53 protein-coding genes and 2 riboswitches (1 of these 55 running past the window's edge) are annotated in these 55424 nt (G+C 72.4%); of the genes, 23 read left to right on the top strand and 30 right to left on the bottom strand.

What is annotated here, in order from left to right; all coding sequences use genetic code 11:
• From addB to QWZ14_RS03570, 4 genes are all read left to right on the top strand, one after another.
• Positions 1–204 carry the end of a double-strand break repair protein AddB gene (addB, locus tag QWZ14_RS03585; RefSeq protein ID WP_290315195.1) on the top strand. Its footprint begins 2907 nt before the window's first position, so 204 of the gene's 3111 nt are visible here — the last part of the coding sequence; the start codon falls outside the window, past its left edge; the stop codon is at positions 202–204.
• Entirely contained in the window at positions 197–3622 is a 3426-nt protein-coding gene (gene addA / locus QWZ14_RS03580) for a double-strand break repair helicase AddA (RefSeq protein WP_290315194.1), read from the top strand. The genes addB and addA overlap by 8 nt, the downstream gene beginning before the upstream one ends.
• A 99-nt stretch (positions 3623–3721) precedes the next feature.
• Positions 3722–4051: a thioredoxin TrxA gene (trxA, locus tag QWZ14_RS03575; RefSeq protein ID WP_290315193.1), complete on the top strand. Its 330-nt coding sequence runs from the start codon at positions 3722–3724 to the stop codon at positions 4049–4051.
• A 49-nt stretch (positions 4052–4100) separates the two neighbouring features.
• A complete protein-coding gene (locus QWZ14_RS03570; protein WP_290315192.1) occupies positions 4101–5210 on the top strand; it encodes a PQQ-dependent sugar dehydrogenase in 1110 nt (369 codons plus the stop codon).
• A 56-nt stretch (positions 5211–5266) separates the two neighbouring features.
• Here the strand turns inward: QWZ14_RS03570 and QWZ14_RS03565 are convergent, their stop codons facing one another.
• Complete coding sequence (locus tag QWZ14_RS03565) at positions 5267–6061, bottom strand: Bax inhibitor-1/YccA family protein (protein ID WP_290315191.1); 795 nt, start codon at positions 6059–6061, stop codon at positions 5267–5269.
• 186 nt (positions 6062–6247) lie between these two features.
• On the bottom strand, positions 6248–8755 hold the full coding sequence (locus QWZ14_RS03560) for an ABC transporter permease (RefSeq protein ID WP_290315190.1): 2508 nt from the start codon (positions 8753–8755) through the stop codon (positions 6248–6250).
• Between the two features lie 121 nt (positions 8756–8876).
• Here QWZ14_RS03560 and QWZ14_RS03555 point away from each other — a divergent pair, with 121 nt between their 5' ends.
• A complete protein-coding gene (locus tag QWZ14_RS03555) occupies positions 8877–9647 on the top strand; it encodes a TerC family protein (protein ID WP_290315189.1) in 771 nt (256 codons plus the stop codon).
• Here QWZ14_RS03555 and QWZ14_RS03550 read toward each other — a convergent pair.
• Positions 9586–10392, bottom strand: coding sequence for an SDR family NAD(P)-dependent oxidoreductase (locus QWZ14_RS03550; protein ID WP_353959270.1), 807 nt, complete (start codon positions 10390–10392; stop codon positions 9586–9588). The two genes, QWZ14_RS03555 and QWZ14_RS03550, sit on opposite strands and share 62 nt — an antisense overlap.
• Before the next feature lie 39 nt (positions 10393–10431).
• On the opposite strand from QWZ14_RS03550, the gene QWZ14_RS03545 reads away from it, so the two are divergent.
• The 3 genes from QWZ14_RS03545 to QWZ14_RS03535 are packed head-to-tail and all read left to right on the top strand — an operon-like array spanning position 10432 to position 12878.
• Entirely contained in the window at positions 10432–11331 is a 900-nt protein-coding gene (locus QWZ14_RS03545; RefSeq protein ID WP_290315187.1) for a YicC/YloC family endoribonuclease, read from the top strand.
• Positions 11328–11954 carry a guanylate kinase gene (gene gmk / locus QWZ14_RS03540; RefSeq protein ID WP_290315186.1) on the top strand — a complete coding sequence of 209 codons (627 nt, stop codon included), beginning with the start codon at positions 11328–11330 and terminating at the stop codon, positions 11952–11954. The genes QWZ14_RS03545 and gmk overlap by 4 nt, the downstream gene beginning before the upstream one ends.
• A complete protein-coding gene (locus QWZ14_RS03535) occupies positions 11955–12878 on the top strand; it encodes an AEC family transporter (RefSeq protein ID WP_290315185.1) in 924 nt (307 codons plus the stop codon).
• Between the two features lie 7 nt (positions 12879–12885).
• Here the strand turns inward: QWZ14_RS03535 and QWZ14_RS03530 are convergent, their stop codons facing one another.
• The 6 genes from QWZ14_RS03530 to ppsR form a co-directional block, all read right to left on the bottom strand.
• Complete coding sequence (locus tag QWZ14_RS03530; protein WP_290315184.1) at positions 12886–14001, bottom strand: THUMP domain-containing class I SAM-dependent RNA methyltransferase; 1116 nt, start codon at positions 13999–14001, stop codon at positions 12886–12888.
• Between the two features lie 71 nt (positions 14002–14072).
• Positions 14073–14909 carry a 16S rRNA (adenine(1518)-N(6)/adenine(1519)-N(6))-dimethyltransferase RsmA gene (gene rsmA, locus QWZ14_RS03525; protein WP_408903630.1) on the bottom strand — a complete coding sequence of 279 codons (837 nt, stop codon included), beginning with the start codon at positions 14907–14909 and terminating at the stop codon, positions 14073–14075.
• Between the two features lie 5 nt (positions 14910–14914).
• Positions 14915–16249: a peptidylprolyl isomerase gene (locus QWZ14_RS03520; RefSeq protein ID WP_290315183.1), complete on the bottom strand. Its 1335-nt coding sequence runs from the start codon at positions 16247–16249 to the stop codon at positions 14915–14917.
• Between the two features lie 98 nt (positions 16250–16347).
• A complete protein-coding gene (locus QWZ14_RS03515; protein WP_290315182.1) occupies positions 16348–17013 on the bottom strand; it encodes a biliverdin-producing heme oxygenase in 666 nt (221 codons plus the stop codon).
• Positions 17014–17015: 2 nt separating this feature from the next.
• Positions 17016–19259 (bottom strand): PAS domain-containing sensor histidine kinase, encoded by a 2244-nt coding sequence (locus QWZ14_RS03510; protein WP_290315181.1) that lies wholly within the window; start codon positions 19257–19259, stop codon positions 17016–17018.
• A complete protein-coding gene (ppsR, locus tag QWZ14_RS03505) occupies positions 19256–20608 on the bottom strand; it encodes a transcriptional regulator PpsR (RefSeq protein WP_290315180.1) in 1353 nt (450 codons plus the stop codon). Before ppsR ends, QWZ14_RS03510 begins: the two co-directional genes overlap by 4 nt.
• 357 nt (positions 20609–20965) lie before the next feature.
• On the opposite strand from ppsR, the gene QWZ14_RS03500 reads away from it, so the two are divergent.
• The 7 genes from QWZ14_RS03500 (at position 20966) to QWZ14_RS03470 (ending at position 27249) form a co-directional block, all read left to right on the top strand.
• Positions 20966–22843: an ABC transporter ATP-binding protein gene (locus tag QWZ14_RS03500; protein ID WP_290315179.1), complete on the top strand. Its 1878-nt coding sequence runs from the start codon at positions 20966–20968 to the stop codon at positions 22841–22843.
• Positions 22844–22972: 129 nt separating this feature from the next.
• A complete protein-coding gene (locus QWZ14_RS03495; protein ID WP_290315178.1) occupies positions 22973–23293 on the top strand; it encodes an AtpZ/AtpI family protein in 321 nt (106 codons plus the stop codon).
• Positions 23294–23326: 33 nt separating this feature from the next.
• Positions 23327–24085, top strand: a complete 759-nt coding sequence (locus QWZ14_RS03490) for a F0F1 ATP synthase subunit A (RefSeq protein WP_290315177.1) — start codon at positions 23327–23329, stop codon at positions 24083–24085.
• A 52-nt stretch (positions 24086–24137) separates the two neighbouring features.
• Complete coding sequence (locus QWZ14_RS03485) at positions 24138–24362, top strand: ATP synthase subunit C family protein (RefSeq protein ID WP_290315176.1); 225 nt, start codon at positions 24138–24140, stop codon at positions 24360–24362.
• A gap of 65 nt (positions 24363–24427) precedes the next feature.
• The gene (locus QWZ14_RS03480; protein WP_290315175.1) at positions 24428–25048 is read left to right on the top strand and encodes a F0F1 ATP synthase subunit B family protein; all 621 of its coding nucleotides are present in this window, start codon (positions 24428–24430) and stop codon (positions 25046–25048) included.
• On the top strand, positions 25048–25554 hold the full coding sequence (locus tag QWZ14_RS03475) for a F0F1 ATP synthase subunit B family protein (RefSeq protein ID WP_290315174.1): 507 nt from the start codon (positions 25048–25050) through the stop codon (positions 25552–25554). The genes QWZ14_RS03480 and QWZ14_RS03475 overlap by 1 nt, the downstream gene beginning before the upstream one ends.
• Before the next feature lie 120 nt (positions 25555–25674).
• A complete protein-coding gene (locus QWZ14_RS03470) occupies positions 25675–27249 on the top strand; it encodes an ABC transporter substrate-binding protein (protein WP_290315173.1) in 1575 nt (524 codons plus the stop codon).
• A 41-nt stretch (positions 27250–27290) separates the two neighbouring features.
• Here the strand turns inward: QWZ14_RS03470 and QWZ14_RS03465 are convergent, their stop codons facing one another.
• Both QWZ14_RS03465 and QWZ14_RS03460 read right to left on the bottom strand, forming a co-directional pair.
• Positions 27291–28367, bottom strand: coding sequence for a TRAP transporter substrate-binding protein (locus QWZ14_RS03465; protein ID WP_290315172.1), 1077 nt, complete (start codon positions 28365–28367; stop codon positions 27291–27293).
• A 153-nt stretch (positions 28368–28520) separates the two neighbouring features.
• Positions 28521–29612 carry a TRAP transporter substrate-binding protein gene (locus QWZ14_RS03460; RefSeq protein WP_290315171.1) on the bottom strand — a complete coding sequence of 364 codons (1092 nt, stop codon included), beginning with the start codon at positions 29610–29612 and terminating at the stop codon, positions 28521–28523.
• A 127-nt stretch (positions 29613–29739) separates the two neighbouring features.
• Between QWZ14_RS03460 and QWZ14_RS03455 the strand changes: the two genes are divergently transcribed.
• The gene (locus tag QWZ14_RS03455) at positions 29740–30654 is read left to right on the top strand and encodes an NAD(P)-dependent oxidoreductase (protein ID WP_290315170.1); all 915 of its coding nucleotides are present in this window, start codon (positions 29740–29742) and stop codon (positions 30652–30654) included.
• Here QWZ14_RS03455 and QWZ14_RS03450 read toward each other — a convergent pair.
• The 7 genes from QWZ14_RS03450 to QWZ14_RS03420 all read right to left on the bottom strand — a co-directional run bounded on the left by QWZ14_RS03450 (position 30651) and on the right by QWZ14_RS03420 (position 37005).
• Positions 30651–30839, bottom strand: a complete 189-nt coding sequence (locus QWZ14_RS03450) for a hypothetical protein (protein WP_290315169.1) — start codon at positions 30837–30839, stop codon at positions 30651–30653. The two genes, QWZ14_RS03455 and QWZ14_RS03450, sit on opposite strands and share 4 nt — an antisense overlap.
• Positions 30840–30869: 30 nt before the next feature.
• Positions 30870–31202, bottom strand: a complete 333-nt coding sequence (locus QWZ14_RS03445; RefSeq protein ID WP_290315168.1) for a cupin domain-containing protein — start codon at positions 31200–31202, stop codon at positions 30870–30872.
• Positions 31203–31760 carry an NUDIX hydrolase gene (locus tag QWZ14_RS03440; protein WP_290315167.1) on the bottom strand — a complete coding sequence of 186 codons (558 nt, stop codon included), beginning with the start codon at positions 31758–31760 and terminating at the stop codon, positions 31203–31205.
• Entirely contained in the window at positions 31757–34651 is a 2895-nt protein-coding gene (gene gcvP / locus QWZ14_RS03435) for an aminomethyl-transferring glycine dehydrogenase (RefSeq protein ID WP_290315166.1), read from the bottom strand. Before gcvP ends, QWZ14_RS03440 begins: the two co-directional genes overlap by 4 nt.
• Entirely contained in the window at positions 34648–35025 is a 378-nt protein-coding gene (gene gcvH / locus QWZ14_RS03430; protein WP_290315165.1) for a glycine cleavage system protein GcvH, read from the bottom strand. The genes gcvP and gcvH overlap by 4 nt, the downstream gene beginning before the upstream one ends.
• Positions 35026–35037: 12 nt before the next feature.
• A complete protein-coding gene (gene gcvT, locus QWZ14_RS03425; protein ID WP_290315164.1) occupies positions 35038–36144 on the bottom strand; it encodes a glycine cleavage system aminomethyltransferase GcvT in 1107 nt (368 codons plus the stop codon).
• Between the two features lie 39 nt (positions 36145–36183).
• Positions 36184–36287: riboswitch (glycine riboswitch) on the bottom strand.
• Positions 36288–36393: riboswitch (glycine riboswitch) on the bottom strand.
• 72 nt (positions 36394–36465) lie between these two features.
• On the bottom strand, positions 36466–37005 hold the full coding sequence (locus QWZ14_RS03420; protein WP_290315163.1) for a hypothetical protein: 540 nt from the start codon (positions 37003–37005) through the stop codon (positions 36466–36468).
• Positions 37006–37171: 166 nt separating this feature from the next.
• On the opposite strand from QWZ14_RS03420, the gene ispH reads away from it, so the two are divergent.
• The 3 genes from ispH to rnhA are packed head-to-tail and all read left to right on the top strand — an operon-like array spanning position 37172 to position 39637.
• On the top strand, positions 37172–38158 hold the full coding sequence (gene ispH, locus QWZ14_RS03415; RefSeq protein ID WP_290315162.1) for a 4-hydroxy-3-methylbut-2-enyl diphosphate reductase: 987 nt from the start codon (positions 37172–37174) through the stop codon (positions 38156–38158).
• A gap of 47 nt (positions 38159–38205) precedes the next feature.
• The gene (locus QWZ14_RS03410) at positions 38206–39186 is read left to right on the top strand and encodes a homoserine kinase (protein WP_290315161.1); all 981 of its coding nucleotides are present in this window, start codon (positions 38206–38208) and stop codon (positions 39184–39186) included.
• Positions 39176–39637, top strand: coding sequence for a ribonuclease HI (gene rnhA / locus QWZ14_RS03405; RefSeq protein WP_290315160.1), 462 nt, complete (start codon positions 39176–39178; stop codon positions 39635–39637). Before QWZ14_RS03410 ends, rnhA begins: the two co-directional genes overlap by 11 nt.
• 103 nt (positions 39638–39740) lie before the next feature.
• Here rnhA and QWZ14_RS03400 read toward each other — a convergent pair whose 3' ends face one another.
• The 6 genes from QWZ14_RS03400 to QWZ14_RS03375 form a co-directional block, all read right to left on the bottom strand.
• Positions 39741–39968: a hypothetical protein gene (locus QWZ14_RS03400; RefSeq protein ID WP_290315159.1), complete on the bottom strand. Its 228-nt coding sequence runs from the start codon at positions 39966–39968 to the stop codon at positions 39741–39743.
• Between the two features lie 10 nt (positions 39969–39978).
• Entirely contained in the window at positions 39979–40347 is a 369-nt protein-coding gene (locus QWZ14_RS03395; protein WP_290315158.1) for a hypothetical protein, read from the bottom strand.
• 63 nt (positions 40348–40410) lie between these two features.
• On the bottom strand, positions 40411–41145 hold the full coding sequence (locus tag QWZ14_RS03390) for an endonuclease/exonuclease/phosphatase family protein (RefSeq protein WP_290315157.1): 735 nt from the start codon (positions 41143–41145) through the stop codon (positions 40411–40413).
• Positions 41146–41152: 7 nt separating this feature from the next.
• Positions 41153–41761: a hypothetical protein gene (locus QWZ14_RS03385; protein WP_290315156.1), complete on the bottom strand. Its 609-nt coding sequence runs from the start codon at positions 41759–41761 to the stop codon at positions 41153–41155.
• A 199-nt stretch (positions 41762–41960) separates the two neighbouring features.
• The gene (locus QWZ14_RS03380; RefSeq protein ID WP_290315155.1) at positions 41961–42650 is read right to left on the bottom strand and encodes an alpha/beta hydrolase family protein; all 690 of its coding nucleotides are present in this window, start codon (positions 42648–42650) and stop codon (positions 41961–41963) included.
• A 76-nt stretch (positions 42651–42726) separates the two neighbouring features.
• Positions 42727–44673, bottom strand: a complete 1947-nt coding sequence (locus QWZ14_RS03375; RefSeq protein WP_290315231.1) for a DEAD/DEAH box helicase — start codon at positions 44671–44673, stop codon at positions 42727–42729.
• A gap of 203 nt (positions 44674–44876) precedes the next feature.
• Between QWZ14_RS03375 and QWZ14_RS03370 the strand changes: the two genes are divergently transcribed.
• Positions 44877–45257, top strand: a complete 381-nt coding sequence (locus QWZ14_RS03370; protein ID WP_290315154.1) for a DUF4112 domain-containing protein — start codon at positions 44877–44879, stop codon at positions 45255–45257.
• Between the two features lie 64 nt (positions 45258–45321).
• Here the strand turns inward: QWZ14_RS03370 and QWZ14_RS03365 are convergent, their stop codons facing one another.
• Genes QWZ14_RS03365 through QWZ14_RS03340 form a run of 6 tightly spaced genes read right to left on the bottom strand, consistent with a single transcriptional unit; the run spans position 45322 to position 51055 of the window.
• A complete protein-coding gene (locus tag QWZ14_RS03365; protein WP_290315153.1) occupies positions 45322–46281 on the bottom strand; it encodes a Bug family tripartite tricarboxylate transporter substrate binding protein in 960 nt (319 codons plus the stop codon).
• Between the two features lie 25 nt (positions 46282–46306).
• Positions 46307–47263, bottom strand: coding sequence for a Bug family tripartite tricarboxylate transporter substrate binding protein (locus tag QWZ14_RS03360; RefSeq protein WP_290315152.1), 957 nt, complete (start codon positions 47261–47263; stop codon positions 46307–46309).
• A gap of 40 nt (positions 47264–47303) precedes the next feature.
• Complete coding sequence (locus QWZ14_RS03355) at positions 47304–48860, bottom strand: acyl-CoA carboxylase subunit beta (protein ID WP_290315151.1); 1557 nt, start codon at positions 48858–48860, stop codon at positions 47304–47306.
• Between the two features lie 48 nt (positions 48861–48908).
• Positions 48909–49445, bottom strand: coding sequence for a biotin transporter BioY (locus QWZ14_RS03350; RefSeq protein WP_290315150.1), 537 nt, complete (start codon positions 49443–49445; stop codon positions 48909–48911).
• A gap of 19 nt (positions 49446–49464) precedes the next feature.
• Positions 49465–50832, bottom strand: a complete 1368-nt coding sequence (locus QWZ14_RS03345; protein WP_353959269.1) for an acetyl-CoA carboxylase biotin carboxylase subunit — start codon at positions 50830–50832, stop codon at positions 49465–49467.
• Between the two features lies 1 nt (position 50833).
• Positions 50834–51055 carry an acetyl-CoA carboxylase biotin carboxyl carrier protein subunit gene (locus QWZ14_RS03340; RefSeq protein ID WP_290315149.1) on the bottom strand — a complete coding sequence of 74 codons (222 nt, stop codon included), beginning with the start codon at positions 51053–51055 and terminating at the stop codon, positions 50834–50836.
• An 87-nt stretch (positions 51056–51142) separates the two neighbouring features.
• On the opposite strand from QWZ14_RS03340, the gene QWZ14_RS03335 reads away from it, so the two are divergent.
• The 3 genes from QWZ14_RS03335 to QWZ14_RS03325 are packed head-to-tail and all read left to right on the top strand — an operon-like array spanning position 51143 to position 55297.
• Positions 51143–51859 carry a GntR family transcriptional regulator gene (locus QWZ14_RS03335; protein WP_290315148.1) on the top strand — a complete coding sequence of 239 codons (717 nt, stop codon included), beginning with the start codon at positions 51143–51145 and terminating at the stop codon, positions 51857–51859.
• A 56-nt stretch (positions 51860–51915) separates the two neighbouring features.
• Complete coding sequence (locus tag QWZ14_RS03330; RefSeq protein ID WP_290315147.1) at positions 51916–54294, top strand: CaiB/BaiF CoA-transferase family protein; 2379 nt, start codon at positions 51916–51918, stop codon at positions 54292–54294.
• A gap of 22 nt (positions 54295–54316) precedes the next feature.
• A complete protein-coding gene (locus QWZ14_RS03325) occupies positions 54317–55297 on the top strand; it encodes a Bug family tripartite tricarboxylate transporter substrate binding protein (protein WP_290315146.1) in 981 nt (326 codons plus the stop codon).
• Positions 55298–55424: the final 127 nt, after the last annotated feature.

Below are 55424 nucleotides of genomic sequence, written 5' to 3'. Positions count from 1 at the left end.
CCGGTCAGCACCGAGCGCGACGAGATCGCGCAGCTCGGGCAGGAGGCGATGGAGAAGGTGGGCGCGCTGGCGGCGCGCTTCCTGCTGGGCGCGGCCGCCTTCACCGCCTGGCCGCATCCGGGGCGGGAGGCGGCGGGCGACGACTACCTGCACCTGTCGCGCCGGGCGGAATGGGCCGGGGCGGAGGATGCGGCCGATGGCTGACGCGCGCAGCGCCAGGGCGGTGGCGGCGGCGGCCCAGACGATCGCCTCCGACCCGGCGCTCTCGGCCTGGGTCTCGGCCTCGGCCGGCTCGGGCAAGACCAAGGTGCTGACCGACCGGGTGCTGCGGCTGCTGCTGCAGGACGGCCAGGCGGCGAACCGCATCCTCTGCCTCACCTTCACCAAGGCCGCCGCCGCCGAGATGGCGACGCGGCTGGCGCGGAAGCTCGGCGACTGGGCGGTGGCCGAGGAGCCGGCGCTGAACGCCGAGCTGGCGCGCCTCGGCTGCAGGCCGACCGAGACGCTGCGGCTGCGGGCGCGGGCGCTCTTCGCCGAGGTGCTGGAGCTGGCCGGCGGGATGCGGATCTCGACCATCCACGCCTTCTGCCAGTCGCTGCTGCATGCCTTCCCGCTCGAGGCCGGGCTGCCGCCGCAGTTCAGCGTGCTCGAGGACATGGACGCCGCCAGCATGCTGGCCGATGCGCGGGAGGCGGTGCTGTCGGCCAATGCCACGCCGCGGGCGCAGGTGGCGCTGCTGGCCGGGCTGGTCGGGGCGGACGACTTCTCGAAGACGGTCGGCGCGCTGATGCGCGACCGGGAGAAGCTGGCGGAATGCCTGCGTGCCAGCAACGGCCTGCCCGGGCTGGTGCTGCGCCTCGCCCGGCTGCTGCGGCTGGAGGATGGCGAGGACGTCGGCAGCGTGACCGCCACGCTCTGCGACGTGCCGGACGGGCTGGCGCGGGCGGCGGCGGCGATGCTGAACCACAAGAACAAGACGCCGCGCGACCTGGCGGCGAAGATGCGGGCCTGGCTGGCGCAGGATGCCGAGACCCGGGCGGCGGACTGGGAAGGCTGGACCGGCTGCCTGCTGACCGACAAGGGCACCCCGCGCGCCGCCCTGGCCGGCGACCCCGCGATGATGGTCGAGGTCGAGCGCATCCTGGCCGGGCAGCAGAAGCTGGCGGCCTGCCGGCTGCTGCAGGCGACCGAGGCGCTGCTGGCGCTGGCCGGGCCGGTGCTCGAGCACTACGAGGCGCGCAAGCGCCATGCCGGGCTGCTGGCCTACGACGACCTGATCGCCATCGCCCAGCGCATCCTGCAGGACCCCGGCAGCGCCTGGGTGCTGTTCAAGCTCGACGGCGGGCTCGACCACGTGCTGCTGGACGAGGCGCAGGACACCAACCCGGCGCAATGGGGCATCACCGCGGCATTGACCGAGGAATTCTTCGCCGGCGCCGGGGCCGCCGCGGAGCGGCATCAGGCGATCGGCCGGACCATCTTCGCGGTCGGCGACATCAAGCAGGCGATCTACGGCTTCCAGGGCGCCGATGCCCGTGGCTTCGGCACCTGGGAGGGCACCTACCGCCGGCGCATCGCCGGCCAGGACGGCGATTTCCGCAAGGTCGAGCTGAACGTCTCCTTCCGCTCCACCGCGCCGGTGCTGGGGCTGGTGGATGCGGTCTTCGCCGAGGGCGAGGCGCGGGCCGGGGTGGTGCCGGAGGGCGCCATCCTGGAGCACCTGCCGGACCGGGCCGGCCAGGCCGGGATGGTCGAGCTCTGGCCGCTGCTGCGGCCGGCGGACAAGCCGAAGCCGACCCCCTGGGAGGTGCCGGAGGCGCCGGAGGCGGTGGCCGATGCCCCGGCCCTGCTGGCCGAGGCGCTGGCGGCGCGGATCGCCGCCATGATCGGGCGCGAGGACCTGCCGGCGCGGGCTCGGCCGGTCCGGCCCGGGGACATCCTGGTGCTGGTGCGGCGGCGCACCGCCTTCATCCAGCGCCTGGTGCGGGCGCTGAAGGAGCGGGACGTGCCGGTCGGCGGCGTCGACCGCCTCAAGCTGGTCGAGCAGATCGCGGTGCAGGACCTGCTGGCGCTGTGTGACGTGCTGCTGCTGCCCGAGGACGACCTGCAGCTGGCGGCGCTGCTGAAGTCGCCGCTGGTCGGGCTGGACGAGGACCAGTTGTTCGCCCTGGCGCATGGCCGCGCCGGCTCGCTGTTCGGGGCGCTGATGCAGCATCGCGGCGCCGACGGCGACCTCGGCCGCGCCGCGGACTGGCTGGCGCGGCTGGCCGACCGGGCCGACCTCATCACCCCGCACTGCCTGCTGGCCGGGGTGCTGGGCGAGGAGGGCGGCCGGGCGCGGCTGCTGGCCCGGCTCGGCCCCGATGCCGCCGACCCGCTGGACGAGGTGCTGAACGCCGCGCTCGACCACGAGGCGCGGCATCCCCCCAGCCTGCAGGGCTTCGTCCACTGGCTCCGCCGCGGCGGCGCCGAGGTGAAGCGGGAGGCCGAGGGCGCCGCCGATGCGGTGCGGATCATGACCGTGCACGGCGCCAAGGGGCTGCAGGCGCCGGTGGTGATCATCCCCGACGTCGGCGGCGGCCAGGGCCGGCAGGAGATCCGCTGGGGCGAGCTGGACGGGGTGCCGATGCCGCTCTGGGCGCCGCGCAAGGAATTCCACGCCGCCGCCTTCGCCGAGGTGCTGGCCGCCGACGAGCGCCGCCGCCAGGAGGAGGAGAACCGCCTGCTGTATGTGGCGCTGACCCGGGCCGAGGACCGGCTGCTGGTCTGCGGCTGGGGGAAGGAGCCGAAGGGCTGGTACGCCCTGGTGCGGGACGGCTTCATGCGGCTGGAGGATGCGGTCCCGGCCGACTTCGCGCCGGAGGCGTTCGACGCGCCGGCCGCCTGCGACTTCGAGGGAGGCCCCTGCTGGCGGCTGGAGACCGGGCAGGAGGTGGAGGTCCCGGCCGCCGCCACGGTGAGCGCCCCGGCCCCCGCCCCCCTGCCCGGCTGGGCCCGCCGCCCGGCCCCGGCCGAGGTGCTGGAGCCGGCGCTCAACCCCTCCGCCCTGCCGGGCGAGCACGAGACCCCTGCCGCGGCCCCGCATGGCGCGGCCGACCCGGGCGGGCGCCGCTTCCGCCGCGGCCGGGTGGTGCATGCCTTGCTGCAGCACCTGCCGGAACGGCCGGCGGCCGAGCGGGCGGCGGCGGCGGCGCGCTTCCTCGCCCGGCCCGGCCATGGCCTGACCGGCGAGGAGCAGGCGGAGATCCAGGCCGAGGTGCTGGCGCTGCTCGCGGCGCCGGAGGTGGTGGCGGCCTTCGGCGCGGACAGCCTGGCCGAGGCGCCGATCGCCGGGCGGCTGGACGGGCGGCTGGTGACCGGCCAGGTGGACCGGCTGGTGGTGACCCCGGACCGCGTGCTGGTGCTGGACTACAAGACCAACCGGCCGCCCCCGACCGACCCGGGGGATGTGGCGCCCCTGTACCTGCGGCAGATGGCCGCCTACCGCGCCGTGCTGCGCCAGGCCTTCCCCGGGCGGGCGGTGGACTGCGCCCTGGTCTGGACCTATGGCGCGCGGCTGATGCCGCTGCCGGCGGATTTGCTTGACCGGCACGTGCCGGGGATGCCTGTCTTCGACGCATGACGGACCCGCTGGGGGGGTGGCCTTGACCGCAGCCCGGCGCATCCCGAATTTGCGGCAAGATTGGGGCCTTCCCGGCCCCTCCGAGCAAGGCGCAGGCGCATGAGCGAACACACCAAGGCCGTGACCGACGACAGCTTCAAGCAGGACGTGCTGGACGCCTCCGGCCCCGTGCTGGTCGATTTCTGGGCGGAGTGGTGCGGCCCCTGCCGGATGGTCGGGCCGATCCTGGACGACATCGCCCAGGAGTACGGCGGCAAGCTGACCATCGCCAAGGTCAACATCGACGAGAACCCCGGCACCCCGAACGAGTATGCGGTGCGGGGCATTCCCACCATGCTGCTGTTCAAGGACGGCAAGCTGCTGGACACCAAGGTCGGCGCCCTGCCCAAGGGTGCGCTGAAGGACTGGATCGCCGGCAACCTCGCCTGACCCTGCCGATCGGGGTTCCCGGCACGGCCGGGGACCCCACCTCGGCGGGATGAAGCATCCTCTCGCCGCCCTCGCCCTGTACCTCGCCGCCCCGATGGCGGGCCCTGGCCTGGCCGAGGCCCAGACTCCCTTCCGCATCGTCGAATACGCCACCGGCCTGGAACGGCCCTGGGGGGGCGCCTTCCTGCCCGATGGCCGGCTGCTGGTCACCGAGCGGCCGGGTCGGCTGCGGCTGGTCGGGCCCGACGGCGCGGTCTCGGCGCCGCTCACCGGGGTGCCGCCCGTCGAGGCACGCGGCCAGGGCGGGATGCTCGACGTGGCGCTGGCGCCCGATTTCGCCACCGCCCGGGAGATCTACCTCTGCCACGCCATGCTGGTGCAGGGCGGCGCGCTGACCCGGCTGACCCGGGCGCGGCTGGCCATGGATGGCGCCTCGCTCGAAGGCGCCGCGCCGATCCTGGACGCGGCGCCGCCGCAGGAGCAGGGCCGCAACCACTACGGCTGCCGCATCGCCTTCGGGCCGGATGGGGCGATGTACCTGGCGACCGGCGAGCGGCAGGTGACCAAGCCGCGGGCGCAGCGGCTGGATGACCTCGGCGGCAAGGTGCTGCGGCTGGCGCGCAACGGCGCGTCGCTGGCGGACAACCCCCATGCCGGCCGGCCGGGGGTGCGGGCCGAGGTCTTCACCCATGGCCACCGCAACCCGCAGGGCCTTGCCTTCAACCCCTGGACCGGCAGCCTGTGGCAGGCCGAATTCGGCGCCCGCGGCGGCGACGAGGTCAATGTCCTGCGGCCGGGCCGGAACTACGGCTGGCCGCTGGTGACCCATGGGGTGGACTACGACGGCAGCCGCATCGGCGAGGGCGTCTCGCGCCCCGACCTGGAGGCGCCGATCCATGTCTGGACGCCCTCGGTCAGCCCCTCCGGCATCGCCTTCTACACCGGGGACGCCTTCCCGGCCTGGCGCGGCAGCCTCTTCGTCGCGGCGCTGAACCCGCCCGGGCTGCTGCGGCTGACGACCCGGGGCGACCGGGTGACCGGGGAGGAACGGCTGCTGGGGGACCGGGGCCGGCTGCGGACCGTGCTGCAGGGGCCGGATGGATTTCTGTACATCCTGACGGATGAGGGGCGCGGGCGGATCCTGCAGCTGCGCCCATGAAAAAGGCCCCGGGGATCGCTCCCCGGGGCCCTGCCGATCAGCCTTGCGGCCGATGCCTAGTCGCTGCTCTGGCGCACGCCCATGAGTTGGAGCATGAACTGGAACAGGTTGATGAAGTTCAGGTAGAGGCCCAGCGCGTCCATGACGCTGCGCTTGCCCGCTTCCTCGGTACCGGCGGCATAGGCGTATTCGACGTAGTCCGACTTGATGCGCTGGGTGTCATAGGCGGTGAGGCCCAGGAACACGACCACGCCGATCAGGCTGATGGCGAACTGCAGCGCCGAGGACTGCATGAACATGTTGACCAGCCCGGCGACGATGATGCCGATCAGGCCCATCATCATGAAGCTGCCCATTTTGGTCAGGTCGGCCTTGGTCGTGTAGCCGTAGAGGCTGATGCCCGCATACATCGCACCGGTGATGAAGAAGGTGCTGGCGATCGAGGCGCCGGTGTAGCGGAAGGCCAGGTTGCTGAGGCTGGCGCCCATGCAGGCGCAGAAGGCCCAGAACAGCATCTGCGCCGTCGACTTGCTCAGCTTGTGCTGGCCGAAGCTCAGTACCAGCACGAAGGCCAGAGGCGAGAGCGTGGCGACCCAGAACAGGATCGTCGGCTGCATCACGATCCGGCCGCTCGGGGTGCGGGCTGCGGTGTAGAACAGCTCCTGCAAGGCCGGCACCGTCACAACCAGAAGGGCCACGATGCCGGTCAGCACCAGGCCGGAAGCCATCCAGTTGTAAACCCGGAGCATGTACCCCCGGAGCCCGGCATCGACGGCGGCCGCGTCGGCAGTCGCCGTGCGACCCCAGCCTGGCGCATTCGTCGTGTAACGATAGTCGGGTTGAAGGGCCATAGGTGTCTCGAACCTCCCAAAGGGGGTTATCCCCGCAACGGGGTTATATGGAGAAGCTGTAACCCGGTTCAATGGGAATCGGGAGCGGCAGCGCATTTCCACCGCCGGCGCGCGCGGGTACCGCCGACGTCACATCATATGGTCCTGGACCGGCCCGGATACACGTGAAGAAGTGTGAATGCCGGACTATTCATTCCGCAACAAAGGACCGGGCCGGGCCCGCAGCGCCAGCGCGGTGCCGACCTGCCCGCAGAGCAGCGTCAGCAGCGCGCAGCCCAGCACCGTGGCCGCCAGGGTCCCGGGCAGCAGCACCCACTGCCCCTGCATCACCAGCACGACCACCGCCCAGGCGGCGGCGCTGCCGGCGACCGCGGCCAGCCCGCCGGCCACCAGCCCGACCAGGGCGTATTCCACCGCCCAGGCGGCGCGGATCTGCGCCCGGGTGGCCCCGATGGTCTTCAGCACCACCGCGTCCCGCACCCGTTGCCGCTGCCCCGCCGCCACCGCGCCGGCCAGCACCAGCGCCCCGGCCAGCAGGGTGACGCCGCCGATCGCGGTCAGCGCGGTGCCGACCCGGCCGAGCAGCGCGGCGACGGCCTCCAGCGCATCCCGCACCCGGATGCCAGTGATGTTGGGGAAGGCATCGGTCAGCACCCGCAGGATGGTGCCGTCCTGCGCTGCATCGCCGCGGACGGTGGCGATGTGGGTATGTGGCGCCGCCTCCAGCAGCCCGGGCGAGGCGACCAGGGTGAAGTTCACCCCGAGGCCGCGCCAGTCGACGTTGCGGAGGTTCGCGATCTTCAGGTCGATGTTGCGGCCGAGCACGTTGACCGTGATGACGTCGCCGAGCCCGACGCCCCAGCCCTTGGCGATGCCGGCATCGAAGGAGAGCAGCGGCGGGCCGCGATAGTCCTCCGGCCACCAGGGGCCCTCGACCACCTGGGTCCCGGCCGGGGGCAATGCCGAGTAGGTGAGGCCGCGGTCGCCGCGCAGCGCCCAGGCGGTCTCGGGCGTGGTCTCCCATTGCTCGGCGGGGGTGCCCTTCACCGCGACGACCCGGGCGCGCAGGCTCGGCACCCGCTTGACCTCGACCACGCCGGGGATGCCGCCGGCGAGGCTGTCGAAGCGCTCGGCCTGGTCGGACTGGATGTCGATGAAGAAGAAATTCGGCGCCCGGCCCGGCATCTCGTTGACCAGCTGCAGGCGCAGGTTGCCCTCGATCTGGGTGATGGCGGCGAGCGTCGTCAGGCCGATGCCGAGCGAGACTACCATCAGCGCGGTCGGCGCCCCCGGCCGGTGCAGGTTGGCGAGGCCGAGGCGCAGGGCCGGGCGCCGCAGGTGGGACAGGCTGCGGGCCAGGGCCACCAGCCCCCAGGCGCCAAGGCGGAACAGCACCAGCGCTCCCACCGCGGCGGCGCAGAAGCCGGCGGCGAAGCGGCGGTCGCCCGAGCTGACCACGATCAGCCCGACCAGCGCCACCGCCGCCGCCCCGTTCAGCGCCAGCACCGTCCAGCCGGGGAAGCCCCCAGCCGGCTGAACCGCGTCGCGGAACAGCGCCGCACCCGAGATCCGCGCGGCACGGCCGAGCGGCCAGAGCGCGAAGGCCAAGGCCGTCAGCAGCCCATAGAGCGCGGCCAGCGCCAGCGGCCGCGGATAGGGCGCGAGGCGCGGCGGCACCGGCAGCGACCCGGCCAGGGCCTGCGCCGCCGCCCAGGTCAGCCCGTAGCCGGCGACCAGCCCGATGGCGATCCCGAGCAGCGCCAGGCCCAGCACCTGGATGAGGTAGCTGAGGAAAATGACCGACGAGGGCGCGCCGAGGCAGCGCAGGGTGGCGATGGATTTCGCCCGCGCATCCAGCCAGCTCCGCACCCCGGTGGCGACGCCGATGCCGCCGACCAGCAGCGCGGTCAGCCCGGCCAGGGTCAGGAAGGAGGCGGCGCGGTCGAGGAAGCGGTTCATCTGCGGCTCGGCGGTGCCGGCGGTGCGGATGCGCCAGCCTTCGCGGGCGAAGTCGGTGCGCAGCGCCTCGGCCAGCGGCTCGGCGGCGGTGCCGGGGGGAAGGCGCAGGCGGAGGTCGTACTGGAGCAGGCTGCCGGGCTGGATCAGCTCGGTGGTGGCGAGGGTTTCCTGGGTCATCAGGGCGCGGGGGCCGAAGATGGCGGGGGTGGCGACCTTGTCCGGCTCCTGCGCCACCAGCGCCGCCAGCTTCAGCTGCGCCTCGCCGATGCGGACCATGTCACCCAGCGAAAGGCCGAGCCGCTCGGCCACCAGCGGGTCGAGCGCCACGCTGCCGGCGGCCAGCGGCACCACGGGGTCCAGCACCAGGCTGCCGTACAGCGGATAGGCAGCATCGACCGCCTTCAGCTCCACCAGCATCCGCTCGCTGCTCGGCGCGACCAGCATGGCCCGCATGGAGGTGACGGCGGAGACGTCGGCGCCCCGCGCCGCGGCCCATTGCCGCAGCTCGGCCGGCAGCGGCCGGGCGCCGCCCCGCACCTCGACGTCGCCGCCGAGGATGCGGGCGCCATCGGCCAGCAGCCCGGCCTGGATGCCGGCCCGCAGGGTGCCGACCGCGGCGATGGCGGCGACGCCGAGCGCCAGGCAGGCGAGCACGATCCGCAGCGAACGCATGCCGCCGCGCAATTCACGGCGCGCCAGCCGCGCGCCCAGGGCCAGCTGGCCGACGATGCCCACACCCGCTCTCCACACTATACTGGAGGTCCCGAGGTGGGGCCGCCGGGGACCGATCCAAGCCCGGGCGGCAACGCCTGGGGTGAAGAAGCGTTACGCCGCCCGCCCGGGAGACCTGAAAACCATGGAAAGCGAAATCATCGTCGCGCTGTTTGCGCTCATCGCCATGGAGGTCGTGCTCGGCATCGACAACCTGGTCTTCATCGCCATCCTGTCGAACCGCCTGCCAGCGGAGCAGCGGGTGATGGCGCGGCGGATCGGCCTTGGCCTCGCGGTGCTGATGCGCTTCGGCATGCTGGCCGCCACCTCCTGGCTGCTGACCCTGACGCGGCCGCTGTTCTCCGTGATGGGGATGGAGTTCTCCGGCAAGGACCTGATCCTGCTGAGCGGCGGGCTCTTCCTGATCGGCAAGGCGGTGATCGAGATCCACCACCGGGTGGACCCCGACTCCCAGGCGGAGAGCCAAGCGGCGGACGGGGTGACGGCCCGCTTCTGGCCCACCGTCATCCAGATATTGCTGCTCGACATGGTCTTCTCGGTGGACAGCATCCTGGCAGCGGTGGCCCTGACGCGGGAGTTCTGGATCATCGCCACCGCCATCGTGGTCTCGGTCATCGCCATGCTGTTCTCGATGGATGCGCTCTCGCGCTTCATGGAGCGCAACCCGACGGTGGTGATGCTGGCGCTGGCCTTCCTGGTGATGATCGGCATGGTGCTGGTGGCCGAGGGCTTCGGCGTCCATCTGCCGAAGGGCTTCGTCTATGCCGCCATGGCCTTCGCCACCGCGGTGGAAGGCCTGAACCTGCTGGCCAAGCGGGCGATGCGGAGGAAGGTCACCCCGGACCCTGTTCCCGCGCCTCATCCAGCTGGGCCGCCTTCGCCGGGAGCCGGTTGAACAGCGCCGCCCGCAGCCCGAGCGGCAGCGCCCCGGCCAGCCGCGCCCCCCAGTAGACCGGCCAGGGATAGGCGATGCGGGTACGGCCGGCGGCGATGCCGGCCAGGGTCCGCCGCGCCGCCTCCTCGGCGTCCATCAGGAAGGGCATGGGGAAATCGTTCCGCGCCGTCATGGCGGTGCGGATGTAGCCGGGGCAGACGGCGTGCAGGCGGATGCCCCGGCGCCGCTCGGTCGCATCCAGCGCCTCCGCCCAGCGCTGCACCGCGGCCTTGCTGGCGCAATAGGCCGGGGCGCCCGGCGCCGCGACGAAGGCGGCGACCGAGGCCACCACCGCGACCCGGCCGCGCAGCCCGTCCGGGCCGGGGGCCTGGGCGGCCATCGCCTCCAGCGCCGGCAGCACGGTGTTCAGCACGCCCGTGACATTGGTCTCGAAGACCGCGCGGGCGGTGGCGGCCGGCTCCACCGCGCCGCCGGTCCCGGCCGAGATGCCGGCATTGGCGACGACGAGGTCGAGCCGCCCTGCCCCGGCGATCCAGGCCGCCATGGCCGCGGCATCCCGCACGTCCGCCACCTGGCCCTGGGCGGTGGCGCCGCGGGCCCGGCAGGCCTCGGCCACCGCCCCGATCCGCCCGGCATCGCGGCCGGACAGGTGCAGCACCGCCCCCGGCGCGGCCGCGGCCAGCGCCAGGGCACGGCCCAGCCCGGCCGAGGCCCCGGTGATCAGGATATGCCGTTGCGTCACCATTGCTTGCATCGTGCCCCGCCGCGCGGGACAACCCCCGCCATGGGCATCCTTATGAGCATGACCGGCTTCGCGCGCGAGAGTGGCACGCTGGCCGACGGTACCGCCTTCGTCTGGGAATTGCGCAGCGTCAACGGCCGGGGCCTCGACCTCAGGCTGCGGCTGCCGAACGGCCAGGACGCGCTGGAGGCACCGCTCCGCGAGGCGACGGGCAAGCGCTTCAAGCGCGGCAACATCTCCGCCAGCCTGACCCTGAAGCGGGAGGACCGGCCGCGGCTGACGGTCGACCCGGCGGCGCTGGACCAGGCGCTGCAACTGGCGCTCGAGCTCGCCGGGCGCATCCGCGGCAGCATGTCGCCACGGGCCGAGGCGCTGCTCGCCCTGCCCGGGGTCATGCGGACCGAGGTGCCGCAGCCCGACGAGGCGCTCGAGGAGACCAAGCGCGCCGCCCTGGCCGAGGCCTTCGGCCAGGCCCTGGCCGGGCTGGCCGAGGCGCGGCAGGCCGAGGGCGCCAAGCTGCAGGAAATCCTCTCCGGCCTGCTGGCCGAGATCGCCGCGCTGCGCGATGCCGCCGCGGCCGAGGCGGTGGGCCAGCCCGCGGCGCAGCGGGCGCGCATGCTGGAACAGCTCGCCGCGCTGCTCGGTGAGGCCGGCACCGCCCGGATCCCGGAGGAGCGGCTGGCCCAGGAAGTGGCGCTGCTGGCGCAGAAGTCCGATGTGCGGGAGGAGCTGGACCGGCTCGCCGCGCATATCGAGGCGGCCGGGGCCCTGATCGCCGCCGGCGACGGGGCCGGCCGCAAGCTCGACTTCCTCACCCAGGAATTCGTCCGCGAAGCCAATACCCTCTGCTCGAAATCCGCCTCCGTCCCGCTGACCCGCATCGGCCTCGACCTGAAGGCGGCGATCGAGCGGCTGAAGGAGCAGGCGGCGAACGTCGAATGAGCCATCCCCGACGCGGCACCTGCCTGGTGCTGGCGGCCGCCCCGGGCGGCGGCAAGACCAGCATCTCCCGCGCCCTGCTGGACCTTGAGCCGGAGCTGCGGCTCTCGGTCAGCGCCACCACCCGGGCGCCGCGGCCGGGCGAGCGGGAGGGCGAGCACTACTTCTTCCGCAGCCCCGAGCAATTCGCTGCCGGGGTCGCCGCCGGGGAATTCCTCGAGCATGCCGGTTTCCTCGGCCGCTCCTACGGGACGCCGCGCGCCCCGGTGGAGGCGGCGCTGGCGGCCGGGCGGGACGTGCTCTTCGACATCGAGTGGCAGGGCCACCGGCTGCTGAAGGCGGCGATGCCCGAAGACATCGTCGGCATCTTCCTGCTGCCGCCGAGCCTGGCCGAGCTGGAGCGGCGCCTGCGCGGCCGCGGCACCGACCCCGAGGAGGAGATCGCCCGCCGCATGGCCGCCTCCCGCACCGAGATGGCGCATTGGGACGAGTTCGACCATGTGCTGGTGAACGAGGATTTCGCCGCGACCGTCGCCGCCGCCCGCGCCATCCTGCATGCGGCGCGGACCCGCCGGCACCGGCAGCCCTGGCTCGCGGATTTCGTCGCCACGCTGCTGCGCGGCTAGATGGGGCCCGTCCTCGAGGTCGTCGGGCCGGTCTTCATCATCATCGGCTTGGGCTGGCTGATGGCGCGGCGGCGCTTCCTGGATACTGCCGGCTTTCAGGCGCTGACCCGCTTCGTCTTCACCTTCTGCATGCCCTCCCTGCTGTTCCTCGGCGGCACCAGCGCCGAGATGGGCGGCGGCCGGGCGGCGCTGGCCTTCTTCCTCGGCACCGCGACGCTCTATGCCGCGACGCTCTGGGGCGCGCGGCGGCGGCTGCCGCTGGGCCCGGCCGGGATGCTGGCGCTGGATGCGACCTTCGGGAATACCGCGATGATGGGCATCCCGCTCATCCTCGCCGCCTTCGGGCCGCCGGCGCTGGCGATGCTGCTGGCGATCCTGGCGCTGCATTCCATGGTGCTGCTGGGGACGGCGACCATCGTCGCCGAGGTCGGGCTGCATGCGCATGCGCCCTGGCGGCGGGTGCTGCGGGCGACGCTGCTGGGCGTGGCGCGCAACCCGATCGTCATGGCGGTGGCCGCGGCCATGGTCTGGCGGCTGGTGGGGCTGCCGCCGCCGCCGGGCGTGCTGAAGCAGACCCTGGGGCTGCTGGGCGGGGCCGGGCCGCCGGTCGCGCTGTTCTGCCTCGGCGGCAGCCTGGCGCAATTCGACATCACCGCGGGCTGGCGGGAGACGGTGCTGGCGACCGTGCTGAAGCTGCTGGCGATGCCGGCACTGGTCTGGCTGGTGGCCTGGGCGATGGCGCTCCCGCCGCTCGAGACGGCGGTCGCGGTGATGGCCGCGGCGATGCCGACCGGGGCCAATGCCTTCCTCCTGGCGCAGCGCTACCAGGTCGGCGCGGCGCGGTCCGGGGCGACGGTGCTGGTGAGCACCGTGCTCTCGGTGGTGACGCTCGGCGTGCTGGTGGGCTGGTTCGGGGTGCGCTGAGACCCGATCAGCCCAGCTTCGCGGTCCGGTACAGCGAAATCCGCAGCCCGCCATGCGGCACCGGCAGGCCGCCCGGCAGGAAGGGCAGGCCGGTCGCCTGCGCCAGCGCGGGATCGCTGGCGATGAGGCCAACGCGCCAGCCGGCGAAGCGGCGCAGCAGCGTCTGCCCGAGCGACTGGTACAGCGGGCCGAGCGTGTCCTTCTCGCCGAGGCGGGTGCCATAGGGCGGGTTGACGATGACCAGGCCGGGCGGCCCGGCGGGCGGGTTCAGCTCGGCGATGCTCGCCTCACGGAACGTGGTGATCCCGGCGACCCCGGCGCGCTCGGCATTGGCGCGGCTCATCTCGATGGCGCCGCCATCGCGGTCGCTGCCGTGGCAGCCGGCGGCCGGCGTCCGGCTGCTCTTCACCGCCCGCATGGCCTGCCAGGCGGCGGCATCGAAGGTGGCCAATTGCTCGAAGGCGAAATGGCGGGCGCGGCCGGGGTTGAGCCTTGCGGCGATCTCCGCCGCCTCGATGACGAAGGTGCCGGCGCCGCACATCGGGTCGAGCAGCGGTTCCTGGCCGGTGTAGCCGCATTCCTGCAGGAACAGCGAGGCCATGGTCTCCCGCATCGGCGCCGGATTGACCGCCCGCTTGTAGCCGCGCTTGTAGAGCGGCTCACCCGAGGTATCGACGCTGATGGTGCAGATGTCGTGGTCGATGCGGGCGCGGACCAGCACGGCGGCATCCGCCGCATGCGGCGCGCCCAGCGTCTCCCGGATGGCGGTCACGATGCGCTCGGCCGCGGCATCGCTGTGGTAGATGCGCGACTTGCTGCAGGAGGCCTCGACCCGGAAGGGCACGTCGGGGCGCAGGACGCTGGCCCAGGGGATGGCACGGGCGCGGCTGTCGAGATGCGCGAGATGGACGACCGGGAATTGGTCGAGCCGCGCCAGCACCCGCCCGGCGCCGCGGACCCAGAGGTTGGCGCGCCAGACCTCGGGCCAGCCGCCCTTGAGGACGACGCCGCCGGGGATGGCCTTCGGCTGCTTGAACCCCTTGAGCCGCACCTCCGCGCAGAGGGCCGGCTCCAGGCCCGGCACGGTCACCAGGAATATCTCGAAGGCTTTGTCTGGGATCATCGGGGCTGCTTAGCAGGAAGCGGGCTTCAGGGTGGCGGATTGTGCCGGGGCGGAACGGCGGGTGATCCGTCCTACCCCGCGGCGCGGGCCGCGAGGATCCGCGCCAGCCGGTCGAATTCCGGCACCGTCAGCGTCTCCGCTCGCCGCTGCCCCTCGATCCCGGCCGCCGCCAGCAGCCCTTCCGGATCGCCGAGCGACTTCAGCGAGCCCCGCAGCATCTTGCGCCGCTGGCCGAAGGCGGCCGCGGTCAGCCGCTCCATCGCCCGGAACAGGGCATCGCCGGGATCCTCCGGGTGCGGGGTGAAGCCGACCACGGCGGACCAGATCTTGGGCGGCGGGGTGAAGGCGCCGGGCGGCAGCCGCAGCAGCAGCTCGCATCGGCAGCGCCACTGGGCCAGCACCGCCAGCCGGCCATAGGCGCCGGTATCCGGCGCGGCGCAGATGCGCTCGGCCACTTCCTGCTGGAACATCAGGGCCATGCCGCCGATGCCCGCGGCATGGCGCAGCCAGCCGACCAGCAGCGGCGTCGCCACGTTGTAGGGCAGGTTGGCCAGGATGACGCGCGGCGCCGGCAGCAGCGCGGCGACGTCGATGCCGAGCGCATCCGCCTCGATCACCGTGAGCCGGCCGGGATGGGCCGCTTCCAGCTCGGCCAGCGCCGCCACCGCGCGGCGGTCGAGCTCCACCGCGACAACCGTCTCGGCCGGGCCGGCCAGCAGGGCGCGGGTCAGGCCGCCGGGGCCGGGGCCGACCTCCAGCACGTGCCGGCCGGTCAGGTCGCCGGCCAGGGTCGCGATGCGGCGGCAGATTCCCTCGTCCAGCAGGAAGTGCTGGCCGAGCGACTTCCGCGCCTCCAGCCCGTGCCGGGCGATGGTGTCCTTGAGGGAGGGAAGCCCCTCGGGAGGAATGCCGGTCAGTTCCGCATCTCGATCTGCGCGCGCCGGCGCAGGTCGCGCTGCAGCTGGCGGCTCAGCAGCTCCACCCGGTCCCGCAGCAGTTGCTGCTGCGCCTGCTCGGGCGTGAACTCCGCCAGGTTCCGCTGCTCCTTGGTGCAGACCATCATCACCATCACCCCCTCGGGCGTCAGGATCGGCTGCGAGGCCTTGCCCGGGGTGAGGCTGGCCAGCATGGCGCGCAGCGGCGGCGGGGTGACGGTCTCGAGCCGGATCTGGCCGGGGTCCACCGGCCGGTCGGCGCCGGAGCCGCCGCGGGCCGCCTGCTCCACCGCGTCGCAGCTGCGGGCGCCGGCGGCGAGCCGCTGGGCCTTGTCCACCTGGTCACGCTGCTGCTGCGTCGGGTTGTTCGGGTCCAGCGCGCTGGAGAAGGGGAAATAGGCCTGGCGGACGGTCAGCAGCGTCGCCAGGTCGCGGCCGGATTCGCGGCGCTGCCGCAGGGCGACGATCTGGTAGCCGCCGGGCACCTTGATGGCGTTGCTGATGGCGCCGGGCGGCATGCGCTCGATCACCGCGGCGACCTCGGGGTCCACGTCCTCCTTGCGGATCCAGCCGAGGTCACCGCCCTGCAGCGCGGTCTGCGCCTGGCTGAACTGGGTGGCCGCCACCGGGAAGGCGGTGCCGGCGCGGAGCTGGCGGATCACCTCGTCGACGAAGCGGCGGGTCTCTGGCTCGGTGCGCGGGTCGTCGATCGGGATGAAGATCTCGGAAACCAGGAATTCCGGCTGCCCCGCCCGGGCCTTGGCGTTGCGGATCTGGTCCTGGACCTCGGCATCCGCCGGGACCGCATTGGGCCCGAGCTGCTGGCGCAGCAGGCGGCCCCAGCCGATCTGGGTGCGGATCTGGTCATAGAGCACCCGCGGCTGGATGCCGATCTGCTGGAGCTGCGCCCGCAGCGCGCCGTTCGGCAGGTTGTTGCGCTGCTCCAGCTCGGCGATCTGCTCGGCGACCTCGGCATCGGTCACCGGCAGGCGGCGGCGCTGCACCTCCTGCAGGCGCAGCCGCTCGTCGATCAGCAGGCGGGTGACCTGCGGGGTCAGCCGGTCGAGCACCTCGGGCGCCACCGCGATGCCGGCGTTGAGGGCAAAGAGCCGCGCCCGGCCGATGATGTCGGATCGGCTCACCACCTCGCCGTTCACCACGGCGACGATGCGGTTGCTCTGGGTCGCCGCCTGGCCCGCCGCCTGGGAATGCGGCGGGATCTGCGCCTGGGCCGCGACGGCGATGCCCCAGAGGGCGGTCGCCAGCAGGGCGGCGGGGGCGGCGGCTCGGACGCGGGGGGCGGGGCGCAACATGGCCGTTCCTTAGCCGGGGCGGGCCGCCACCGCTAGAGTGGAATGCTGGCCGCCGGACTGCCCGGAACCAAGGCTTAGGCGTTTGCTTTGGCGCGGAATTAGCCCGGCCGGCGGCGGCCCCCTGCCCGGGCCTCGCCCGAGGCGGCCGCCGGGGCCGGGCCATGCTGCGGCAAGCCCCCGGCGCCCGGGGCGAACCAGGCCTCGAAGGCGGCGAAGGTCTCGCCGGCCGCCGCGGCCATGCCGGCCAGGCCGCCAGGCTCGCTGCCGCAGGCCTCGACCGCGGCGCAGCAGGCCTGCCACATGGCGCCGTGCCGGGCACCATGGCCGAGCAGGAAGGCGCGCCCGGCCTCGCCGCCCCCCGGCAGCAGCGGGTCCAGGCCGCGGGCCAGCTGGCGGCCGCCGAGCGTCGAGCCCTCGGTCACGTAGAGGCAGCCGAGCGCCCGGGCGGCCGTATCCAGCCTGGGCACCGGCGCCAGCGGCGGGTACTCCGGCGGCGTCAGGCCGAGCGCGGCGAGGTCGGCCCGCAGCGCCGCGCTGCGGCCGCGCTCGGCCAGGTCGATGCCGTAGGGCAGCAGGCTTGGCGCGGCGGCGAGCGCGGCCTCGACGGCGGCATGGAAGCCCAGCAGGCGGCCCAGCAGGGCGCCATAGGCCGGCAGGCTGAGCCGTCCCTCGGCCAGGGCCCGGAAGGCCGGCACCCCATGCAACCGGGCATGCACCTCGGCGGTCGCCTCCCGCAGCAGCATGCGGGCGCCGGCAGCGGCCACGGTCAGCCCGGGCCCCGGTCGTAGGCCGGGTCGGCGCCCGGCTCGGGGGCGGTGGCATGGACCGCGTGGCGGATCAGGTGCTCGAGCACCACGGCGGTGCGGGCGGCGGAGGCGCGGACGCTGTCCAGCATGGCCGGGATGCGGGCGACGTCGACGCCATCGGTGATCTCGAGCGCGGCGAGCTGGGCATTCTCGACCACGGTGGCCAGCAGGTTGCGGAAGACCAAGTCGGCGGCGGAATCCAGCCGGCCGGGCTTCGGCTGCTGCTCCGCCAGGATACCCTCCTGGAACCGCCGGCGGGCGGCATCGGCGGCCTTGCGCTCGGTGAGGTCGGTGAAGAGGAAGACGAAGCCGAGCACCCGCTCCGGCGCGGAATAGACCGGGTCGGCCCGCACCAGCATCGGCCGGGCACCCTCCGGGGTGCGGATGCGGACCTCGCCGCGCCAGTTGCGGGCATTCTCGAGCACGTCCCGCATCCGCCGCAGCACCTCCGGCGCCTCCTCGAAATGCGGCAGCAGCGCCTCGATGTGCACCGCCGCCGCTTCCCCCGGGCTGTGGCGCGGCCGGGGGAGCAGCCGGTCGAAGGCGGCGTTGGAGAGCTGAATGCGCCCCGCGGCGTCGGCCACCACCACCGGCTGGTCCGAGATGCCGACCTGCTGGCGCACCTGGTTGAGCTGGTCCTGGGCGATCAGCATCCGCACCGAGCGGAATTGCAGCACCACGTCGGCGACGGTCGCCCCCACCAGCCTGGCGGTGGCGAGGTCGGTCGGCGTCCAGGGCTCGGCGGTGGCCTCCACCACCTGGTGCCACTGGGCGAAGGAGCGGCGGGGCGAGAGCTCGGCCGGATCGTCGCCGACCACCACCGGCTTGTTCGGGTCGCCGCCCCAGGTGACGGTGCGGACCTGCTCCGGGCGGAACCACACCAGGTACTCGCCGGGGGAGGTGGAGACCGGGGTCGCCAGCACGCCGCTGGCGATCGGGATCAGCCGGGCGAAGCGCGGCTCCTCCAGCCCGAGCGCGGTGCTGGCGACGACCGGGCCATGGCTGGCGGAGCGCGGCGCGCCATCCAGCCAGCGGCCCAGCTCGCGCAGGTCGGCGGTGGCCGGTACCTCGCCGGCGGTGAGGGTCTCGCCCTCAAACAGCAGGGCCGCGCCGGTCGCGCCGACCGGCTGCAGCAGGGTATGGGCGTTGTCGAACAGCGCGGACCGCCAGTCGCCCTCGCGCGAGATCGCCTCGATCATCCGCTGCTCCAGCCGGCGGACCGAGAGCTCCGCCTGGGCCTGGACGAAGCATTCGAGGGCGGCGAGCCGGGTGCCGACCGCCTCGGCCAGCAGGTCGGCGGCGGCGCGGACGCCGTAGGGGGCCAGCCGCGGCGTGTCATGGTGGCAGGCGACCAGGCCCCAGAGCCTGCCGCCGACCATCAGCGAGGCGACCAGCGTCGCCGCCACGCCCATGTTCTTCAGGTACTGCACATGCATCGGCGAGATGCTGCGGAGGATGCAGAGCGACATGTCCAGCTCCTCGCCCGTCAGGGGCGAGAGGCGCGGGACCAGCGGCACCGGCGCATAGCCGACATCGGCCGTGACCCGCACCCGGTTGCGCTCATAGAGGCGGCGGGCGATCTGCGGGATGTCGGTCGCGGGGTAGCGGTTGCCGAGATAGGGCTCGAGCTCCGGGCGGCGGTCCTCGGCGACCACCTCGCCATGGCCTTCGTCGTCGAAGCGGTAGATCATCACCCGGTCGTAGCCGGTGACCTCCCGGAACAGCCGCGCCGCCTCGTCGCAGAGCACCCGTGGCGAATAAGTGCCGAGCACCGCCTGCAGCATGCGCTCCACCAGAGCGGTGCGGTCGCCGGCCTCGCCGGCCGGCTCCAGCTCGATGATGAGGCCGCCGCCGGCCGGGCGGTGCAGGGTGCCGTCGAAGCTGGCCGCGGGCCGGCCGGCCCGGCAGCGGATCGCGGTGGCCAGGGTCTGCAGCGGCTCGGCGAGGTGCGGCGCGATCCGCTCCGCCAGGTTGCCCCCCAGCGCCGCCAGCGGCAGGCCGAGGACACCCTCCGGCAGGCCCAGCAGCGTGCCGGCATTGGCGCTGGCCTGCACCACCACCCCGTCCGCCTCCCGTATCAGCAGCAGGGCGCCGTGCGGCTGGATCGAGGCGGCGAGATGGATCTGCTCCCGCTCGCAGTTCGAGAGGTCGGCCTCGCCGAAGCCCGGCGCCGGGAAGGGAGCCTGCGTGAACCCCCGGTTCACCCAGTCGCCTCCCGCGCCCCTTCCGGTGCATCGTCGATGCCATAGCGTTCCAGCTTGGCATAGAGGCTCTGGCGGCTGAGCCCCAGCATCTCGGCCGCGGCGGTGCGCTTGCCCTGGGTCAGCCGGAGGGCGGTCTCGATGCAGTGCCGCTCCACCACCTCGGCGGTGTCGCGCACCATCAGCGGCAGCGGGGTCTTGCCGATGCGCTCGGCGACGGCGCCGAGCGCCGCCCGCAGCCGGTCCTGCACATCGTGCATCGGCAGCCGGCGGCTGATGTCGCGGATCACCATGGCGATGAAGGGGCCGCCGGCCTCGGCGAGGCCGGCGGCCGAGATCTCGACCTCGGCCTCGGCGCCGAGGTCGCCGGTGAGCTGGGTCGAGAACAGGCGGATGCTGCCGTGCTGCTGCAGCTGGGCAAAGAGCATGGAGGCGGCGGCACCGGGCTGGGACAGCCAGCGGCCGAGCTTCTCGCCGATGATCGAGGATTCGGTGGTGACCTGCACCAGGTTGAGGAAAGCCTGGTTGGCGCGGCGGATGCCGCCCTGCGGGTCCAGCACCAGGAAGGCGTCTGGCAGCCGGTCCATCAGCTCATCCAGCGGGATGCCGCTGCCGGGCGCCGGGGCGGGCAGCGGCGCGCCGACGTGGCCGAGCTGGAGCAGGAAGACCAGGCCGGGCTCCGCCGTCATCATCGAGGCTCGCACCACCCAGGGGGCCTGGTCGGCGCCGACATGGATGAGGATGCCGGGGACCCTGCCGTGCTTGCGGGCCCGCTGCAGCATGTTCTGCAGCGCCTCCTGGTCGCGCGGGGCGACCTCGCGCAGGAATTCCCAGCCGGGGGCCATGCCCAGGGCGCGGATCGCCGCCGGATTGGCCTCGACGATCTTCAGCGTATCGGCGCGGACCAGCAGCACCGCCTCGGAGGAGGCGTCGAACAGCAGGCGGGAGCGGGTCTCGATCTCGCGCAGCTTCCAGTAGTCCTGCTCCCGCGCCTGCTGGGCGGCGATGAGGCGGGCCTGCAATTCGGCGACGGCCTGGAGGTTCTTGCCCACGGCCAGCAACCCGGCGGCGCCGCCGAGCCGGACGGTGGTGTACTCGACCGGCATCTCAAGGCCGCTGGGGAAGCGCTGGGTGACCTGGCGGAAGGCGGAAACGCCGTTGCGGCGGGCGTCATCCAGCATCCGGCGGACCCGGTCGCCGCCGACCTCCCCCACCGTCTCCGCCCAGGGACGGCCGAGCCAATCGTCGAAGCCTTCGGCTTCCATGCCGTTGGAGAGGGAGGCGCCGCGGATGACGCCGTCGTTGTCGAGCATCAGGGTGATGTCCGGCTGGGCGATGTTCACGCGGGTCATGGCCTCTCCGGAAGCGAAGCTACCGATGGGCGGGCTGCCCTCCGGGTCGGCACGCACCGGGAAGCATCCGCTCTCCGGGGCGACCGCCGGCGCAGCCAGGGTGCCTCGGCCTGAGATGGGAATTGGGCGCATGCCCTGCCGCCGTCAATACGTGGGCGGGGCGAAAGCTGGGCCACACGCAGGGTTTTGGTGCGAAACCGGCATGAAAATCCGCCCCCCCCCCTGCGTGCCGTCCTGCCCGGGGACGGCGGCTCCGCCGGATCACGTCTCGCGGCGGAGCTGGTCGGCACCGGGCCAGGGCGGCGTCATGGCCCGCCGAGGCTTGACCTGCCGCCGGGCGCCGGGCGTTGTGCCGGAATGCCCTTCCGCTTCTTCGAACGACTGGTGGATCCGGTGGCCGCGCCGGGAACCCGCGCCGCGCGACTGCTCGGCACGCCGGTGCCGGAGGCGCCCCCGCCACGCAGCCTGGCCGGGTTCTACTGGCATTTCATCCGCCAGGCGAAGCTGCTCTTCGCCGCGCTCTTCGTCGCCGGGCTGCTGGTGGCGCTGCTGGATGCCGCCCTTCCGGCCATGATCGGCCGGCTGGTGGCGCTGCTCGGGAGCCATGCGCCGGAGACCCTGTGGGCGGAGGCCGGGGGCAGCCTGCTGGTGATGGCGGCGGTCATCCTGCTGGGCCGGCCCGGGGCGATCCTGCTGCAGAACCTGATCACCCAGCAGGGGATCAACGGCAATTTCACCTCCCTGGTCCGCTGGCAGAGCCATTGGCAGGTGGTCCGCCAGGGCCTGCCCTTCTTCCAGGAGGATTTCTCCGGCCGGGTCGCCAACCGGGTGATGCAGGCCGGGCCGGCGCTGCGCGAAAGCGTGGTCCAGGTGGTGAACGCCGTCTGGTACATCCTGGTCTACGGCACCGCGGCGCTGCTCCTGCTGGGGGACGCGGACTGGCGGCTGGCCATGCCCATCGCGGTCTGGTTCCTCGCCTATGCCGGGCTGCTGCGGGTGCTGGTGCCGCGGATGCGGGACCGCTCGCGCAAGGCCTCCGAGCAGCGCAGCCTGCTGACCGGGCGCATCGTCGACAGCTACACCAATATCCAGACGGTCAAGCTCTTCGCCCGGGCCTCGCAGGAGGATGCCTTCGTCCGCGACGGGGTGCAGGCGCTGAACGCCGCCTTCCTGCGGCAGATGCGGCTGGTCACGCTGAACGGCTTCGCCCTCGGGCTGCTGAACGCGTCGATGATCACCGGGACCGCGGCGACCGGCATCTGGCTCTGGATCCATGGCCAGATCGGCCTGGCCGCGGTGGCGACCGCCCTGCCCATGGCCTGGCAGATCGCCAATATCTCCGGCTGGGTCGCCTTCAACGTGACCGCGATCTTCGAGAACCTGGGCGTGGTGCAGGAGGCGATGAACTCCATCGCCGTGCCGCCGACCGCGCCGGACCCGCCGGGGGCGGTGCCGCTGGTGGTGCCCCAAGGGAAGCCACATGGCGAGATCCGCTTCGAGGCGGTCGATTTCTCCTATGGCCGGGATACCGGGGTGATCCAGGCGCTGGACCTCAGGATCGCGCCGGGCGAGCGGGTCGGGCTGATCGGCCATTCGGGGGCGGGGAAGTCCACCCTGGTGAACCTGCTGCTGGGCTTCTTCCGCCCGGAGGCGGGCCGCATCCTGATCGACGGCCAGGACATCGCTGGGGTGACGCAGGAGAGCCTGCGCGGCGCCATCGGCGTCGTGACGCAGGATACCGCCCTGCTGCACCGGTCGGTCCGGGAGAACATCCGCTACGGCCGGCCGGATGCCGGGATGGCCGAGGTCGAGGCGGCCGCGGCCCGGGCGGCGGCGGCCGGCTTCATCGGCCAGCTCGAGGACTGGCGCGGCCGGTCGGGCTACGACGCCCATGTCGGCGAGCGGGGGGTGAAGCTCTCGGGCGGGCAGCGGCAGCGGATCGCCATCGCCCGGGTGCTGCTGAAGGATGCCCCCATCCTGGTGCTGGACGAGGCGACCAGCGCGCTGGACTCGGAGGTGGAGGCGGCGATCCAGGACCAGCTGGCCGAGCTGATGGCGGGCAAGACGGTCATCGCCATCGCCCATCGGCTGTCCACCATTGCGCGCATGGACCGGCTGGTGGTGCTGGAGCATGGCCGCATCGCCGAGGAGGGCACGCACGAGGCGCTGCTGCGCCAGGGCGGGGTCTATGCCCGGCTGTGGCGGCAGCAGAGCGGCGCCTTCGAGGCGGTGTGACGGATTGCCGCGGATTAATCATACGAAAAGCATTGTCGTCGGCCTGCGCAGGCCCGCGACGGATTGACACTCCGCGGGGGGGGCCTTACGAGCCCGATGCCTTCCGCCGGGGTCCGGGGAGGAGCAAGGGTGAACGAGCGCGACGGCTTCGAGCAACGACTTCGGGAGGCACGGACCCGTCAGGGTCTGGACAAGCCAAGCGAAGGCGGCAAGCAGGGTCTTCCGCCCGGTCCGATGGGGATCGGGTTCCGTGTCGGCGTCGAACTGGTCTCGGCCCTGGTGGTCGGGGTCGTGATCGGGCTGATGCTGGACCGGTGGCTCGGGACGAAGCCTTGGCTCTTCCTGCTGTTCTTCGTGGCAGGCGCTGCTGCCGGGGTTATGAACATCTTTCGGCTGTTCAAGCCCCCTGGCAGTCGCAAGACCTGGGGCCGCAAAGGTCCCGGTTCCTAGGGTTCAGGCGCGTCAAACGCGGGAGTTGCAGCAGTGGCCGCTGAAGGCAAAGCTATCGACGCGCTGAGCCAGTTCGAGCTCACGCCCTTCCTCGGCGCCCTTGGCGAATCCGTGCGTTTCAGCCAGTCGAACGCCCACATGCTGCTGGTGTTCGGGCTGATCACCGCGCTCATGCTCTGGGGCACCGCCAAGCGGGCCATCATCCCCGGCCGCATCCAGGCCCTGGCCGAAAGCGGCTACGAGTTCGTCCACGGCATCGTGGTCGGGCAGGTCGGCGACGAGGGGCGGAAGTATTTCCCCTTCGTGTTCTCGATCTTCATGTTCGTGCTCTTCGGCAACATGCTCGGCCTGCTGCCCTACGCCTTCACCTTCACCAGCCACATCGCGGTGACCCTGGCGCTGGCGCTGCTGGTCTTCGTGGTGGTCACGGTCGTGGCGCTGGTGATCCACGGCAAGCATTTCTTCGGCTACTTCCTGCCGGAAGGCGCCCCGCTCGCGCTGGCGCCGCTGATCATCCCGATCGAGGTCATCTCCTACCTCTCGCGGCCGATCAGCCTGTCGGTTCGTCTCTTCGCCAACATGGTCGCCGGCCACGTCATGCTGAAGGTGTTCGCCACCTTCGTCGTCATGATCGGCGGGGCCTTTGGCGTCGTCGGAATCATCGGCGCGGCCCTGCCGCTGGCGATGAATGTTGCCCTGGTCGGGTTCGAGATCCTGGTCGCCTTCCTGCAGGCCTATGTCTTCGCCATCCTGACCAGCATCTACCTGCACGACGCGGTCCATCTGCACTGATCGCCGTCGAACAGACCTCTCGCAACCACACTACCCCTGAAGGGACACTCTCATGGAAGTCGCCGCCGCCAAGGCCCTCGGGGCCGGTATCGCCGTCATCGCGCTGTTCGGCGTCGGTCTCGGGATCGGCAACATCTTCTCCTCGCTGATCAGCAGCGTGGCGCGCAACCCGGGCGCCCGGGACGTCGTGTTCCCGATCGGCATCCTGGGCTTCGCCCTGACCGAGGCGGTGGCGCTGTTCGCCCTGCTGATCGCCTTCCTCATCCTCTTCACCTGAGCATTGCCGCGAGACCGGCGGGCAGCAGGCTGCTGCCCGCCGTCCGGCATGCAAGGGAGACGAGCATGAACAAGACCATCCGGTACGCGATCGTCCTGAGCTTGGTGGCACTGCCTGCCATGGCGCAGGTGGCGGCCGAGCACGGGCGGCCCGAATCGAGCGGCGGCGGCATGCCGCAGCTCGATTTCGCCAATCCCTGGACGATCGCCCAGGTCGTCTGGATGCTGATCATCTTCGGGGCGCTCTACCTCGTGATGGCGCAATATGCGCTGCCGCAGGTCGAGGGCGTTCTGGCGGCGCGGCGGGCGCGGATCGAGGGCGACCTCGAGACGGCGCAGGCGGCGAAGCTGCGGGCCGATGCGGCGATGGCCGAGCACCAGGCCGCGACCGCCAAGGCGCGGGCCGAGGCGCAGGGCGCGATCAACGCCGCGACGACCCAGGCACAAAGCGAGGCGGCGGCCCGGTCCGAGGCGCTCAACGCCAAGCTGGCCGCGCAGATCGAGGCCGCCGAGGCCCAGATCACCTCCGCCCGCGACACCGCCATGGGTGCGCTGCGTCAGGTGGCGACGGAGACGGCCGATGCGCTGGTCACCCGGCTCATCGGCAAGACCGATACCGCGGCGGTCGGCGCGGCGGTGGACCGTGAGCTGGCGGCCCGCAGCCTTGCCAACGGGGGGCGCGCCTGATGGCTCATCACTACGAGCATTTCTACCTCGACCCGAAGTTCTGGGTCGCGGTCAGCTTCGTCATCTTCCTGCTGCTGGTCGGCCGGATGGCCTGGGCGAAGCTCACCGGCATGCTCGACGCCCGTGCCGAGCAGGTGAAGGCCGACCTGGCCCAGGCCTCGCGCCTCCGGGTCGAGGCCGAGGCCCTGCTGAAGCAGGCCGAGGCCGACCGGGCCGCGGCGCTGGTCGAAGCCACCGATCTGCTGGCGCGTGCCAAGGCGGAAGCCCAGCGGGTCTCCGAAGCGGCAGCGACGGAGGCTGAGGCTTCGGCGAAGCGGCGCGAGCGCATGGCACTCGACCGCATCGCCGCGGCGGAAGCCGGCGCGGTGGCGGAAGTGCGGGGCGCGGCGGCCGAGATCGCCGTGGCGGCCGCACGCAGCGTGATCGCGGAGCGGGTCGACGCCAAGGCGGATGCGGCGCTGATCGACAGCGCGGTCGCCAGTTTGCCGACCAAGCTGCGCGCCTGAACTTCTCATCCAGGGTTTGGGGTTGAAGAAACGGGGACCGAATGGTCCCCGTTTCGCTTTGCGGGCCCCGCATCCCGGGCTACCTTCCGGCGCGTCGATCGTCTGGGAGATCCATCAACAATGCGTCGTTTTGCCCTGGCTGCCGCCCTGCTCTGCGGGACAGCCCTGACTGCCCAAGCCCAGACCTTCCGCTGGGCGAATGACGGTGACGTCAATTCGATGGATCCCTATACCCGGCAGGAAACCTTCCTGCTGGCCTTCGGCTCCAATTTCTATGAGCCGCTGGTGCGGCGGAACACCCAGATGCAGCCGGAGCCGGCGCTGGCGGAACGCTGGGAACAGCCTTCCCCCACCGTCTGGCGTTTCCATCTGCGCCAGGGCGTGAAGTTCAGCGACGGCAGCCCCTTCACCGCCGATGACGTGGTCTTCAGCGCGCAGCGGGCCCGGGCGCCCGGCTCCAACATCCAGTCGGTGCTGGCCTCGGTGAAGGAGGTCCGCAAGATCGACGACCACACCGTCGAATTCGAGACCTCGGCGCCGAACCCCATCCTGATCCAGGAGATCACCAACTGGGGCATGTTCTCCAAGGCCTGGGCCGAGAAGAACGATGCCGCCCGCCCGGCCGACCTGACCGCGCGCGGGGAGAATTTCGCCACCCGCAACGCCATGGGCACCGGCCCCTTCCTGCTGCAGAGCCGCGAGCCGGACCGCCGCACCGTGCTGGTGCCGAACCCGGGCTGGTGGGACAAGCCGACCCACAACCTCCAGCGGGTCGAGCTGAACATCATCGCCAATGACGCGACGCGCGTCGCGGCGCTGCTCTCGAACGAGGTCGACTTCGTCTATACCGTCCCGCCGCAGGACGTGGAGCGCATCAACCGGACGCCGGGCGTGCGCATCATCCAGGGGCCGGAGCTGCGGACCATCTACTTCGGCCTGGACCAAATGCGGCCGCAGCTGCTGAAGTCCGACGTGCAGGGCAAGAACCCCTTCCAGGACGTGCGGGTGCGCCGCGCCATGCTGCTGGCGATCGACGTCAACGCCATCCAGCGCACCGTCATGCGCGGACAGTCGCGGCCGTCCAACCTGATCTATGGTCCGGGGGTGAACGGCTTCGTCGAGGCCGACGACGTGCGCCCGCCGGTAAACATCAACGAGGCGAAGAAGCTGCTGACCGAGGCCGGCTATCCCAACGGCTTCGGCGTGACGCTCGATTGCCCGAACGACCGCTACGTGAACGACGAGGCGATCTGCACCGCCACCGTCGCCATGCTGGCCCGCGTCGGCATCCGGGTGACCCTGAATGCCCAGACCCGGGCCCGCTTCTTCGCCGAGGTGAACGGGCCGCGCTACAACACTAGCTTCTACATGCTGGGTTGGACGCCTACGACCTCCGATGCGCACAACGCGCTGTTCAGCCTGGCCGGCACGCGGGACGGCAGCCGCGGCGTCTTCAACAACGGCGGCTATTCGAACCGGCAGTTCGACACGCTGGTCGACCAGATCGCGGTGGAGACGGATGCCGCCAAGCGCCAGGCCATGATCAGCCAGGCGAGCAAGATCCTGCAGGACGACGTCGCCTATATCCCGCTGCACCAGCAGCAGATCGTCTGGGCGGCCCGTCAGGGCGTGGAGGTGCCGCAGACCGCGGACAACTACATCCAGCTCCGCCACGTCCGCATGCCGGCGCGCTGAACCGGAGGGGCCGGGGAGGGCGACCTCCCCGGCCCGTCGTCTCAGCTCCGCTCGGCGATCGAGAGGAAATTCGCGCTGCTGTCCTCCGCCACCCGGAACCAGCTTTGCGAGTCTCGGCGGAACCGGTCCCAATGGGCGTGCACCCGCTTGAAGCGCGGGTTGCGGTCGCCGAGCTCGGCGTAGGTCTCCTGCGTGGCCCGGTGGCAGGCGAGCAGGATGTCCCGCGAATAGGGGCGGAGCTGCGCCCCGTTGGCGACCAGCCGGCGCAGCGCTGCCACGTTCAGGTGGTCGTACCGGCTGACCGACCAGACGTTGGTCTCCCCCACCACCGCTTCCAGCACCTGCTGGTAGGCCTTGGGCAGCGCCTCCCAGGCCTTGGTGTTGATGATGAAGTCGCCCTCCGAGCAGGGCTCCCACCAGCCGGGGTAGTAGTAGAAGGAGGCGACGCGGTTGAAGCCGAGCTTCTCGTCGTCATGCGGCCCGACCCATTCGGCGCCGTCGATCACCCCGCGTTCGAGAGAAGGGTAGATATCCGGCGCGCCGAGCTGCTGGGCGATGACGCCGAGCTTGGCCAGCACCATCCCGCCGGTCCCGCCGATGCGGAACTTGAGGCCCGACAGGTCCTGGACGGTGCGCATCTCCTTCCGGAACCAGCCGCCCATCTGGGCGCCGGTATTGCTGGCCGGCAGGGCGATGACGCCCTGGTCGCGATAGACCTCCTCCATCATTTCGCGGCCGCCGCCCTGGTGGATCCAGGCAAGGTGCTGGCGGGCGTTCATGCCGAAGGGCATCTCGGTACCGAAGCCGAGGCTGGGATCCTTGCCGATGTAGTAGTAGGCGGCGGTATAGCCGCTCTCGACCGTACCGCCGCCGACCGCATCCATCACCTGCAGCGCCGGGACCAGCTCGCCGGCCGCGAAGGGACGGATCTGGAAGGCGCCGCCGGTCAGCTCGGCGACGCGGCGGGAGATCATCTCCTGCACGCCCCAGAGCACGTCGGTGGATTTCGGGAAGCTGCCGGCGGACCGCCAGAGTACCTGCGGCTGCGCACTGGCAAGGTTGGGGGCGGCGAGCACCGATCCTGCGGCGCCCGCGGCCAGAAGGCCACGGCGGTTCATGAACGCGAAACTCCCTGTCGGCGGTCGTTCTCAACCCGGAGGCGGACGACCTGGCCCTAGTCTAGACAGGAAGTGTCGGACAACGAACGAAATTCGTCACGGCAGCGCGACGTCCGTGGCGGGCCATGGGCGGCGCCCATGGCCCGGCGGTTGCTACCGCTGCACGGTCGCCGCGGCGAGGAAGTTGCCGAGCGAATCCTCGGCGACCCGCAGCCACTGGGTCTGCTCCAGCCGGAAGGCATCCCACTTCTCATGGATCCGCTTAAAGCGCGGATTGGTCGCGCCGATCTCGGCGTAGAGTTCCTGGCTGGCGCGGTAGCAGGCGGTCAGCACGTCGCGCGGGAAGCCGCGAAGCTGGGTGCCGGAGGCGATGAGCCGGCGCAGCGCGGCCGGGTTCAGCACGTCGTAGCGCGCCGCCATCCAGTGCCAGCCCTCGGTGCAGGCGGCGTTCAGCACGGCCTTGTACTGCGCCGGCAGCTCCTCGTAGGCCTTGGCGTTCACCATCAGGTCGATCGAGGGCGAATACTCCCACCAGCCGGGGTAGTAGTAGAACTGCGCGACGCGGTTGAAGCCGAGCTTCTCGTCGTCGTAGGGCCCGACCCATTCGGCGCCGTCGATGACGCCGCGCTCCAGCGCCGGGTAGATGTCCGGGCCGCCGATCTGCTGGGTCACGACGCCGAGCTTGCTAAGCACGTTGCCGCCATAGCCGGCGATGCGGAACTTCAGCCCCTTCAGATCCTCGACGGTCTTGATCTCCTTGCGGAACCAGCCGCCCATCTGCGCCGCGGTATTGCCGGCGGGGATGCCGATGACGCCCTGGTCACGGTAGACCTCGGCATAGAGCTCGCGCCCGCCGCCATGGGTCAGCCAGGCCCAGTGCTGGCGGGAGGAAAGGCCGAATGGCACGCAGGTGACGAGGGCCAGGGAGGGGTCCTTGCCCAGGTAGTAGTAGCCGCTGGTAAAGCCGCATTCGACGTTGCCGTTGCCGACCGCATCCAGCACCTGCAAGGCCGGCACCAGCTCGCCGGGGCCGAAGACCTGGATCTGGAAGGCGCCGTCGGTCATCTCGGAGACCCGCCTGGCGATGTATTCCTGCGTGCCATACAGGGTGTCGAGGGATTTCGGGAAGCTGCCCGGGCAGCGCCAGCGGATCCGCGGCTGGGCCGATGCGAGCTTCGGGGCGGCAAGCGTGACGGCGCCAGCGGTGCCGGCGGCACCCGTCGCGATGAAGCGGCGGCGATCCATTCAGGACATCTCCCTTGGTGCGATACTGCCGCAGAGTGCGCGGAATGCCCGCCCGACGCAACGAGGCGCATCTTTCCCCGGGGCCCGCGCAATGCCAGTCTCCGCGCCCTTTCGGGAGTGAGAATGCATGGACCAGGCGCGTGACAGGATTGGTTTCATCGGGCTCGGGCGCATGGGCTGCGGCATGGCCTCGAACATCCGCCGCAAGCAGTTCCCGCTGACGGTGCACGACATCGCGCCGGGGCCGGTGGCGGCGCTGGAAGCCCTCGGCGCCGCCTCGGCCGGCAGCGCCGCGGCGGTCGCCAAGGCCAGCGACGTGGTGCTGACCATGCTGCCGGGGCCGAAGGAAGTGCAGGCGCTGGTCCTGGGCGGCGAGGGCATCCTGGCCAACCTCGCGCCGGGCTCGGTGGTGATGGACATGTCGACGGTGGATCCGGAGACGACGGATGCGCTCGCCGCGGCCTGCGCGGCGAAGGGCATCGGCTTCGTCGACGCACCGGTCGGGCGGCTGGCCTGGCATGCCGACCGCGGCGAATCGCTGTTCATGGTCGGCGCGAGCGAGGCCGATTTCGCGCGGGTGAAACCACTGCTGGAGGCGATGGGCACGACCGTGCATCACTGCGGCGGTCCGGGCGCCGGCACCCGCAGCAAGCTGGTGAACAACTACCTCGCCATCATCCTGTGCCAGCTCAATGCCGAGGCGCTGTCCCTGGCGACCGCCTTCGGCCTCGACCTCGAGAAGACGCTGGAGGTGCTGCACGGCACCACGGCGACCAATGGGCAGCTCAAGGTGAACTGGCCGAACAAGGTGCTGGCCGGGGACATCGTGCCGGGCTTCTCGATCGACCTGGCGCACAAGGACCTGTCGCTGATCGTCCAGGCGGCCAATGCGGCGAAGGTGACGCTGCCGGTCGCGGCCATCGCGCGCGAGGCCTTCAGCAGCGCGCGTGGGCGCGGCTGGGGGCAGAAGGATTTCTCGGCCATGCTGGATGCGCAGTGCCAGCTGGCCGGGATCGAGCCGCCGCGGCTCAAGAAGGCCTAGTCATCCGGCGCGCCCGGCGTCGTGTCCGTGACGCCGGGCGGGTCCGGATAGAGGTCCGAGGGGACCTTGGCCTTCGGATTCTGCGTGGTGCCGCCCTGCTGCACCTTGGCCGCGGTGATCTTCGAAGCGGGATCGGCGGAGTTCATCGTCTCCGCCGCGCCGGTCGGCTTGTCTGCTGTGCTCATCCCGGGGCAACGCCGCCCCGCCCGGGCGGTTCAGTCCGCCTCGCCGCCTTCGGGCCCGTAGAAGAGAACCCAGGCGGCGAAATCCTCGGAGAACCCCTCGAAGCGGTGCTCGGCGCCGGCCGGGGCGAAGACCAGGTCGCCGGCGCGGCAGGGAGAGACCACGCCGTTGCAGCGGAACTGCCCCTCGCCGCTGACGACGACATAGGCTTCGTCCCGGGTGTGCGGCGTCTGGGGGTCGACGCCGCGCGGGGCATACCAGCGGACCTCCAGGCTGCCATGGCCGAAGATGCGCGCGGACAGCCGGCCGGGCTCATTCGGGGAGAGCGCCGCCAGGGCGGCGGGGTAGACGAATCGAGCGGTCATTCAGAAGCCTAGGCGCCCCGCCGCCCGCAAGGCGAGAAGGATGGGGCCGACATGCCCGGCATTGCCGATCAGCCCGGCACCGAGGCCGGCCACGACCTCACTGACCGGCAGGCACTCGACCGCGATCTCCTCCCCGTGGTCGAGTTGCTGCGCGGCCGCGGGGACGGCGCCCTCGGCCAGCACCACATGCAGGCGGTTGCCGGCATGGGCGGGATCATGGCGGAGGGTGCTCACCAGCCGGAAGCCCTCGGCGGCATAGCCGGTCTCCTCGGTGAACTCCCGCCGGCCGGCGGCGACGGGATCGGCCTCATGCGCCTCCACCATGCCGCCCGGCAGCTCGAGGACGGTGGCCTCGGCGCCCGGGCGGAACTGGCGGACCAGCACCATCCGGTCATCCGGCGTCAGCGCCACCACATGCACGAGGTCCGGCCAGTCCAGCATGTACCAGGGGTCCAGCACCTTGCCCTCCCCGGTCACCCAGGCCTCGGCGCGGAGATGCACCCAGCGGTCGCGGTGGACCGTGCGGCTGCCGGTCCGGCGCCAGGGCTTGATCGTCATTCGGCGGCCTGGAGATGCATGGCCTGCGCATAGGCCTCGAGCGGCGCGCAGGTGCAGACCAGGTTGCGGTCGCCGTAGACGTTGTCGACGCGCTTCACCGGCGGCCAGTACTTGTGGGCGCGGACGAAGGGCAGCGGGAAGGCGGCGTCCTCCCGGCTGTAGGGATGCGCCCACTCCGTCGCCATGACCTCGGCGGCGGTATGCGGGGCATTCTTCAGCGGGTTGTCGGCACGGTCGGAGCGGCCCTGCTCCACCGCGCGGATTTCGGCGCGGATGGCGATCATGGCGTCGCAGAAGCGGTCCAGCTCCTCCTTCGGCTCGCTCTCGGTGGGCTCCACCATCAGCGTGCCGGAGACCGGCCAGGACATGGTCGGTGCGTGGTAGCCGTAGTCCTGCAGCCGCTTGGCGATGTCCTCGACCATGACGCCGCCGCCCTGCTGGAAGCCGCGGCAGTCGAGGATGCACTCATGCGCCACCATGCCGCGGAGGCCGCGGTAGAGCACGGGGTAGTGCTGCTCCAGCCGGCGGGCCATGTAGTTGGCGGACAGGATCGCCACCTGCGTCGCCCGGGTCAGGCCTTCGGCGCCCATCATGCGGATATAGGCGTAGGAGATCGGCAGGATGGCGGCGCTGCCGAAGGGCGCCGCGGAGACCGGGCCATAGCCGGTCGCCGGGCCGGCGCCGCTGTGGAAGGGGTGGTTCGGCAGGTGCGGCGCCAGATGCGCTGCGACGCCGATGGGCCCGACGCCGGGACCGCCGCCGCCATGCGGGATGCAGAAGGTCTTGTGCAGGTTCAGGTGGCAGACATCAGCGCCGATGGCCGCCGGCGAGGTCAGGCCGACCTGCGCATTCATGTTGGCGCCATCCATGTAGACCTGGCCGCCATGGCGATGCACCAGGGCGCAGATGTCCTTGATCGCCTCCTCGAAGACGCCGTGGGTGCTGGGGTAGGTCACCATCAGCGCCGCCAGCCGCTCGGCGTGCTGCGCCGCCTTGGCCTCGAGATCCTTGAGGTCGACGTTGCCGTCGCGGTCGCAGCCGACGACCACGACCTTCATCCCCGCCATCACGGCGCTGGCCGGGTTGGTGCCATGCGCGCTGCTCGGGATGAGGCAGACGTCGCGCTGGTCGTTGCCCTGGGCCCGGTGCCAGGCGCGGATGGCGAGCAGCCCGGCGTATTCGCCCTGGCTGCCGGCATTCGGCTGCAGCGAGACCGCGGCGAAGCCGGTGACGGCGCAGAGCCAATCCTCGAGCTGCTTGATCATCGTGAAGTACCCCTGCGCCTGGTCCTCCGGCGCGAAGGGATGGATCTCGGCGAAGCCGGGGAAGGTGATCGGGATCATCTCCGCCGTCGCGTTCAGCTTCATCGTGCAGGACCCGAGCGGGATCATGCTGCGGTTCAGCGCGACATCCTTGTCCTCGAGGCGCTTGAGGTAGCGCAGCATGGCGTGTTCGGAGTGGTGGCTGCGGAAGACCTCGGCGGTGAGGTAGGCGCTGTGGCGGGCCAGCGGCTCCGGCAGGCTGTGCTTTGCCGTCAGCGCATCGAGCGCGCCGCCGCCGAGCAGATCGGCCAGCGCCGCGAGGTCGTCCCGCGTGACGGTTTCGTCAAGGGCGATGGAGACGCAGCCGGCATCGACGCGCCAGAGGTTGAAGCCGCGCTTCACGGCACCCTGCATCAACGCATCGGCGCGGTCGCCGGCCTCGATGGCGATGGTGTCGAAGAAGGCCTCGTGCCGCAGGGTGAAGCCGCCGCGGCGGGCGGCCTCGGCCAGCAGCCGGGCGTGCAGGTTCACCCGCCGGGCGATGCGCGCCAGCCCTTCCGGCCCGTGCCAGACCGCATACATCCCGGCCATGACCGCCAGCAGCACCTGCGCGGTGCAGATGTTGGAGGTCGCCTTCTCCCGCCGGATATGCTGCTCCCGCGTCTGCAGCGCGAGCCGCATGGCCGGATTGCCGGCGGCGTCGAGCGAGACGCCGACCAGCCGCCCCGGCAGCAGGCGCTTCAGCGCATCCTTCACCGCCATGTAGGCCGCATGCGGCCCGCCATAGCCGAGCGGCACGCCGAAGCGCTGGGTGCTGCCGATGACGACATCGGCGCCCATCTCGCCCGGCGGCGTCAGCAGACACAGCGAGAGCGGATCGGCGGCGACGATGGCCAGCGCCCCGGCGTCATGGGCGGCGGCGATCTCCGGCGTCAGGTCGCGGACCTCACCGGTGGTGCCGGGGTACTGCAGCAGCACGGCGAAGGGCTTCTCCGCCGCGGCGGCGACGAGGCCGGCGGGCGGGACGACCTGCACGGTGATGCCGACCGGCTCGGCCCGGGTGCGGACCACGGCGAGCGTCTGCGGATGCAGATCGGCGGCGACCAGTAGGGTGTTGGACTTGCCCTTGTGCGCGGCATGGGCCAGCGCCACCGCCTCGGCGGCCGCGGTGCCCTCATCGAGCAGCGAGGCATTGGCGACCGGCAGGCCGGCGAGCTCGGCCACCATGGTCTGGAAATTCACCAGGGCTTCCAGCCGCCCCTGCGCGATCTCGGCCTGGTAGGGGGTGTAGGCGGTGTACCAGCCGGGGTTCTCCAGCACGTTGCGCAGGATCACCGGCGGCACATGGGTGCCGTGGTAGCCGAGGCCGATCAGCGACTTCAGCCGCTGGTTCCGCTCGGCGAGCGCCCGCAGCTCGGCGATGGCCTCGGCCTCGGTCGCCGGCGGCGGCAGGGCGGAGAGATCGGCCTGGCGGATGCTCGCCGGCACGGTATGGGCGGCCATCTCGTCGAGGCTGGCGGCGCCCACCACCTGCAGCATCGCCGTGATGTCGTCCGGCCCCGGGCCGATGTGGCGACGGGCGAATTCGGCGCCGTCCTCCAGCGCCGCGAGTTCCACGAGGATGCTCAAGACTGGCTCTCCACGAAGGCGGCATAGCCGGCCTCGTCCATCAGGGCGGCGATGGCGGCGGGCTCGCTGGCCTCGATCCTGAAGAACCAGCCCTCGCCGGTCGGCTCGCGGTTGATCAGCCCGGGGTCGTCGACCAGGGCGGCATTGACCTCAACGATGCGGCCGGCGATCGGCGCATAGACGTCGGAGGCGGCCTTCACGCTCTCGACCACCGCGATGGCCTCGCCGGCGGTCACCTCGCGGCCGACCTCAGGCAGGTCGACGAAGACCACGTCGCCGAGCGCGGTCTGGGCATGGTCGGTGATCCCGATGGTGGCGGCATCGCCCTCGGCCCGGACCCATTCGTGATCCTGGGTGTATTTCATCTCGGACATGGGATGGGCTCCTTACCGGGCGTAGCGGTGGGGGACGAAGGGCATCGGGGCGACGCGGGCGGCGAGCGGCTTGCCGCGCACCATGAGGTCGAGGGCGGTGCCATCGGTGGCGTGGTCGCGGGCGACGTAGCCCATGGCCATGGGGCCGCCGAGCGAGGGGCCGAAGCCGCCAGATGTGATCTCGCCGATGGCGCCGCCACCGGGGGCATGGATCGCGGTATGGCCGCGGGCCGGCTGGCGGCCCTCCGGCTTCAGCCCGACGCGGACGCGCGCCGCGCCATTGGCCAATTCCTCGCGCACCCGCTCGGCGCCGGGGAAGTCCCAGGCCATGCGGCGGCGCTTGCCGATGGACCAGACGAGGGCGGCCTCGACCGGGCTGGTGGTCTCGTCGATGTCCGAGCCATAGAGGCAGAGCCCCGCCTCCAGCCGCAGCGAATCGCGGGCGCCGAGCCCGGCGGGCATCACGCCCGGCAGCGCCAGCAGCGCCTTGGCCAGGGCCTCGGCCTGCTCGGCCGGGGCGCTGATCTCCCAGCCATCCTCCCCGGTATAGCCGCTGCGGCTGGCGAGGATGGGCACGCCGGCGACCTCGGCCGCGGTGATGCCCATGAAGGTCAGCGCGGTCAGCGCCGGGGCGACGGGGCCCAGGGCGGCGGCCGCGCCCGGCCCTTGCAGCGCCAGCAGGGCGCGGTCCGGCAGCCGGTTCAGCCGGACGCCGGCCGGCAACCCCTGCTCGATGAGGGCGAAGTCCTCGTGCTTGCGGCTGGCATTGACCACGAGGAACAAGCGGTCGCCGAGGTTGGCCACCATGAAATCGTCGAAGATGCCGCCCGTGGGGGTCATCAGCAGGCCGTAGCGCTGCCGGCCGGGCTTCAATGCCTGGACATCGGCGGGGGTGACCCGCTCGAGCGCCGCCGCGGCCCCCTCCCCCACCAGCTCGGCCTGGCCCATGTGGGAGACGTCGAACAGCCCGGCCTGGCTGCGGACATGGAGGTGCTCGGTCAGGATGCCGGCGGGGTATTGCACCGGCATGGCATAGCCGGCGAAGGGGACCATGCGGCCCCCGAGTTCGCGGTGCAGTCCGCCCAGCGGTGTCTCAAGCAACTGATCTGTATCGGCCACGGGTCCCCCGACCGCATCCGCGGCGTGAGTTGAAGTCCGTGGCCCCCCTCTGTCCGGTGAACCTGAGAGATTCGGCTGCGGCTTTGGCCGGGCCTTACTCCTTCGGTGCCGATACCTTGCGGCACCGAGCTTTCCAGAGGTCCCTTCTCCGCGCGGCCCTTCTGCCTGAGCGTTTCCGGGGGCCGGTTGCGCCTTCGGCGGGGATGCTGCCCGGTGGGCCGGGGCATCCCTCTCTCCCGCGCGGTATCTGCGGGTAGGCTTGTCTAGCCCTTGGCCAGCCCGCCACGCAATCCTCTTCGGCGCGAGTTGGCCGTGCCGGCGCTAACGGGGGCCGCGCCGGCGGTTGAGGGCCAGATCCTCCTCGCTCAGCATGAAGGAGACCAGGATCCGGTAATCCGCCGCCCGGCGATTCTCCCCGACCGGCAGGGACAGGGTGACCGGGGCGCTGGTGATGGCGGTGCGGGTCTCGTTGCGGGCGAAGCCGGCGCGTTCGACGAAGATCTGCCGGCTCAGGATCTGGTCGCTGCGCCGGTCCAGGACCGCGACGAACCAGGGCAGGTCCACGCTGCGGCCGTCCGAAGCAGCGCCGCGCTCGACGCTGAAGCCGGTGGTGAGCTGCATCTCGATGCTGCGGTCGTCGCGGCCGGCCGCGCAGGCGCCGCTGAGGCCGGTCAGCTTCGCATCGAATTCGAGGGTGGTGAGGTCCTGGACCGGTCCGGGGCGGTGCCGGGTGAGGTCGGCACCCTCGGCCAGCAGGCCCGGGGTGGGGCAGGCCGTGGGCAGCCGGGTCGTGGTGCCGGCCGAGCCGCAACCGGCCAGCAACGGCAGCGCCAATGCCACCAGGACAAGTCTAACCCGCATCCCCATATCCCCCTTGAGCCCGACCCGATGGCCGCTAGTGTGCCCCGGACCCAATACACCACTTGAGACACCGCATTGAGACGCCGTATTGGCACCCCCGTACCGGCACTTATGGGCCTATCAGACCATCGGCACGGCAAATAGCGCCTAGCGAGCGAGAGGCACCATGGACCTGCATACCGGCAACCCGCCCGTTGGCAACCTTCCCAGCCTGAAAATCCTGCTGGCCGGGCCACGCGGCTTCTGCGCCGGCGTGGACCGCGCCATCAAGATCGTCGAGGAGGCGATCCGGCGCTACGGCGCGCCGGTCTATGTCCGGCATGAGATCGTGCACAACCGCTTCGTGGTCGAGAGCCTGGAACGCCAGGGCGCGGTCTTCGTCGAGGAGCTGGACGAGGTGCCGGACGACGCCCCCGTGGTGTTTTCCGCCCATGGCGTGCCCAAGGCGGTGCCGGCCGAGGCCAGTCGCCGCAAGCTGTTCTACCTGGACGCGACCTGTCCGCTGGTGAGCAAGGTCCACCGCGAGGCGGAACAGCATTTCGCCCGCGGCCGGCACATGCTGCTGATCGGCCATGCCGGCCATCCGGAGGTGGTCGGCACCATGGGGCAGCTGCCCGAGGGCACCGTGACCCTGATCGAGGATGCCGCCCAGGCCCGCACCGCGCCGGTGCCCTCCGGCCTGCCGCTGGCCTTCATCACCCAGACCACGCTCTCGGTCGACGACACGGCGGACATCGTCGCGGCGCTGCGGGAGCGCTTCCCGGACATCCACGCCCCGGCGAAGGAGGACATCTGCTACGCCACGACCAATCGCCAGGCCGCGGTGAAGGCCATCGCCAACCGGGCCGATCTGATGGTGGTGGTCGGGGCGCCGAATTCCTCCAACTCGCTGCGGCTGGTGGAAGTGGCGGAACGCGCCGGCTGCCCGCGGGCGGTGATGGTCCAGCGCGGCCGCGACCTGGATCTCTCCCTGGCGGAAGGCGTCAGCACCATCGGGATCACCGCCGGCGCCAGCGCCCCGGAGGTGCTGGTCGAGGAGGTGCTGACCCGGTTGCGGGAGCGCTTCAGCCTGCTGATCGAGGAGGTCGTGGTGGCGGAGGAGACCATCACCTTCAAGCTGCCGGCGGCGCTGGTGACCGAGCCGGCCCGATAGTCCCGGCGCCAGTATCCCGAGGCTCGCGGGCACGTTAGAAGCCCGCCATGGCCGTCTATACCGAAGTCACCGACGAGGCGCTGCGAACCTTCCTCGCCGCCTATCCCCTGGGCGAGCTGGTCGCCTTCCGCGGCATCGCGGAAGGCGTGGAGAATTCCAACTACGCGCTGAAGACCGGCAGCGGCGACTTCGTGTTGACGCTGTACGAGAAGCGGGTGGACCCGGTGGAGCTGCCCTGGTTCCTCGGCCTCATGGAGCATCTGGCGGCGCAGGGCCTGCGCTGCCCGCAGCCGGTGAAGGCGCGGGACGGCGTGGCGCTGCGCGAGCTTGCCGGCCGGCCGGCGGCCATCTGCACCTTCCTGCCCGGGGTCTGGCCGCGCCGGGTGCGGCCGGCGCATGCGGCGCCGCTGGGCGAGGCGCTCGGGCGGCTGCATGCGGCCAGTGCCGGCTTCCATGCGGTCCGGCCGAACGGGCTCGGGCCATCTGCCTGGGGGCCGTTGCTCGACCGCTGCCGCGCCGGCGGCGATGCCGTGCAGCCCGGGCTCATCGCCGAGCTGGACGGCAAGCTGGCGGCGATCCTGGCGGCCTGGCCGGCGACGGGGGCGCTGCCGGTCGGCCAGATCCATGCGGATCTCTTCCCGGACAATGTCTTCTTCCTGGACGGACCGGACGGCCGCCCGGTCGTCTCCGGGCTGATCGACTTCTACTTCGCCTGCACCGACCTGCTCGCCTACGACATCGCCGTCTGCCTGAACGCCTGGGCCTTCGAGCCGGACGGCGCCTACAACGTCACCCGGGCGCATGCGCTGCTGGCCGCCTACCAGCGGGTCCGGCCCCTGACCGCGGCGGAGGCGGCGGCGCTGCCGGTGCTGTGCCGCGGCGCGGCGATGCGCTTCCTGCTGACGCGGCTCTACGACTGGATGGCGACGCCGCCCGGGGCGCTGGTGACGCGCAAGGACCCGCTGGAATACCTGGCGAAGCTCCGCTTCTTCGCCGCCGCCGAAGGATCCGCCGCGCTTGGCCTCTGACCCCTCACCCCCGCCGCGGCCCAAGGTCCAGATCTGGACCGACGGCGGCTGCAAGCCGAACCCAGGCCCGGGCGGCTGGTCTGCGATACTGCTCTTCGGCACGGCGGAGCGGGAGCTGTCTGGCAACGACCCGGCCACCACCAACAACCGCATGGAGCTGATGGCGGCGATCAGCGCGCTGGAGGCGCTGACCCGTCCCTGCACGGTGGTCCTGCATACCGACAGTGAATACGTCCGCAACGGCATCAGCCGCTGGATCAACGGCTGGGTGCGCAACAACTGGCGCAACGCGGCAAAGGACCCGGTGGCGAACATGGAGCTGTGGCAGCGCCTGCTGGCCGCCGCCAAGCCGCATCAGGTCGAGTGGAAATGGGTCCGCGGCCATGCCGGCGACGCGATGAACGAGCGCGCGGACAAGCTGGCGACCGAGGCGAGGCTGCGGCTGGGCTGACCGGTCACGGCCAGGCGTCAGGCCTGCCGGGATGGATTGCCGCGCCGGCGCCGGAACACCGGCACGAGGGTGTTGCCGGCACGTCGGGGGCGGCGGTCCAGGTTCAGAGCTGCAGCGCGCCTGCGCGTGTCAGCCAGCCGTGGAACGGCGGCTCGCCGCAGTCCCGGCACCACAGTTCCCGCCGCAGGCCGATCAGGTGCAGGCGTACGTCCCGGCCCACGAGGGCGGCCAATTCCTCGCGGCCGAATGTGCGGACACGACAGGCGCAGGGCAGGCGTACGGCCTCATCGGCCGCCAGATCCGCCACGGTGAAGGTGAATGCGGCGTCCATCGGCCCGGCTCTAGGCTCCGCCCGCCCGATGCCGGGGCGCAGTGGTCCGGCGCAGCAGCACGAGGCCGTTTGCCTCCAGCGACCGGGCGAGGACATCGGCCAGGGTGGCGACGACCTCCTCCCGCGGCATGCTTCGCAGCACCTGGCCATTCACCTCCGCGCGTCCGACCGGGGGAAGGCAGGCGTCCAGCTCCTGCAGCAGCTCCGTCACGACGGCATCGACCATGCTGGCGGGCAGCGACGGCAGCAGCCCCATCCCCAGCCCGCGGGCTTCCGCGGCGGCCACGCCCAGCGGACAGGACCGCGTGGCCAGGGCGACGGATATCACCTGCCGCATGCGGCGACGGACTTCGGGTTCGATCGGGGCCGATGCGCTCATGCGGCGACCGTGTTCTATATTTGTTCGAATTTCAAGACCCGCGTCGTAGCCGGTGGCCTGCCGTCAGGGCCCGCGCGCCGGCGCCTCCGGGACAGCGCGGCCCGCCAGGTCGAATTGCGCGGTCAGGGGCAGGTGGTCCGACGCCCGGCGCGCCAGCGGCGTGTCATGGACGGCCAGGGACCGCAGCATGCCGGAGGGCCGGGTCAGGATATGGTCGAGCGACAGCATCGGCCGGAACGAGGGAAAGCCCGGCGGGCTGGCTGATGGGCCGAACACCGGCCGCAATACGGCGAGGGCCGACCTGTCCTGCCGCCATTCGTTCAGGTCGCCGAGCAGCAGGGTCGGGAGGTCCGGCCCGCGTCCCGACTGCACCGCCCGCACCAGCCTCTCCGCCTGCACGGCCCTGCGTGCGGCGCCGAGGCTGAGGTGGCAGGCCAGCAGGCGGAAAGGCCCCTCGCCCAGGTCAAGCTCGGCCACGATACCACCGCGTGGCTCGAGGCCACCGAGGCGCAGGCCCAAGGGGCCGAAGCCGACTCCGGCGCCGTCGCGGACCAGCACCACGTTGCTGCGCCACCCGCTGTGCCCCGGGCAGTCCGGGACGCGCAGCGGAATGAGGCCAAGCTCGCGCCGGATGGCCTGGAAATCGAGCATGTCCCGGCCGGGGCGAAGGTAGTGCTGGGCTTCCTGCAGCGCGATCAGGTCCGGCCTGATCTCGGCCAGCACCGCGGCGATCCGTGAGGGCCGGAACCGCCCGAACGGCCCACGTCCGCGATGCACGTTGTAGGTTGCGACCAGCATGCTGCGGCTACTCGTTACCCAGGGCATCGATGGGTCGGGCCAGCGGCGCAGGATGCCGCTGTGGCGGCCGCCCCCAGTAGATCGTCCCCAGCATGATGCCCGAGGTCGTCAGGGCGATGTCGGTCCAGGTATCGGTCCAGTCGCCGATGAGGCCCGTGGCCCACTCGAAGATCTCCCAGGACGTGCCCAAGGCCATCCCGAAGCCTGCGCCGAGCAAGGCGAGCCGGGTCGCCCGCCGGGGGCGGCCATCGACCGCCAGCAGCGCCCCGAGGACGGCACCGGCGAGAAGGCCGCTTACGAGGTGGACGATCTCGTCATAGGGGTTGGCCCCGTAGAACAAGTTCACGCCATACCCCGGACTCGAGAGCAGGGTCGCCAGCACCGGCACGGCGTCCAGCTGCCGCGGCAGGCGGCGGATGCGCCATGGCAGCGCCCGCATCCGCTCACGCGGCGGCAGGATCAGGCCAAGGCAGCCGATCAGGGCGGCAGCGGTCCCGTAGGCGGCCTGATGCTTGCCAAGGAACCACAGGCCGGCGATCACCCCGCCGAGGATGCCCAGGCAGACCCAGGCAAAGGGAGACTGGCGGGAAACATCCTCCTTCGTCAGCGGCGCCACTGGCTTTGCCCCCTCCCCGGCCAGGGAGGCCGATTGGCCGTTGCAACGCGCGAACCATCCCCGGGTGCCACATCTTGTCCAGCCGCGTCTCGAGAGGCCTGCTCCCCTCCGGCGCTCGAGCTTCCGGCGGCGCGACCGTCCGGATCCTGCCCGGGCCCGACGGCCGCCGCGGGGTGCGGCCGAGACCCCTCCGCCATGCTCATGCGTCGCCCGTGGGCCGAACGGTGATCGCCATCCACCCGGTGAGCGCGTCGAGCATCGTCGCCAGCACCGCCGCATCGGTCCGGCCGGAGCGTTTGGGGACGTGGAACCCGTGATCCCCGCCATCGATCGTGACCAGGGTCGCCCGCGTCCCAAGCTGACCGACGAGTGATTCGACCAGGGGCAGCGCCGCCAGCGCATCCCGACTCCCCTGCAGGAAAAGCATCGGAATCCCGACCTGGACAAGATGCCGGGCGCGCGTGTCCGACGGCTTCTTCGCCGGGTGCAGCGGGAAGCCGAGGAAGACCAGGCCCCGGACCTTCGGAAGCGGGGCTTCTGCCTGTGCCTGCGACGTCATCCTGCCGCCGAAGGACTTGCCTCCGGCAAAGACCGGCAGTGCAGGCAGGCGGCGCCCGGCCTGCGCCACCGCGGCCCGGACCGCGGCCTGCGCCAGGGCCGCCTTGTCCGGGCGCTTCGAGCCACGCTCCATGAAGGGGAACTGGTACCGCAGCGTGGCGACCCCTCGGTCGGCCAGGCCGTCGGCGACCGCCGACAGGAAGGGATGGGTCATACCCGCCCCCGCCCCATGCGCCAGGACGCAGCAGGCCGTCGCCCGCGCCGGAACTTGCAGGATGCCGGATACGGCCGCCCCGCCCTCGATCCCGATGCTCAAGGCGGTCCGGCGCATCTTTTGCCTCCCGGATCGCCCTGGGTGCCGGTCAGGCGCCAGGGCGCCATCGCGGGATCGCAGGCCGACCGCTTCGCTACATCGTCCGCGGGCCGCCCGTTCCCGTGCCGCGGCGCGACGCTGCTTTCGCGGCGCGCCCCACCGGCGGGGTCCAGCCCTGGCGGCTCCGCACCGCCCAGCCGAAGCGCGGATCGCCTTCCAGCAGGTGCAGGTGCTCGCGCAGCCGGTTGCGCTCGAGCCAGGCCAGCGCCGCCTCCAGCTCCGCCAGCGACATCTCGTGCCGGGCCTTGTCGCCAAGGGCGCGCTTCAGCGCAGCGTTGTAGGCATGGTACAGCCCGGCCCCGCGGGGCGGCGCCACCGCGCCGGAGACGCCCGCTGCGGCATCCTCCACCGCCTGCGCCGCCACCTGCTCGCTCAACCGGTGCCGCAACCGCCGCTCCGCCCCGGAGGGGGTCAGGAAGTCGCCCTGCAACGCCGGCGCCCGGGCGGTCGCCAACCCCGCCGCCAGCTCGGGGCCCGGCCGCAGGGTGCTGAGCCGCAGCGCCAGCGCGTTGCTCTCGAGCGGCACGATGCCGTGGCGCTGGCGCGTCTCGGCGATCTCGTCCTCCAGCCAGGCCGGCAGGTCGAGCGGCGGCTGGCGGGGCGGCCGCGGATCCTTCCGGGTCTCGGCACCCTGCTCGCGCTCCATCCGCCAGCGGAACCGCGCGAAGAGCGGGTCGTCGGGGTGGAAGACCAGGGCGCGCTGCGCCGCATAGGGTCCGGCGTGGGGGTCCACCCGCGTCGCCCGCGCCACCATCTGCTCCAGCCAGGGGCGCGAGCGGACATGCGTCAGCGCCGCCACCACCGCGACCTCGGGCGCATCCAGCCCCTCGTAGGCCATGGCGACGGTGACCAGCACCGAGGGCTCCGGCGTCAGCCGGAAGGCGGCCAGGCTCTCCTGGGCGCCGCGCTCGTCGGAGACCGCCAGCGCCATGCTGCCGGCCTGGGCAGCCGGCACCCAGCCGCGCAGAATCTCGAGGTAGCGCCGCGCCTGGATCTGGTCGGGCGCCACCACCAGCAGCTTGCCGAGGCCGCGCCCGGTCTCGCCCGGCGCGGTGCCCAGCAGCAGGCGGCGCTCGGCCCGCAGTCGCCGCGTTGCCTCGAAGGCCCGGCGCAGCAGGCCCTCGGCGAAGCCGGTCCGGAGCGCGGTGAACAAGGCCGGCCGCGTCGATTCCTGCGGTGCCGGGGCCTTCAGCCGGTGCGGGCCGAGGTGCGGCCGCTCGCCGCCGCCCTCGGGCTCCGGCCCCAGCCAGGCCGCCTCGCCGTCCAGCGCCCCGAAGGAGACCGGCAGCACCGCCTGCTCCGCCAGCGCCCGGGCCCGGCTGTAGCCGACCACCGCCCAGCCGGGGGCGGCCAGGTCGACCTCCTGCCGGCCGCCCGTCCCGCGGCGGTAGGGCAGCCAGAGGATCCGCCGGCCATCCGCCCGCTCCAGCGTGCCCGAGAGCAGCAGCCGCACCGCGGCCATGGCCAGCAGCGGCTCGATCGGCGCCGACCAGGCGGCGGCGACATCCTCCGGCCCATCCCGCCCGCCGGCGGCATCGGCCTCGCGCAGCCCGGGCAGGTGGTGGACCTCGTCGACCACCAGCAGGTAGCGGTGCCGGCGGAAGGCCGCGAGATGCAGATCGGGGGCGGCGGCGATCCCCTGGTAGGTCGTCACGTAGCCGGCCAGCCCGCGGCAGGGGTCGCCCGGGGCATTGTCGGCGGCGCGGACCGAGAGGTCATGCCCCAGGGCCTGCCGCCAGGCCGGGTCAGCGAAGACCTCCTCGGCCTGCAGCCGCAGGCTGTCGCGCGGCACCACCCAGCAGATCCGCTCGCAGATGCCGCCCGCGACCAATGCCTGGGCCGCCAGCACCGGCAGCAGCGACTTGCCGCCACCCGGGGTGACCGCGGCGAGGATGTCGCGCACCTCGCCCGCCTCGCCGGCGGCGATCGCCCGGGCAACGCCGAGGAGTTCGCGTTGATGGCTGCGAAGATTCCGCGGGATCAGGTCATGGCCCTCGTCATGCGTGGCGTGGTCCGGAGTGTGAGTCCTCGGGGCTTGCCTGTCGAGGCTCTCCTGACCGGGGCCGCTGCCCCAATCCATGAAGGCCCGGCAAACCGGCCTGGTCCAGGCACCCATTCCGCGGCGCCGGCGTTGTGCGTCGGGAAGCTGGTTCAGCGGCCTCCGAACAGGCACGAGGCTGCCCCATGACCCTGCCGATCAAGCTCACCGACCACGCCACCTCCGACCTGGGCGCCCTGGCCCGCCTCGAGACCATCGCGCGCCTCCTCGATGGTCGCTGGACGATCCCTGGAACGGGTATCAGGTTCGGCGCCGACGCCCTGCTGAGCCTGCTGCCGGCCGTCGGGCCCGTCGCGGGCATGGCGGTCTCGGCCTATCTGATCTGGGAAGCCCGCCGGCTTGGTGCCTCCGCCGGGCTTGTGCTGCGCATGGCCAGCAACGTGGGGATGGACACCCTGATCAGCGCGGTGCCGGTCGCGGGCGCGTTCGGCGACATCTTCTTCCGCGCCAACCTCCGCAACATGGCCTTGCTGCGGCAGCATGTCGAGCGGCGCGGCCGGCGATGAGCCAGGGCGGCGCGGCAATGCTGCCGCCCAATGGGGCACACCATCGCGACGCCGTCGCCTGCCGTCATTCCGCCCTGACGTTCGCGGCCCGGATGGCCTCGCCCCAGGCCTGCCGGTCGCGGGTGATCGTGGCGCCGAAAGCCGCCGGGTCTTCGAAGCCCGGCGCCAGGCCGTTGTCCAGCAGGCGCTTCTGCACGACGGGGTCCTGCAGGCTGGCGCGGATCGCCCCTGCCCAGCGCGCCACGGCCTCCTCCGGCATGCCGCGCGGACCGCAGATGCCGAACCAGCCGATGACCTCCAGCCCGGGCACGATCCGCGGCAGGCGCGGCGCGTCCGGGAAGTCCGGCCAGCCCGCCTCATCGGCCAGCGCCAGCAGGCGCAGCTCGCCGCCCTGAACCTGGCGGATGACGTCGCCGAGGTTGGTGATCAGCAGGTCGATCCGCCCGGCGATCAGGTCCAGCGCCGCCGGCGCCGCGCCGCGGTATGGCACGTGCACGATGTCGAGGCCGGCCATGCGCTTCAGCCGTTCCGCCGAGAGATGCTGCGCCGTGCCGATGCCGGCGCTGCCGTAGCTCAACCCACCGGGCCGGGACCGCGCCGCCGCCATCAGCGCCTCGAGGCTGCGATGGGGGCCGCGCGCGCCGGTCACCACGGCATAGCTGGAGCGCGCGACATTGGCGACCGGCACCAGGTCGCGGCCGACATCGATCGGGATATGCATGCCCGGCACTTCCGGGCTGATGGTCATGCTGCCCATCGGGCATTGCAGGACCGTCGAGCCATCGGTGGGGCCCCGCACCACCGCCTCGGCGGCGATGAAGCCGTTGGCGCCGGTGCGGTTCTCGACCACCGGCCGCTGGCCCAGCGCCGCCGCCACGCCATCCGCCACCACGCGCGCCACGATGTCCGAGGTGCCCCCCGGCGCGAAGCCGGCGACGATGCGGAGCGGGCGATCGGCCGGCTGCGCCAGGGCCGGCCCCGCCAGCAGCATGGTGCCCAGCAGCACCCCGATCAGCGGTTTCATCCTGCAATCCTCCTGCGGTGTCGGTTCAGTCGAGGCTGATGCGCGCAGCGCCGATCACCTCGCCCCAGAGCCGGCGATCCTGGTCGATGGTGCGGGCGAAGGCGGCCCGGTCCTCGATCCGCAGGGTCAGCCCGTTCTCCTGCAGGCGCTGCTGCAGCACCGGGTCGGCGAAGCCGTCGCGGACCGCCTCGAACCAGCGGCTGGCGGCGGCCTCCGGCATGCCCTGCGGCCCGCAAAGGCCGAACCAGCCGCTGACGGCATAGCCCGGCAAGGCCTCCGAGACCTGGCCGATGCCGGGATGGCGCGGCGAGCCGATGCCGTCGGCGAAGGCCAGCAGGCGCAGCCCCTGCCCGATTTGCGCCGCCACGTCGCCGAGGTTGGTGATGATGAAGTCGGCCCGGCCCGCGGCCACGTCCAGCACCCCGGGCGCCGCACCGCGGTAGGGCACGTGCACGAGGCTGAGTTTGCCAAGCTGGGCCAGGCGCGCACCCGAGAGGTGGGAGACCGAGCCGATGCCGGCGCTGGCATAGGAAATGCCGTCTGGCTTCGCGCGCGCCGCCGCGAGGACGTCGGCTACGCTGCGGTAGGGCGACTGGGCCGAGACCACCATCGCCTGCGTCGAATGCACGATGTTGGCGATGGGCAGCAGGTCGCGCGCCGGGTCGATCGGCAACTGCGCCCCGGGCAGTTGCGGGCTGATCGTCAGCAGGCCGGTCGAGCACTGCACCACGGTATGGCCATCCGCCGGGCTGCGCGCGGCGGCTTCGGCGGCGACGAAGCCATTGGCGCCGGTCCGGACCTCGACCACCGGACGTTGGCCGAAGCTTGGGGCGACGGCCTCGGCGACCAGGCGGTTGATGATGTCGCTGGTCCCGCCCGGGGCGAAGCCGCCCAGGATCCGCGCCTGGCGGTCCGGGAAGGCGGCGGCGGGCAGGCTGGCGCCCAGCGCCAGCACGAGGATCCAGCACGGCAATTTCTTCATGGTTTTCGTTCCCCCGTCATGCCCTTACGGGCGGCCCCGTTCAGGGGCGCATCTGCAGCCGGGACGGCTGCGGCCGCCGCAGCGGCTCCGCCAGCCTGGCGAAGTCGCAGAGCAGGCGGCGGGTGTCGCGGGGGTCGATGATCTCCTCCACCCAGAAGGTCTCCGCGGTGCGGAAGGGGGATCGCAGCTGGTTCAGCCGGTCCTCGATCTCGGCCAGCTTCGCCACCGGGTCCTCGGCCGCCTCAATCTCGGCGCGATAGGCCGCCTCGATCCCGCCTTCCAGCGGCAGCGACCCCCAGCGGGCCGAGAGCCAGGCGTAGCGCAGCGACAGCCGTCCGGCCGGCTGGTGCACCGCGCCGGCGACGCCGAAGGCGTTGCGGATGACGACGGTGCACCAGGGCACGGTGGTCTGGTTCACCGCGGCCATGGCGCGCACGCCATGCCGGATGGTCGCCGCGCGCTCCGCCTCCAGCCCGATCATGAAGCCGGGACAGTCCATCAGATAGACCACGGGCAGGTGGAAGGTCTCGGCCAGGTCGACGAAGCGCACCACCTTCTGGCAGGCATCCGCGGTCCAGGACCCGCCGTAGAAGAACGGGTCGCTCGCCAGCACCGCCACCGGATGCCCGTCCAGCCGGGCCAGGCCGGTGATGACGGAGCGGCCGAACATGCGGCCCATCTCGAAGAAGCTGCCCTGGTCGACCACCTTCTCGATGATCGGCCGCATCTGGTAGACCCGCCGGCGGTCGCGCGGCACCGCCGCCATCAGCGCCTCCTCGCGCCGCTCCGGGTCGTCGGTGCCGGGCAGGACCGGCGGGACGCCATGCACCGAGGACGGCAGGTAGGAGAGGAACCGGCGGGCGCAGGCGAAGGCCTCCTCCTCGGTGTCGACCGCGTGGTCGACACCGCCGGCGCGGCACTGGATCTCCCAGCCCCCGAGCTCCTGCTTGCTGAGATCCTGCCCGAGCCGGGAGACCACCGGCGGGCCGGCGACGAACATCGCCGAGGATTTGGTCATGACCGAGTAGTGGCTGGCCGCCAGCCGCGCCGCGCCCAGACCGGCGACCGAACCGAGGCCGAGCCCGACCACCGGCACGACCGAGAGGTTGAGGGTCGCGTAGTGGAACAGCCCGCCGCCGCCCACGCCATTCGGCAGGTTGGCGCGCCCGGTCGTGTCGATGGTCTTGACCGAGCCGCCGCCGCCCGAACCCTCGATGATGCGCAGCAGGGGTAGTTGGAACTCATTGGCCAGCCGCTCCGCCATCAGCGGCTTCTCGCGGATGGTGGCATCGGCGCTGCCGCCCCGCACGGTGAAGTCGTCGCCGGTCACCACCACCGGCCGGCCATCGATGGTGGCGCGGCCGAAGACGCAGTTGGAGGGGGTGAATTCCTCCAGCCGGTTGGCCGCGTCGTAGCGCGCCTTGCCGGCGATGGCGCCGGTCTCGTGGAAGCTGCCGGGATCGACCAGCGCCTGCACCCGCTCGCGCACCGTCAGCCGGCCGCCGTCGTGCTGGCGCTTCACCTTGTCGGCGCCGCCCATCTCCCGCGCCAGCGCCTCGCGCTGGCGGAGCTCGTCCAATTCGGCCTGCCACACCATTGTCGTATCCTTCCCTGGAGCCTGCATCGTCTTGGGCGCGGTCGTGGCTCAGCCGCGGCGCGAACCGCGCAGGGCCGCAAGCAGGGTGACGCCCAGCGCCACCTTCACCACGCTGCCCGGCAGGAACGGCAGCAGCCCCAGGGCGATGGCCCGCTCCACCCCGACCAGACCGGCCAGCCAGGCGCAACCGGCGGCCAGGATCACCGCATGGCCCATGAGAAAAAGCGCCGCGCCGCGCCAGACGCCTTGCGCCCAGCCCCGCGCTGCGAGCCAGCCGGCCAGGGCGGCGGCCGGGACGAAGCCCAGCAGGAAGCCGCCGGTCGGCCCGGCCAGCGCCGCCGGGCCGGCGCGGAAGCCGGCGAAGACCGGCAGGCCGCAGACCCCCTCGCCCAGGTAGAGCAGCAGGGTCGCGGCCCCCAGCCGCGGGCCGTAGGCGACGCCGACCAGCAGCACCAACAGGCTCTGCAGGGTCATCGGCACCGGCTGGATCGGCACCTGGATCTGCGCCGAGGCGGCGATCGCCAGGCTGCCGCCCAGGGCGAGCAGCGCCGGGCGCAGGAGGCCGGGTTTGGCAAGGCTATGCATGATGAGGTCCCTGGCTGCTTCAGGCGGCTTCGCGGGCGCGGAAGCCCTCGAGGAAATGCGTATCGACGCCGCCGGCCCGCATCGCCTCGCTGCGGAGGACGCGGGCGAGGAAAGCGGCATTGACGCGGATGCCCTCCGCCGCCACGCCGTCGAGCGCCGCGGCGAGGCGGGCCAGCGCCTCGTCCCGGGTCGGCGCATGGGCGATGAGCTTGGCGATGAGCGGGTCGTAGTAGGGCGTCAGGACGTCGCCGGCGCGGAACCCGGCGTCGATCCGCAGGCCGGTCCCCGCCGCCGGCATCCGCAACACCGCGATGGTGCCCGGCGAGGGCAGGAAGTTGCGGGCGGGATCCTCGGCGCAGAGCCGGGCCTCGACCGCATGGCCCCGCGGCGCCAGATCATCCTGGCGGAAAGGCAGCGCCTCCCCGGCGGCGACGCGCAGCTGCCATTCGACGAGGTCGAGGCCGGTGACCATCTCGGTCACCGGATGCTCCACCTGCAGCCGGGTGTTCATCTCGATGAACCAGATGCGGTCGGCGGCCAGCGGCGCGGCGGCATCGGCCACGAACTCGACGGTGCCGGCACCGACATAGCCGACCGCGCGGGCCAGCGCGACGGCGCGGCGCCCGAGCTCCGCCCGCAGCGCCGGGTCGACGCCCGGCGCCGGCGATTCCTCGACCAGCTTCTGGTTGCGGCGCTGCAGGGAGCAGTCGCGCTCCCCCAGGTGCAGCACGGTGCCGTGGGCATCGGCGAAGACCTGCACCTCGATGTGCCGGGCGCTGCCGACCAGCTTCTCCACCAGCATCCGGTCGTCGCCGAAGGCCGCGGCCTCGCGCCGGGCGGCGGCCAGGGCGGCGGGGAAGCCGGCGGCGGCCTCCACCCGGCGCATGCCGCGGCCGCCGCCGCCGGCGAAGGCCTTGATCATGACCGGGAAGCCGATGCCCCCGGCTTCCGCCGCCAGGCGCTCCGGCGACTGGTCCGCCCCGTCATAGCCCGGCACGGCGGCCACGCCGGCCTGGCGCGCCACCGCCTTGGCCGCCGCCTTGCCGCCCATGGCACGGATGGCGGAGGCCGGCGGCCCGATGAAGACCAGCCCCGCCGCGGTGCAGGCCTCGGCGAATTCGGCATTCTCGCTGAGGAAGCCGTAGCCCGGATGCACCATGCGGGCGCCGCTGCGCCGGGCCGCGGCCAGGATGGCGGGGATCGAGAGGTAGCTGTCGCGCGGCGGGGCCGGGCCGATGCGCTCCGCCGCATCGGCGGCGGCGACATGCATCGCGCCGGCATCCGCATCGGAGAAGACCGCGATGCTGCGCAGGCCGAGCCGCCGGCAGGTGGCGGCGATGCGGCAGGCGATCTCGCCGCGGTTGGCGATCAGGACGGGCCCCAGCACCTCAGGCCTCAAGCACGACGACGACCTGGCCTTCCTCGACCTGATCGCCCTCGGCGGCCAGGATGCTACGGATGGTGCCGTCGCGCGGCGCCTCCACCGGGATTTCCATCTTCATGGATTCGAGGATGAGCAGGACGTCGCCGGCCGCCACCCGCGCGCCTACCTCGACCTCGATCTTCCAGACGGCGGCGGTGATCTCGACGGGTACGGGGATGTCGGCCATGACCTTGCTCCGGACGCTTCCTATTTGTTATCACAAATCAACCGACGGTCACCGGCTGTCAAGCCGGAAACAGGGGAAGGCACAGCCATGGATGCCGAGGCTCCGCTGACGGGCGGCGACCGGGTCGCCGCCCGGGTGCATGAATGGCTGCGACTCCAGCTCATGCGCAGCCGCTTCCGCCCGGGCGAGAAGCTGAAGCTGCGCACCCTGGCGGAGGAGCTCGGGGTCAGCCCGACGCCGGTGCGGGAGGCGCTGGGCCGGCTGGTGAGCGAGGGGGCGCTCGAGCAGGTGGACCACCGCTCCGCCCGGGTGCCGGTGCTGTCGGACGAGCGGCTGCGGGAGGTCTGCGAGCTACGTAGCGACCTCGAGGGCAAGGCGGCGGCGCGGGCGGCGGAGCTGGCAGGCCCGGCCGATGCCGATCGGCTGGCCGCGATCCACGGCCGGATGAGCGCCGCCCGGGTCGAGGGCCGCGGTACCGAGATGCTGGTGGAGAACGAGCGCTTCCACATGGAGCTCTGCGCCCTGGCGCGGATGCCGGTGCTGCTGCGACTGGTCGAGGGGCTCTGGCTGCAATGCGGCCCGCTGAACGCCGCCCTGTCCCGCATGCGCTTCCTCCACCGGCCGGAGGAGCACCCGCACAACGAGGTGATCCGCGGCATCCGGCGGGGCGACGGCGCCCTCGCCCGCCTGGCGATCCAGCGGGACATCACCGTCTACGCCGACGCGCTGATCCGCCAGCTGCCGGAGATCAACGTCGCCGCCCGGATACAGGACGGCGGATTGACAGGCAAGCCGCATCCCTGATTTTGTGATAACAAATACGGCGCGGGATCCATCGCGCCGCACGAGGAAGCATGCCGATGCCGCGTGACCCCCAGGCCGTCCTGCCGCTTCGTCATCTGCGGGTGGTGGAACGCGGCGGCGGCGTCGCCCTGGCCTATGCCGGCAAGCTGTTCAGCGACTTCGGCGCCCAGGTCATCAAGCTCGAACCGCCGGGGGGCGACCCGCTGCGCCGCGAGCCGCCCCTGGTCGAGACCGGAACGGGCACGGACTCCGCGCTGTTTGCCTGGCTGAACACCAACAAGCGCAGCGTCACCCGGCTGGACGGCATCGCGGAATGCGACGTGCTGCTGGATGGCCGCCCGCCGGCGGACCGGGCGGCCGCCTCGCCGCCGGCGACCGTCACCGCCGGCATCTCCTGGTTCGGCGACAGCGGCCCCTACCGGGACTACGCCGCCAGCGACGTCACCTGCCGGGCGCTTGCCGGCATCATCGCCGGCACCGGCCCGGTGGAAGGCCCGCCCTCCATGCTGGGCGGCATCGCCGGCGCCGTGGTCGGCGGCATCGCCGCCTTCAACGCGGTGGCCGCCGCCCTTCTCCCGGGCGCCCCGCGCCGGCTGGAGGTGAGCATCCACGAGGCCAATGTCGCCGTCGCCGAGTACCAGGCCGCCCAGGGCATCACCCATCCGGAGGTCGAGCGCCGCCACGGCGTGAACCGCTTCGCCCCGACCTGCCCGCTCGGCGTCTACCCCTGCCGGGAGGGCTGGCTCGGCGTCACCATCGTCACCCCGGCGCAATTCCGCGGCTTCTGCGACATGATCGGCGCGCCCGAGGTCGGCCAGGACCCGCGCTTCGTCATCGGCTTCGACCGGCTGCGCCACGTGGCCGAGCTGGAGGCGCTGTTCGTCCCGCGCCTCCGCGAACGGACCGCCGGCGAGTGGTTCGATGAGGCGCTGCGCCGCCGGCTGCCCTTCGCCGTGGTGCCGGACATGGCCCGGCTGCTGGCGACGCCGACCCACCGGGCGCGCGATGCCTTCGGCACGGTGCGGATCGGCGCCGCCGGCATCGAGGGCCCGACCCTGCCGCAGCGGCTGACCCGGACCCCGCCCCTGGCGGGCGGCACCGCCCCCCGCCTCGGCGAGCATGACGGCCTGGCGCTGCCCGACCGCCCCGCCCGAAAGCCCGCACGCGTCTCGGCGCTGCCGCTGGCCGGGCTGCGGGTAATCGATCTCTCGATGGGCTGGGCCGGGCCGCTCTGCACCCGCCAGCTCGCCGATCTCGGCGCCGAGGTGGTGAAGGTGGAGGCTTGCCAATACCCGGACTGGTGGCGCGGCGTCGATCCGCGCCCGGCCTTCTTCGCCGAGCGGCAATACGAGAAGGACCTGCGCTTCGGCGTGCTGAACCGCAACAAGGCCGGCATCACCCTCGACCTCAGCCGCCCCGAGGGCGCCGCGCTGCTGAAGCGGCTGGTGCGGGAGGCCGATGCGGTGGTCGAGAATTACGCGCGGGAGGTGCTGCCGAAGCTCGGGCTTGACTATCCCGCCCTGGCGGCGGAGCGGCCGGACCTCGTCATGGTCTCCATGCCCGCCTTCGGCGGCAGCGGGCCCTGGCGGGACGCCCGGGCCTATGGCTCCACGCTCGAGCACGCCTCGGGCCTGCCCAGCGTGTCGGGCCAGGCGGACTGGCCGCCGACCACCAACCAGCTCGCCTATGGCGACCCGATCGGTGGGTTGAACGCCGCCGCCGCGGTGCTCACCGCCCTGCTGCACCGGCGCGAGACCGGCGAGGGCCAGCATATCGACCTGGCGCAGGTGGAGTGCATGTTCCCCCTCGTCGCGCCCTGGATCCTGGCACAATCCGCGACCGGCTCGCCCGGGCCGCGGCGCGGCAACCGGCATGCGTCGATGGTGCCGCAGGGCTGCTTCCCCTGCACCGGGGAGGGCTGGATCGCCATCTCCGTCGCCGACGATGCCGCCTGGGCCGGGCTGTGCCGCGCCATCGGCCGGGCCGACCTGGACGCCGACCCGGCGCTCGCCACCGCCGGGGGCCGCCGCGCCCGGGAGGCCGAGCTGGACGCCGCCATCGCCGCCTGGACCGCCGGCCGCGATGCGGATGCGGCCATGGCGGCCCTGCAGGCGGCAGGCGTCGCGGCCGGCGCGGTCCGCTGGCCGACGGGGCTGGTGCGGGACCCGCAGCTGGTCGCCCGCGGCTTCTGGCAGCCGGTCGAGCGGGCTTGGCTCGGCCAGCATGACCAGCCCTCCGCGCCGTTCCGCGAGGCGGGCCAGGGTCCCTTCCCGGTCCGCCGACCGGCGCCCCTGCTGGGCGAGGACAACGCGGCGGTGCTGGGGGGGCTGCTCGGGCTCCCGGCCAGGGAGCTGGCGGCGCTGGCCGCCGCCGGCATCATCGGCACGGAGGCGGTGCCGGTCTCGCAGAGGAAGTCCCGCGCCGCCGGGCAATGACGGCACCAGGGAGGAAACAAGAATGACGCATCATCCGGGACGCCGCGCCCTGACCGCGGGACTTCTCGCGCTGCCGGCCCTCGCCCGACCCCGCGGCGCGGGGGCCCAGACGGAGGCCTGGCCCAACCGGCCGATCCGGGTGATCTATCCCTTCGCGCCCGGGGCCGGCGATCTCGTGCCGCGGCTGATCTCGGAGCAGCTGCCGGCCCTGCTCGGCCAGGGGCTGGTGATCGAGCACAAGCCCGGCGCGAATACCATGATCGGCGCCGAGGCCGCGGCGCGCGCGCCGAAGGATGGCTACACGCTCGGCTGGGTGGCCAGCAGCACGCTGGTGATGAACCCGAACCTCTATCCGAACATCACCTACCGGCTGGAGGATTTCGCACCCGTCTGCCTGGCCTACCGCGCCCCCGTCGCCTTCGCGGTGACCGCCGCGCTGCCGATCCGGACGGTCGCCGAAGCGCTCGCGCATATCCGGCGCAATCCGGGCCTCGGCGTGGGCAGCGTGGGCAACGGCAGCTCGCCGCATGTGACGATGGAGATGATGATGGGCCTGGCCGGCGTGACGCTGGAAAGCGTCGCCTACCGCGGCGAGCAGGCGATCATCACCGACCTGATGACGGGCCGGGTGCCTTTCTACGCCGGCTCCACCAACTCGCTGCTGCCGCATCTGGAGAGCGGCAAGTTCCGCATCCTCGCCATCTCCTCGCCGGAGCGCCTCGCCGTCCTGCCGGAGGTGCCGACCTTCCGCGAATCGGTGCATCCCGACCTGGTGCTGCGCTACTGGCACGGCGTGGTGGCCCCGGCGGGCGTGCCGGCGCCGATCGTGGCCCGGCTTGCCGCGAGCTTCGCGGAGATCCTGCGATCCGACACGGTCCGGCAGAAGCTGCCGCCGGACATGGAGGTGGATCCGGTCCAGCTCGATGATTTCGCCGCGCTGATCCGGGAGGAGAAGGCGCGATACGGCCGCATCATCGCGGAGCGGAACATCACCGTGCAATGAGATTCGTTATGACATCGGCGGCCTGTACCCGAGAGTCCTGCTGATGGGCCAGGCAGCCCAGGCACGGTCCTGAGGCACCCGATGACATGCGCTAGGTCCTGTGGACATTTACCGTAGCCACAGAATG

Origin of the sequence: Paeniroseomonas aquatica (genome assembly GCF_030409335.1) — a bacterium.
Classification (GTDB): domain Bacteria; phylum Pseudomonadota; class Alphaproteobacteria; order Acetobacterales; family Acetobacteraceae; genus Belnapia; species Belnapia aquatica.
This window is presented reverse-complemented; position numbering and strand designations above follow the sequence as displayed.

Excerpts from the sequence above, each read along its gene's own strand:
- addA (WP_290315194.1), top strand. The coding sequence starts at position 197 with ATGGCTGACGCGCGCAGCGCCAGGGCGGTGGCGGCGGCGGCCCAGACG.
- trxA (WP_290315193.1), top strand. The coding sequence starts at position 3,722 with ATGAGCGAACACACCAAGGCCGTGACCGACGACAGCTTCAAGCAGGAC.
- QWZ14_RS03570 (WP_290315192.1), top strand. The coding sequence starts at position 4,101 with ATGAAGCATCCTCTCGCCGCCCTCGCCCTGTACCTCGCCGCCCCGATG.
- QWZ14_RS03565 (WP_290315191.1), bottom strand. The coding sequence starts at position 6,061 with ATGGCCCTTCAACCCGACTATCGTTACACGACGAATGCGCCAGGCTGG.
- QWZ14_RS03555 (WP_290315189.1), top strand. The coding sequence starts at position 8,877 with ATGGAAAGCGAAATCATCGTCGCGCTGTTTGCGCTCATCGCCATGGAG.
- QWZ14_RS03550 (WP_353959270.1), bottom strand. The coding sequence starts at position 10,392 with ATGGTGACGCAACGGCATATCCTGATCACCGGGGCCTCGGCCGGGCTG.
- QWZ14_RS03545 (WP_290315187.1), top strand. The coding sequence starts at position 10,432 with ATGGGCATCCTTATGAGCATGACCGGCTTCGCGCGCGAGAGTGGCACG.
- gmk (WP_290315186.1), top strand. The coding sequence starts at position 11,328 with ATGAGCCATCCCCGACGCGGCACCTGCCTGGTGCTGGCGGCCGCCCCG.
- QWZ14_RS03535 (WP_290315185.1), top strand. The coding sequence starts at position 11,955 with ATGGGGCCCGTCCTCGAGGTCGTCGGGCCGGTCTTCATCATCATCGGC.
- QWZ14_RS03530 (WP_290315184.1), bottom strand. The coding sequence starts at position 14,001 with ATGATCCCAGACAAAGCCTTCGAGATATTCCTGGTGACCGTGCCGGGC.
- QWZ14_RS03520 (WP_290315183.1), bottom strand. The coding sequence starts at position 16,249 with ATGTTGCGCCCCGCCCCCCGCGTCCGAGCCGCCGCCCCCGCCGCCCTG.
- ppsR (WP_290315180.1), bottom strand. The coding sequence starts at position 20,608 with ATGACCCGCGTGAACATCGCCCAGCCGGACATCACCCTGATGCTCGAC.
- QWZ14_RS03500 (WP_290315179.1), top strand. The coding sequence starts at position 20,966 with ATGCCCTTCCGCTTCTTCGAACGACTGGTGGATCCGGTGGCCGCGCCG.
- QWZ14_RS03485 (WP_290315176.1), top strand. The coding sequence starts at position 24,138 with ATGGAAGTCGCCGCCGCCAAGGCCCTCGGGGCCGGTATCGCCGTCATC.
- QWZ14_RS03480 (WP_290315175.1), top strand. The coding sequence starts at position 24,428 with ATGAACAAGACCATCCGGTACGCGATCGTCCTGAGCTTGGTGGCACTG.
- QWZ14_RS03475 (WP_290315174.1), top strand. The coding sequence starts at position 25,048 with ATGGCTCATCACTACGAGCATTTCTACCTCGACCCGAAGTTCTGGGTC.
- QWZ14_RS03470 (WP_290315173.1), top strand. The coding sequence starts at position 25,675 with ATGCGTCGTTTTGCCCTGGCTGCCGCCCTGCTCTGCGGGACAGCCCTG.
- QWZ14_RS03465 (WP_290315172.1), bottom strand. The coding sequence starts at position 28,367 with ATGAACCGCCGTGGCCTTCTGGCCGCGGGCGCCGCAGGATCGGTGCTC.
- QWZ14_RS03460 (WP_290315171.1), bottom strand. The coding sequence starts at position 29,612 with ATGGATCGCCGCCGCTTCATCGCGACGGGTGCCGCCGGCACCGCTGGC.
- QWZ14_RS03455 (WP_290315170.1), top strand. The coding sequence starts at position 29,740 with ATGGACCAGGCGCGTGACAGGATTGGTTTCATCGGGCTCGGGCGCATG.
- QWZ14_RS03450 (WP_290315169.1), bottom strand. The coding sequence starts at position 30,839 with ATGAGCACAGCAGACAAGCCGACCGGCGCGGCGGAGACGATGAACTCC.
- QWZ14_RS03445 (WP_290315168.1), bottom strand. The coding sequence starts at position 31,202 with ATGACCGCTCGATTCGTCTACCCCGCCGCCCTGGCGGCGCTCTCCCCG.
- QWZ14_RS03440 (WP_290315167.1), bottom strand. The coding sequence starts at position 31,760 with ATGACGATCAAGCCCTGGCGCCGGACCGGCAGCCGCACGGTCCACCGC.
- gcvH (WP_290315165.1), bottom strand. The coding sequence starts at position 35,025 with ATGTCCGAGATGAAATACACCCAGGATCACGAATGGGTCCGGGCCGAG.
- QWZ14_RS03420 (WP_290315163.1), bottom strand. The coding sequence starts at position 37,005 with ATGCGGGTTAGACTTGTCCTGGTGGCATTGGCGCTGCCGTTGCTGGCC.
- ispH (WP_290315162.1), top strand. The coding sequence starts at position 37,172 with ATGGACCTGCATACCGGCAACCCGCCCGTTGGCAACCTTCCCAGCCTG.
- QWZ14_RS03410 (WP_290315161.1), top strand. The coding sequence starts at position 38,206 with ATGGCCGTCTATACCGAAGTCACCGACGAGGCGCTGCGAACCTTCCTC.
- QWZ14_RS03400 (WP_290315159.1), bottom strand. The coding sequence starts at position 39,968 with ATGGACGCCGCATTCACCTTCACCGTGGCGGATCTGGCGGCCGATGAG.
- QWZ14_RS03395 (WP_290315158.1), bottom strand. The coding sequence starts at position 40,347 with ATGAGCGCATCGGCCCCGATCGAACCCGAAGTCCGTCGCCGCATGCGG.
- QWZ14_RS03390 (WP_290315157.1), bottom strand. The coding sequence starts at position 41,145 with ATGCTGGTCGCAACCTACAACGTGCATCGCGGACGTGGGCCGTTCGGG.
- QWZ14_RS03380 (WP_290315155.1), bottom strand. The coding sequence starts at position 42,650 with ATGCGCCGGACCGCCTTGAGCATCGGGATCGAGGGCGGGGCGGCCGTA.
- QWZ14_RS03370 (WP_290315154.1), top strand. The coding sequence starts at position 44,877 with ATGACCCTGCCGATCAAGCTCACCGACCACGCCACCTCCGACCTGGGC.
- QWZ14_RS03365 (WP_290315153.1), bottom strand. The coding sequence starts at position 46,281 with ATGAAACCGCTGATCGGGGTGCTGCTGGGCACCATGCTGCTGGCGGGG.
- QWZ14_RS03360 (WP_290315152.1), bottom strand. The coding sequence starts at position 47,263 with ATGAAGAAATTGCCGTGCTGGATCCTCGTGCTGGCGCTGGGCGCCAGC.
- QWZ14_RS03355 (WP_290315151.1), bottom strand. The coding sequence starts at position 48,860 with ATGGTGTGGCAGGCCGAATTGGACGAGCTCCGCCAGCGCGAGGCGCTG.
- QWZ14_RS03350 (WP_290315150.1), bottom strand. The coding sequence starts at position 49,445 with ATGCATAGCCTTGCCAAACCCGGCCTCCTGCGCCCGGCGCTGCTCGCC.
- QWZ14_RS03340 (WP_290315149.1), bottom strand. The coding sequence starts at position 51,055 with ATGGCCGACATCCCCGTACCCGTCGAGATCACCGCCGCCGTCTGGAAG.
- QWZ14_RS03335 (WP_290315148.1), top strand. The coding sequence starts at position 51,143 with ATGGATGCCGAGGCTCCGCTGACGGGCGGCGACCGGGTCGCCGCCCGG.
- QWZ14_RS03330 (WP_290315147.1), top strand. The coding sequence starts at position 51,916 with ATGCCGCGTGACCCCCAGGCCGTCCTGCCGCTTCGTCATCTGCGGGTG.
- QWZ14_RS03325 (WP_290315146.1), top strand. The coding sequence starts at position 54,317 with ATGACGCATCATCCGGGACGCCGCGCCCTGACCGCGGGACTTCTCGCG.